Source organism: Pseudomonas sp. PDM04 (genome assembly GCF_014851765.1).
In the GTDB taxonomy this organism is placed as follows: Bacteria; Pseudomonadota; Gammaproteobacteria; order Pseudomonadales; family Pseudomonadaceae; genus Aquipseudomonas.
Genome location: NZ_JACVAI010000001.1, coordinates 921,268 through 976,809 on the forward strand (window position 1 = coordinate 921,268; position 55,542 = coordinate 976,809).

Genomic DNA, 55,542 nt, shown 5'->3' on the forward strand with positions numbered 1-55,542 from the left:
TCGAAGCCACGGGCCTGCGCCAGGTAGCTCGGCCCCCAGGTCAGCAGCCCGAAATACACCATCGCCCAACTGGCGCGGCCTATCAGCAAGCCGCTGAGGGAGCGCGCGGCAATGCCCAGGCCCTTGACCGGCACGCGCGCGGCCTCGGCAGCCGGCGTCAGGCGCCCGGCGTTGATCTTCTCCAGCTCTTGCGCATTGACCTGCGGGTGAGTAGCCGGGTCATCGCGCAGGTAGCGCCACGCCAGCCAGCCCAGCACCAGCGTGGCGACGCCGGCGATGCCAAAGGCCAGTCGCCAGGAGTCCAGCGTGGCGATCAGGTAGGCAATGATCAGCCCGCCCAGTGCAACGCCCAACGGGCTGCCGCTGTCCATCAGCACCGCGCCGCGACTGCGTTCGCTGGGTGCCAGCCACAGCGAAATCAACTTGCCGCCCGACGGGAACAACGGCGCCTCGGCGGCCCCCAGCGCGACCCGGGCGAACAGCAACGACAACCCGCCGGTGGCAAATGCCGCGAGCACCTGGAAAGTCCCCCACAGCCCGGTGGACCAGCTGATCACCCGGTGCGGTCCGAAACGATCAATCATCCAGCCGCCGGGAATCTGCAACAGTGCATACGCCCAGAAGAAGCTGCTGAGGATCAGCCCTTGCAGGCTCGGCGACAGGGAGAATTCATGGGCGATGGTCGGCATCGCAATCGACAGCGACACCCGGTCGATCAGGTTGACCATGGTCAGCGCGAAGACGATCGCGAAGATCCGCCAGCGTACGCTGCTGGCCTTGGTGGTGCCCGCCAGGGGTGTGGCCGCTGCGGCGGGTGGGACATCTGCCTCTGGCAGATGCAGGGAAGCACTGGGACGAGCCATGGTGCATACCTCGATTTATTATTTTTGTAGGAGTGTCGCATTTGCCGTTTCAGGACGGCATGGGTGAGCACTATCGAAGGCCCAGCGATAACCGTCTAATCAAAACTGGAAATACGGCGATAGCCTTGAGTTATGGCATGCCCGGCTTTCAGGGACCTTTCAGTCAAAACGCCTCAACCGTACTTTGCCCTGAAACCGCTCTGGCGCGAGGCTCCTGGCGAACGGTCTGATCGATCATCCGACGAGCTATAACCCCAGGCTATCGGTGTATGTATTGTTTTGACTAGACGCGAGGGCGGCGGCTTCCCACACTCGGGCCAGGCTTGCAGCTTTTGAGCACCGACAAGTCACTCATAACAACTACAAAAACGAGGCCCTTCCATGCGAAATGCATTCGTCCGTCGCACATCCGGTCTGTTGCTTGGCTGCTCGTTGATCGCGGCCGGCGCCCTGCCCGCCCTCGCTCACGCCGCCTGGCAACCGGACAAGAACGTCGAGATCGTCGTCGCCGGCGGCCCCGGTGGCGGAACCGACCAGCTCGGCCGGTTGATCCAGTCGATCATCACCACCCACAAACTGCTCGACGTCAACACCATCGTCCTCAACAAGGGCGGCGGCAACGGCGCCGAAGCCTTCCTCGACCTGAAAATGAACAAGGGCGACGCAGAAAAACTGGTGATCGGCACCAACAACATCTACCTGCTGCCCCTGGTGTCCAAGCTCGGCTACCAGTGGCAGGAACTGACCCCCGTCGCCGCCGTGGCCGAGGACGACTTCATTCTCTGGAGCTACAAGGGCGCGCCGTGGAAGGACGCCAAAGGCTTCTACGAAGCGGTCAAGGCCGACCCGAGCAAATTGCGTATGGGCGGCAGCCAGTCCAAGGACGTTGACCAGACCCTGACCCTGCTGCTGAACCAGACCACCCAGAGCAAGCTGGTCTACATCCCGTTCAAAAGCGGCAGCGAAGCCGCGACGCAACTGGCCGGCAAACACATCGCCGCCAACGTCAACAACCCCGCCGAAAGCATCAGTCAATGGCGCGGCGACCAGGTCGAACCGCTCTGTGTGTTCAGCCAGGAGCGCATGAACTACACCGACAAGGTCGCTGGCGACAAATCCTGGGCCGACGTGCCGACCTGCCACGAACAGGGCCTGGGCGTCGACCAGTATCGCTTCCCGCGCACCGTGTTCATGCCCGGCGAAGTCACCGCCGAGCAGCGGGCGTTCTACGTCGAGCTGATGCGCAAAGTCACCGAGACCCCGGAGTTCAAGGCTTACGTGAAGCAGAACGCGCTGGTGCCGACCTTCCTCGAGGGCGAGACACTGACCGCCTACATCGAAAAAGACACCGCCCGCGTCACCCCGGTGTTCAAAGAAGCCGGCTGGCTGAAAAACTGAGTCAGCGACGGCCGTACGCCTGCGCACGGCCGTCACCCCTGGAGGTGCTTTCATGTCCCATTCTTCGGATTCACCGGCCCTGGTCGGTACCCGCTGGGTCGAACTCGGCCTGGCCATCTTCACCGCGCTGATCGGCGCGGTGGTGATGGTCGGCAGTGTCGAACAGGGTATCGGCTGGGGCGATTCCGGCCCCGAGCCGGGTTATTTCCCGTTCTACATCGGCCTGATGCTGTGCGCCGCGAGCGTGGCCAACGGCGTACTGACCCTGGTGCGCTGGCAGGCGCTGAGCATTTCATTCGTCAGCCGCAGCGCGTTCAGGCAAGTGCTGTCGGTGTTCATCCCGATCGCCCTGTTCGTCGCGGCCATGCCCTTCACCGGCATCTACGTGGCGTCGGCCTGTTTCATTGCCTGGTTCATGGCCCGTGACAAAGTCCGCGCCAGGCCCTACGGCAAACTGATGATCGCCAGCGTGTCCCTCGGCGCGGCACTGGCCAGCTACCTGATTTTCGCGCTGTGGTTCAAGGTCCCGCTGGATGCAGGTCCCCTGGGCGACCTGTTGAACCTGTTGGGGAGAACCTTCCAATGAGCGAATTCGATTCCCTGCTGCAAGGCATGAACCTGATCCTCACGCCCGGCCACATCGGCCTGATGGTGATCGGCGTGCTGCTGGGCATCCTGGTCGGTGTATTGCCCGGCCTCGGCGCTCCCAATGGCGTGGCGTTGCTGCTGCCGCTGACGTTCACCATGTCGCCGGTGTCGGCGATCATCCTGCTTTCGTGCATGTATTGGGGCGCCTTGTTCGGCGGCTCGATCACCTCGATCCTGTTCAACATTCCCGGTGAACCCTCATCGGTGGCGACCACGTTCGACGGCTACCCGATGGCCCGCGAAGGTCGCGCCGCCGAAGCCTTGACCGCCGCCTTCAGCTCCGCACTGATCGGCGCCCTGGCCGGGGTGTTGTTGCTGACCTTCCTGTCGACCAAGATCGCCGCGTTCGCCATGACCTTCAGCTCGCCGGAGTTCTTCGCGGTGTACCTGCTGGCGTTCTGCACCTTCATCGGCATGAGCAAGAACCCGCCATTGAAAACCGTGGTGGCGATGATGATCGGTTTCGCCATGGCGGCCGTCGGCATGGACACCGTGTCCGGCAACCTGCGCCTGACCTTCGACCAGCCGATCCTGATGACCGGCATCAGCTTCGAAGTGGCGGTGATCGGTTTGTTCGGTATCGGCGAAATCCTCTGCACGGTCGAGGAAGGCCTGGTGTTCCGTGGCGAGCATGCGCGGATCACGCCGATGGTCATCCTGCGCACCTGGGCAAAACTGCCTCGCTACTGGTGGACGATTGTGCGCAGCACATTGGTGGGTTGCTGGATGGGCATTACCCCGGGCGGCCCGACGGCGGCTTCGTTCATGAGCTACAGCCTGGCGCGGCGCTTCTCGAAGAACCGCGAGAACTTCGGCAAGGGCGAGCTGGAAGGCGTGATCGCACCGGAAACCGCCGACCATGCGGCGGGCACCAGCGCCCTGCTGCCGATGTTGACCCTGGGCATCCCGGGTTCGGCCACGGCGGCGGTGATGCTCGGGGGCCTGATGATCTGGGGCCTGCACCCTGGCCCGACGCTGTTCGTCGAGCAGCATGATTTTGTCTGGGGCCTGATTGCGAGCATGTACCTGGGCAACGTGGTGAGCCTGATCGTGGTCCTGGCCACCGTGCCGCTGTTCGCCTCGATCCTGCGCATTCCGTTCTCGGTCATCGCGCCGATCATCATCATGGTCTGCGCCATCGGTGCCTACTCGGTGCACAACTCGTTCTTCGACGTGGTGCTGATGCTGGGCTTCGGCGCGCTGGGCTACCTGTTCAAGAAGCTCGGGTATCCGATCGCACCGCTGGTGCTGGCTGCCGTGCTGGGCGACAAGGCCGAAGATGCGTTCCGCCAGTCGATGCTGTTCTCCGACGGCCAGATCGGCATTTTCTGGTCGAACCCGCTGGTGGGCAGCCTGACCACGGCCGCCCTGCTGATGCTGTTCTGGCCGTTCATTTCCAAGGCACTGGGCTGCTTGATCGGCCTGCGCAAATCCGCGGCGGCCAAGACCAAACCGGTGCAGTGACACCGTAATGCTGGCAACGCCTGACATTTGTTGTCAGGCTTGCCACCGTCTTCTCTGCGAGCGTGGCCCATGACCCGAATTCCTGATGCCAATGTCATCCACAGCCGACTGCGCCTGCGCCAATTGCGCCTGATGCTGGCGCTGCAGGAATTCGGCTCGCTGCGCCGCGCCGCCGATCACATCGGCATGACCCAGCCAGCGGCGACCAAGATGCTGCACGAGGCCGAGGATCTGCTTGGCGTCGAACTGTTCGAACGCCTGCCCCGGGGCATGCGTTCAACCCCGTTCGGGGAAACCGTGATTTATTACGCGCGCATGGTGTTTGCCGAACTCAGCGGCATGCGCGAGGAACTGGTGGCCCTGGAATCCGGCAACCTGGGGCGCGTCGCCGTCGGGGCCATCCCGGCATTGGCCTCGGGGTTGCTGACCCGCACCATCGCCACCTTGAAACAGAGCCATCCACGCTTGTCGATGAGCATTCAGGTCGACACCAGCGACGTGCTCGTCCAGGCCCTGCTCCAGGACCAGCTCGACATCGTCCTGGGTCGGATTCCGGTGGGGGCGCGGGCTGAAGAGTTGCTGTTCGACAGCCTCGGCGAAGAGGCGCTGTGCGTGATCGCCAGTGCGCAGAATCCGCTGGCCAACGAGAAGCACCTGAGCTGGGCGGAATTGCAGAACATGACCTGGGTGCTGCAACAGCAGCCCAGCCCGATGCGCGCGATCATCAATCAGGTGTTTCACAATGCGCGGGTGGACATCCCCAGCAGCATCGTTGAAACCACCTCGATCATGACCTTGCTCTCGCTGATCCAGCAAACCGACATGCTCGGCGTCACGCCGGTTTCGGTGGTCGAGGACTATCCCGGCCGCGACCTGCTGGCGGTGCTGCCGATCAAGTTCGAAGCGCGGCTGCCACCGTACGGCTTGATCACCCGGCGCCATCGCATTCAATCGTCGGCCATGCAGGCGTTCATGAACTCGGTGCGTGCCGAGCATGCCTCGAGCAAATAAAAAAAGGCCTGGCGTACTGCGCCAGGCCTTTTCTTGTTCCCGCAGCGCTAGGTTTTTTTACGGAAGACAAACACCAGTCCGACGATGATCAACAGCATGCCCAGCAGGCTCAGCGCTGCCAGCCGATTGCCGAAGATCAGGTAGTCCATCACCGCTGTCACCGCCGGCACCAGGTAGAACAGGCTGGTGACATTGACCAGGTTGCCGCGAGCGATCAGGCGATACAGCAACAACGTGGCCAGCACCGACACCACCAGCCCCATCCACAGCACCGGCACGAAGAAACCGCTGGTGTGCTCGAAATGGAACGGCTGGAAAGGCACGAAGATCCCGCACAGCAACAGCCCCGCGAGGTATTGCACCGGCAGTGTGCCGAGGGGGTTGTCGGTGATGCGTTTTTGCATGATCGAGCCGAACGTCATGCTCGCCAGCGCCAGCAGACCGAAGAGCATCCCCGCCAGTGACATGCCCGCCAGGCCGATGCCCTGATACACCACCATGATCAGCCCGACCAGGCCCAGGGCCAGGCCGAACAGGCGGCTCGCCGAGCGCTGCCGCTCCATGATCACCACGGTGAGAATGGGCTGCACGCCCATGATCGTGGCCATCACCCCCGGCGTGACTTTCAGGTCCAGGGCCAGCAGATAGAAAATCTGATAGGCTCCCAGCAACACCACCCCGGTGGCCATGGCGTACAACATCGGTTTGCCGCCCCGGGGCAACTTCAGCTTGAGCAAAGGCACCAGCAGCACCAGCCCGCACAGGGCGATAGCGAAGCGAATCAGCAGAAAGGCAAAGGGTGACGCGTGGGCCAGGCCCCACTTGGAGAAGATCGCCCCGCTGCTCCACAGCAGGACGAACAGGCTCGTGGACGCCGCCGCGAGCGCGGTTTTTTTCGAAAGGACAAACATGAATACCACCTGTAGTCAGGCAAGAAGCCAACTCAGCCGAAGCTGAAATCCAGTAGTTTTTTCAGGCGTTTGCGAGGACGTGGAACAGCAGGAAAGCTGATCAGCCCCGAATGCCAGCGCCCGGCGGTGATACGACTGCGTACACCGGCGTGCTACGGACAGGTGGAGGGTAATGACTGATCTGCACAGGCTGCTGATTCCCGCACGGCACGACGCCAGCGTTGACCGCTGAATCGACTACCGCGTTGATGAGGGCTGCAGGCATGGGCTGATCTTTTTCGAGGGAAATAACCGAGTGCCGACTATAACCAGCGAGCGACATGGATTGCAATGACTTGGACAAAGGGCCAGCAACGACAGCGAAGCATCGCTTGTTTACCCTGCGTAAAACCAAAATTGCCCACTCTGGGGACATGGGATGCAAGGGAACTGATGCCAAAGGAACGGACGCGTCTCCGGTACCCAGTGTACAAATCGAACGCCAGGAGACTGGCAGCCGCCCTTACAGCCCAACTGCAGAATGAAATGAATCTGGCTGGCCCGCAGGCACTTGACTTAACAAAGGTTCGGTTCGAAGCGATTGATGCTCAGGCGCTTGAAGCGTGCCAACACTAGGAACATCCACAGTTTTCATGGAGTGAGATCCATGAATGGAAAGCTCGAGAGCCCCTGGCGCTGGATATAGCGATCTGGTTTGAAGAAGAGTTGTGTGGGCTGTGTTTCGTAAACCCGAACAGCAGTCGTCGCCGAATCCGAATTGTGCGATTGGAAGGTCGCCCCAAAGAAGCACACCCCCTGAAAAACCGGGTCGCGATGTTGGCGATTATCGTCATTGACCAATATGCGCAACTTCTCGGTAGCCAGTTGATTGAGGTTCAAGAACCTCTGAAGGGGGCCATTCCCATGTATCAGCAACTCGGTTTTTATTTTGATGCCGACAATCGACTTGTCATGGCAACAGGGTGTCCGGTATCGTGAAAAGTGTTCAATTAGTGATCAAAAGCGGAGGGAATATGCGCAAGACAATTAAAAAGTCCCCCACAAAGAGAGAACAAAAGCAGGTCGTTGTGCAGCCCTCTGCGAACCAGCGTCGTCTCCTGGGACTACTGATTACCGGCATCGAAGCAGAAGAACCTGTTGGCGTCCTTGCCGGCGAATCGTTCAGGTTTTCCTCATAAAAAAACCGCTCCCAAGGAGCGGTTTTTCATTCCACGGTCAATCTCACCCAAACAACCAATACCCCAACAACGTCAGCACCACCACGGCCAACACCGGCCGCAGCACACGATAGGCCTTGGGGTTGCGGCGTTTCCACTGCTTGACCATGCCACTGAACTGGTCGCTGAAGCGCTTGCTCCAGGCGTAAGCCTGGTTGATTCCGCCCACGCGCTCATCGTCGAGGTTCTGCGGTGCCGTGGCGCGCCCAAGCAGGGCACTGACCCGACGGTTGAGGCCGGTCATCAGGCGATTGCTCAACGGACGCTCGATGTCGCAGAACAGGATCACCCGGGTCTGCTCGGTTTCGTTCTTGACCCAGTGCACGTAGGTTTCATCGAACATCACATCATCGCCATCGCGCCAGGCGTAAACCTGGCCATCGACAAAAATGCGGCAATCGTCGGAGTTCGGCGTGGACAGGCCCAGGTGATAACGCAGGGAACCGGCAAAGGGGTCGCGATGCGGGTTGAGGTGGCTGCCACCGGGCAGCAGCGCGAACATGGCGCCCTTGACGTTGGGAATGCTGCTGACCAGCGCCACGGTTTTCGGGCACAGGGCTTCGGCCGAAGGCAGGGGCTTGTCGTACCATTTGAGGTAGAAACGCTTCCAGCCTTTCTTGAAGAACGAGCCGAACCCGGCGTCATTGTTCTTCTCGGCGGCACGGATGTAGCCCTCGTCGAACAGGTGCATCGCCTCGTCGCGAATGACCTGCCAGTTATCCTTGAGCACATCCAGTTCAGGGAACTTGCTGCGATCCAGGTAAGGCCGGGAAGGCACGCTGGAAAACAGGTACATCAAGGCGTTGTAGGGCGCAAACAGTGCCGAGTGATTGACGAACTGGCGCAAGACCGGCAAACGCGCCTTGCCGCGTAAGTGCACATACAGCGTGCTGCCCAGGAACAGCAGCAACAGCGACGCCTTCACGGCAAAGGAAACAGTCATCCACAACTCCTTGAAATAAACACCCCTGCGCAGCGCCATGTTCCCGACGCGGCAGCCAGCCATGATAAGCACTCGTGGCCAGGGGGGAAACCCGCCTGACTCGACATTCAGTGTTGAGAATTGTGCAATAAAGCACTTCTTAACATAAGCCTCCTGAACGGTGCCTGACGTCAATCAGCCCCCGATCGGACACACGGTGCTCAAGCCTGGGTCTCCTGCTCGGTGAACAGGTCACTGAACAGCATGCTCGACAGGTAGCGTTCGCCGGAGTCGGGCAGAATCACCACGATGGTCTTGCCCTGCATTTCCGGGGTTTCAGCCAGGCGCGCCGCCACGGCCATGGCGGCACCGCAGGAGATGCCACACAAAATCCCTTCTTCCTGCATCAGGCGCAAGGCCATGGCCTTGGATTCCTCGTCAGTGACCAGTTCGACCCGGTCGACCACCGACAGGTCCAGGTTCTTCGGCACAAAACCGGCACCGATGCCCTGGATCTTGTGGGGGCTTGGCTTGATCTCGTCGCCCGCCAACGCCTGGGTAATCACCGGCGATACCACCGGTTCGACCGCCACCGACAGGATCGGCTTGCCCTGGGTGTTCTTGATGTAGCGCGACACACCGGTAATCGTGCCACCGGTGCCCACACCCGCCACCAGCACATCGACTGCACCGTCGGTGTCGTTCCAGATTTCCGGACCGGTGGTTTTTTCATGAATGGCCGGGTTGGCCGGGTTTTCGAACTGCCCCGGCATGAAGTGCCGGGTGGGATCGCTGGCGACGATCTCGGTCGCCTTTTCGATCGCGCCCTTCATGCTCTTGGCCGGTTCGGTCAACACCAGCTCGGCGCCCAGTGCCTTGAGCACCTTGCGACGTTCGATGCTCATGGACGCCGGCATGGTCAGGATCAGCTTGTAGCCCCGCGCCGCCGCGACGAACGCCAGGCCAATCCCGGTGTTGCCGGAAGTGGGTTCGACGATGGTCATGCCAGGCTTGAGTTTGCCGGTGCTTTCAGCGTCCCAGATCATGTTGGCGCCAATCCGGCACTTGACCGAGTAACCCGGGTTGCGTCCCTCGATCTTGGCCAGGATGGTCACGCCGCGAGGCGCGATGCGGTTGATCTGCACCAGTGGCGTATTGCCAATGGAGTGGGCGTTGTCAGCGTAGATACGACTCATGGCCGGGTCCTTAATGCAGCGTTGAATTAGCCCTTAACGGTATGCCTGTTGCCGGTGCTCGTCCAGTCGGGTCGAACGTCCGCCGAGCATCAGAGTCAATGCATTACAACGCCAGAGATTTGCCATCATGAAACGTCGATACAGCTGGCCCCTGTGGACCCTTGTCGGTCTCGTGGTGGTCCTGATTGCCCTGCACATCGCCCTGCCCTACATGGTGCGCGACTACCTGAACGGCAAGCTCGCCGACATGGGCGACTACCGTGGCCAGGTGACCGACGTGGACCTTGCGCTGTGGCGCGGTGCCTACAGGATCAACGGCCTGAAAATCGTCAAGGTCGATGGCAAGGTTCCGGTGCCCTTCGTCGATGCTCCGCTGATCGACCTGTCCGTCAGTTGGCACTCGCTCGTGTACGACCACGCCGTCGTGGCCAAGGTGCAGTTTTTCAACCCGCAGGTGAACTTCGTCGATGGCGGGGCCAACAAGCAGAACTCGCAGACCGGTGAAGGCACCGACTGGCGTGCGCAATTGAGCAAGCTGTTACCGATCACCCTGGACGAAGTGCGCCTCTACGACGGCAAGATCAGCTTCCGCAACTTCAACTCCAAGCCGCCCGTCAACATGAACGCCACTCAGGTCAATGCCAGCATCTATAACCTGACCAACGTCGTCGACAAGGACGGCAAACGCGACGCCCGCTTCGATGGCAAAGCCCTGCTGCTGGGCCACGCGCCGCTTGAAACCAGCGCAACCTTCGATCCGCTGAGCAACTTCGAAGAATTCCAGTTCCGCTTGCGCGCCAGGGACATCGAACTCAAACGCCTGAATGACTTCGCGTCGGCCTACGGCAAATTCGATTTCAACGCCGGTCACGGCGACGTGGTGATTGAAGCCCAGGCGAAAAAGGCGCAGTTGACCGGCTACATCAAACCCCTGTTGAAAGACGTGGATGTATTCAATTGGCAGCAGGACGTCGAGAACAAGGACAAGGGACTGTTCCGCTCCATCTGGGAAGCCATTGTCGGGGGTTCCGAAACCGTGCTGAAAAACCAGGGCAAGAATCAGTTTGCCACACGCGTGGAGTTGAGCAGCAACGTGCACCGGCAAGATATCAGCGCGTTCCAGGCGTTTTTGCAGATTTTACGCAATGGATTCGTCCAGGCGTTCAATGCCCGCTATGAACGGCCGAAGCCGGAGGCAGGTTAACCGCCTCTGCCACCGAGACTGAGTCAAGTTGTGACGCTCCATTCAGAGACTGAATAAGCCGTCTGCGTTCACAGTCGCCCGGCCTGCGCGTTATAGTCGGGCACTTGTCTATTGCAACCGCCCTGCCCTGTCAGGCCGGCTTTACCGTTCGAGGATTAGCAGATGAAATTCGAAGGCACCCAGGCCTACGTCGCCACCGATGACCTGAAGCTGGCGGTCAACGCCGCCATCACCCTGGAGCGTCCGCTGCTGGTCAAGGGCGAGCCGGGGACGGGCAAGACCATGCTGGCCGAGCAACTGGCGGAGTCCTTCGGCGCCCGGCTGATCACCTGGCACATCAAGTCCACCACCAAGGCGCACCAGGGTCTCTACGAATACGATGCCGTGAGCCGGCTGCGCGACTCGCAACTGGGCAACGAAAAGGTCCACGACGTCCGTAACTACCTGAAAAAGGGCAAGCTCTGGGAAGCGTTCGAGTCCGAGGAGCGGGTGATCCTGCTGATCGATGAAATCGACAAGGCCGACATCGAGTTCCCGAACGACCTGCTGCAGGAACTCGACAAGATGGAGTTCTACGTCTATGAGATCGACGAGACCATCAAGGCCAAGCAGCGGCCGATCATCATCATTACCTCCAACAACGAAAAGGAGCTGCCGGACGCCTTCCTGCGCCGTTGCTTCTTCCACTACATCGCCTTCCCGGACCGCGCCACCCTGCAAAAGATCGTCGACGTGCACTACCCGGACATCAAGAAGGACCTGGTCAGCGAAGCGCTGGACGTGTTCTTCGATGTGCGCAAGGTGCCAGGGCTGAAGAAAAAGCCGTCGACCTCCGAACTGGTGGACTGGCTGAAGCTGCTGATGGCCGACAACATCGGCGAAGCGGTGCTGCGCGAACGCGATCCGACCAAGGCGATTCCGCCGCTGGCCGGGGCCCTGGTGAAAAACGAACAGGACGTGCAATTGCTCGAGCGCCTGGCGTTCATGAGCCGTCGCGGCACTCGCTAAGCACTTGTAAAGAGGGCTGACGCCATGCTGCTCAACCTGTTCAATGAAATGCGCGCCGCCAAGGTCCCGGTCTCGGTCCGTGAGCTGCTGGATCTGATCAACGCGCTGAAACAGCGCGTGACCTTCGCCGACATGGACGAGTTCTACTACCTGTCGCGGGCGATTCTGGTGAAGGACGAAAGGCATTTCGACAAATTCGACCGGGCCTTCGGCGCCTATTTCAACGGTCTGGAAAAACTCGACGACCACCTCCAGGCGCTGATTCCCGAAGACTGGCTGCGCAAGGAGTTCGAGCGCTCGCTGACCGACGAGGAGCGGGCGGCGATCCAGTCCCTGGGCGGGCTGGACAAGCTGATCGAAGAGTTCAAGAAACGCCTGGAAGAACAGAAGGAACGCCACGCCGGCGGCAACAAATGGATCGGAACCGGCGGCACCAGCCCCTTCGGTTCCGGTGGCTTCAACCCCGAAGGCATTCGTGTCGGCGATGCCGGCAAACGCCAGGGCAAGGCGGTCAAGGTCTGGGACCAGCGCGAGTACAAGAACCTCGACGATTCGGTGGAACTGGGCACGCGCAACATCAAGGTCGCCCTGCGCCGCCTGCGCAAATTCGCCCGCCAGGGTGCCGCCGAAGAACTGGATATCGATGGCACCATCGACCACACCGCCAAGGACGCCGGCCTGCTGAACATTCAGATGCGCCCGGAACGACGCAACACGGTGAAGCTGTTGCTGCTGTTCGACATCGGCGGCTCGATGGACGCGCACGTGAAAACCTGCGAGGAACTGTTCTCGGCCTGCAAGACCGAGTTCAAGCACCTGGAGTATTTCTACTTCCACAACTTCATTTATGAATCGGTGTGGAAAAACAACATGCGCCGCACCTCCGAGCGCACTTCCACCCAGGATCTGCTGCACAAGTACGGCGCCGACTACAAGGTGATCTTCATCGGCGACGCCGCCATGGCGCCCTACGAAATCACCCAGCCGGGCGGCAGTGTCGAGCACTGGAACGAAGAAGCCGGCTACGTGTGGATGCAGCGGTTCATGGAGAAATACAAGAAGCTCATCTGGATCAATCCGTATCCGAAGGACACGTGGGGCTATACCTCATCGACCAACATTGTGCGCGATTTGATCGAGGACCAGATGTACCCCCTGACGTTGCGCGGGCTTGAGGAAGGGATGCGGTTTCTGTCCAAGTAGAAAGGCCAGCGGCTGATTGATCGTTCCCGAGCCCGGAAACGATCAACCCAGTCACTGCAGCCCGCGAACGTCCCGGTCCTCGATCGGCCGGCTCTGGCGCAGGCGTCGGCCACCCAGCACCACCCAGTCGATCAGCCGGAACAGGCACTCGATGCCAAACGACAGCAGCAACGCTCCGCTCATGCCCCAGATCATCGCTTCCGGCGTCAGCAGGATCTGGTAACTGTAACCGTTCCAGGTTTCCTTGCGGATATCCGGATCGGCGGCCAGTACCACCTGCAGGAAGCGGATGTACCAGGGCCCCTGCATGGCCTGGAACTGTTTATCCAGGGCCAGCTGTCGGCTCAGCAGGTTGCTCAGGCTGTCGGCGTCGCTGCGAAAGATCGGGTCTTCGCTGGCGCGGTAATGGGCGACCAGCGCCTGCATATCGCCCTTGAAGAACTGATTGGCGGTGCCCTGGAAACCGCTCAGGCTGGTCTGCGCCTCGATCAGATGCGCTTCGATGCGCTTGGCGTAGTCGTTGATGAACCCTGGCACCTGGACACCGATCAACAGTCCCGCCGCGAACAGCACCAGCCGTAGATAACTGAGCAACATGAGAGCGTCCTTTATTCGGTCTTGCCCTGGCTGACGCATTCACCACGTCGCCACAGGCTCCATTGGCCCGGCTCGTAGCGGGTCCAGGTTTCGTTTTCGGTCAGGGGTTCGGTGGCGATCACCGTCACCACGTCGTTGGGCGTGGTCTCGGCCTGGAAATCGACGATCACATCGACATCCTTCAGGCGCGCCGGGCCAAACGGCGCGCGACGGGTAATCTGCGCCAGCTTGGTCGAGCAGTAGCAGAACAGCCAGTCACCATCGCTGAGCAGACAGTTGAACACCCCTTTACCACGGTATTCGGCGCAGGCGGCGACCAGGTCGGGCAACAGCGCCTCGACCTCCACCGGCTCGGGAAACGCCGCGCGTACCCGGTTGAGCAAATCGCAGAACGCCGCTTCGCTGTCGGTATCGCCGACGGGGCGGTAAAAGCTGGTCATCGGTTGAAAATCCGCCAACTGGCCGTTGTGCGCGAAACACCAGTTGCGCCCCCACAGTTCGCGCACGAACGGGTGGGTGTTGGACAGGCAGACCTTGCCGACGTTGGCCTGGCGGATGTGCCCGATCACCACTTCGCTCTTGATCGGATACCGCTGCACCAGGTTGGCGACTTCCGACTCGCTGCTCGCCGCCGGATCCTGGAACAGGCGCAGGCCACGGCCTTCGTAGAACGCGATGCCCCAGCCGTCACGGTGCGGCCCGGTGCGGCCACCGCGTTGCATCAACCCGGTGAAGCTGAACACGATATCGGTCGGAACATTGGCGCTCATGCCCAATAACTCACACATGCTCGGACTCTCTGTAAGGCAGGGGCACGGTTACAAACGCGGTTCGACCCGCATGCGCTGCGGGTTGCTCGGGACCGGCGGGCGACCGTAGCGGTCATCACCGGCACCGCCGAACGGCTGATCGTCGTCAGGCTCGTCGGCGCGGGCAGCCGTCCTGGCCGCCTCCGCCCGCTCCTTGCGGGCTCGGGAAGCACGCTCGATGGGGAAGCGGATCGCCACGAACACCAGGTAAACGCCAAAGGCGATCATGCCGTACATGAACAGATCGGAAATGGCGCGCCAGGCGTTGTTGCCGACCTTGAACGCAAGGTCCAGGGTGGTTATGGCAATGGCCGGGGCGACCTTCTCCTTCACCGGATCGATGATGGTCGGGCTGAACAGCAACACCGCAACCAGCAGCCGCAGCGGCTCGCGCAGCCAGCGCCACATCCAGCGGGTGATACGCATCCACACCAACAGGCAGCCCAAAGCGGCGAAGGCGTAAAGGCCCCAAGCGATCAGATAGTCGTTCTCGGTCATGGTGTCCATGGCAAGGCAGGCAAATAGGCGCTTATAGTAACGACTTTTCGCACGCCAGGCTTGTCCCAATACCTGACAGCCAGACTCAAAACCCCGTTTCGACCATTGCCCGAGAGCCCTTCATGCCCCGATCCGCCAACGTCACCAGCGCCCCGATTGCCCACAAGGCGCCAGGCACTGACCCGTATGCCTGGCTGCAGGAACGCGACACCGACGCGGTGCTCGACTACCTGAAAGCGGAAAACAGCTATCAGGAAGCGCAAACCGCCGATCAGGCCGGGCTGCGCGAAACCCTGTTCGAAGAGATCAAGGGCCGCATCCTCGAAACCGACCTGTCGTTGCCTTCGCCGTGGGGCCCCTATCTGTATTACACGCGCACCACCGCCGGCGACGAGTACGCCCGGCACTACCGCTGCCCACGCCCGGATGACGACAGCCTGCAGCTCGACGAAAGCCGGGAACAGCTGCTGCTGGACCCGAACGAACTGGCCAACGGCGGCTTCTTTTCCCTCGGCGCGTTCAGCATCAGCCCGGATCACCAGCGCCTGGCCTACAGCGTCGACGCCACGGGCGACGAGATTTACACCCTGTTCATCAAGGAATTGTCCGACGGCCGGGTCAGCGAGCTGGCGTTCGAGAACTGCGATGGCAGCATGACCTGGGCCAACGACAGCCTGACGCTGTTTTTCGGCGAACTGGACGACACCCATCGCCCGCACAAGCTGTTCCGCTACCGGCTGGACGGCACGGCGGCCGAAGAAGTGTTCCATGAGCCGGACGGCCGGTTCTTCATGCACTGCTACCGCTCCAGCTCCGAACAGCAGTTGATGCTGGCCCTGGGCAGCAAGACCACCAGCGAAATCTGGGTGCTGGACGCCTTCCAGCCGCAGCAGGCCTTTACCTGCATCGCACCACGGGTCGAAGACCATGAGTACGATGTCGATCACGGCGCACTCGACGGGCAGTGGACCTGGTTCATTCGCACCAACCGCGACGGCATCAACTTCGCCCTCTACACCGCTGTCGATACCGGCGTGGCGCCGTGCGAAGCCGACTGGCGCAACCTGATCCCCCATCGCGACAGCACGATGATCGATGGCATGAGCCTCAACGCCGGGGCCATGACCCTGAGCCTGCGCGAGGGCGGCCTGCCGATCATCGAAGTGCACCCGCAGGACTTGCCCAGCTACCGCGTGCAATTGCCGGATGCCGCCTACAGCCTGCACGTGCAGAACAGCCTGGAATTCGTCAGCGAGCAGATTCGCCTGCGCTATGAAGCGCTGAACCGGCCGGCGCAAATCCGCCAACTGGAACTGATCAACGGCGAGCAGAAGGTGTTGAAGCAGACCCCGGTGCTCGGCCCGTTCGACGCCGATGCCTACGTCAGCCAGCGTCTCTGGGCCACCGCCCCGGACGGCACGCAAGTGCCGATCAGCCTGGTGGTCAAGCGCGAAGCGCTGGGCCAACCGACGCCACTGTACCTGTACGGCTACGGCGCCTACGGCCAGAGCCTCGACCCGTGGTTCTCCCACGCCCGCCTGAGCCTGCTGGATCGCGGCGTGGCCTTTGCCATCGCCCACGTGCGCGGCGGCGGCGAACTGGGTGAAGCCTGGTACCGCGCCGGCAAACAGGAACACAAGCACAACACCTTCAGCGATTTCATCGCCTGCGCCGAGCACCTGATTGCCAACGGTTACACCACTTCGCCGCAACTGGCGATCAGCGGCGGCAGTGCCGGCGGCCTGCTGATCGGCGCGGTGCTGAACATGCGCCCGCAGCTGTTCGGCGCGGCGATTGCCGAAGTGCCGTTCGTCGACGTGCTCAATACCATGCTCGACCCGGACCTGCCGCTGACCATTACCGAATACGACGAGTGGGGCAACCCGCAGGAGCCGGACGTCTACGAACGGATCAAGGCCTACGCCCCGTACGAAAACGTCACGGCGCAAGCGTATCCGGCAACGCTGGTGATCGCGGGCTACAACGACAGTCGCGTACAGTACTGGGAAGCCGCCAAGTGGGTGGCCAAGCTGCGCGCCAACAAAACCGACGACAATCCGTTACTGCTCAAGACCGAGCTGGGGGCTGGCCACGGCGGAATGAGCGGCCGTTATCAGGGATTACGTGACGTAGCGCTCGAATACGCATTCGTTTTCAAGGTTTTGGGCATTGCCTGAGGAACTTGGCCTGATGGCCCGGTCTTAAGACCATCGCGTTTCCATTGTGGGAGCGAGCCTGCTCGCGATGGCGGCAGCACAGCCCGCATTCGTATTGAATAGACGGCCCAATCGCGAGCAGGCTCGCTCCCAGAAAAAAGCCGATCAAGATCCGCCACGACAGACACAACAAAAAAGACCGCACGACATGTCAGAACCGACCTTACTGAACAATGAAATTCGCGACTGGCTGATGGACTGCGGCCTGTTCGCTCAATTGCAGCCCGCCGACTTCGCGGCAGCGTCAGGCTATTTCAGCATCAGCACGGTGGCCGAGGGCGAAGAGATTTTCCACGAAGGCGATGCCGGCAGCTTCATGTGCATCATTCACACCGGCCAGGTCGCGGTACAGAAAACCAACAGCGACGGGCAACTGGTGACGATGACCATCCTGCGCAGCGGCCGGGCCTTCGGCGAAATGGCGGTGCTCGACGGTGAGCGCCGCTCCGCCAGCTGCGTGGCCGCGAGCAACTGCCAGTTGCTCAACCTGGGCAAGGACTCACTGGAAAAAATGCTCAACGACGCGCCGAAGATCGCCGCCAAGATCATCCGAGCCCTGGCCGTGTCCCTGTCCAAGCGCTTGCGCATGGCCGACGGGCAACTGCTTTCGCAACAGGTCTAGCCCCCCGGCGACTTGCTCTTCGTGGTGTTCTGCTCAAGGCCCGGCAGGGGCTGGTCCCTGGGTGGCGGGCTGGGGACGTCGATCGGTGGCAACAGCGGTGGCCCGCCGCTGCCCGGACCGGCCTTGGGCACGCTGTTGGGGGTGATCTGCGGGTAAGGTGTCGGCGTCGCGGTACCGGGCGAACCGGGCAGCGGCGCCGGGCTGGTCGGAATGGTTTGCAGCTCCTGGGCCGACGCTGCAGTTATCGAGAGCGCGGTCAGGGCAATGACCGTTAGAATGGTGCGCTTCATCAGGGCTCCGTTGACAGGTTGTCTGCCTGCAGGCTACTCCCAACGACGCACCTTTGCCTTCCCCCTTTGCCCAATCTTCTCAAGAGATCCCCATGAAACGTTTCGTCCTGCTCGACACCGCCCCAATCCCTGGCAACGGCGGTGCCCTGTGCCTGTTCGAATACGGCGAGGATTTTGTCATCAAGATCCAGGGCGGTGATGGTGGCCAGCTGATGAACACGCGCATGCACGGTTCCGAAGATGCCCTGGCCGAGATCCCCTGCCGCAAGGTTGCCGGGCGTCCGAACTCGCGGGTACTGATCGGTGGCCTGGGCATGGGCTTCACCCTCGCTTCGGCCCTGAAGCATCTGGGCAAGGGCGCCGAGGTGGTGGTCGCCGAACTGGTGCCCGGCGTGGTCGAGTGGAATCGCGGGCCGCTGGGCGAGAAAGCCGGCAACCCGTTGCAGGATCCACGTACAGTGATTCGCATGGAAGACGTGGCCAAGGTGCTGCAAGCCGAGCCGCAAGGGTTCGACGCCATCATGCTCGACGTCGACAACGGGCCCGAAGGCCTGACCCAGCGCGCCAACAGTTGGCTCTACTCGGCCGGCGGCCTGAGTGCCTGCGCCAAGGCCTTGCGGCCAAAAGGCGTGCTGGCCGTCTGGTCGGCCAGCGCCGACCGGCAGTTTTCCGACAAACTGAAGAAGGCCGGATTCAAGGCCGAAGAAGTCCAGGTCTTCGCCCACGGCAACAAAGGCACCCGCCACACCATCTGGATTGCCGAGAAGCTCAAGGGCTGAGCTAAACTGCGAGCCTAACCGTCATCAGTCTTTTACAAAGGTGAACCCATGAGTTCGTCCACCCCCACCAACACGTCGAAGCTGGACCGCATCCTCGCCGACAACCAGCGCGACAAGGAAATGGGTTATCGCGACAAGGCCCTGAAGATGTACCCGCACGTGTGCGGCCGCTGCGCCCGTGAATTTTCCGGCAAGCGCCTGAGCGAACTGACCGTGCACCACCGCGACCACAACCACGACAACAACCCGCAGGACGGCTCGAACTGGGAGCTGTTGTGCCTGTACTGCCACGACAACGAACACTCGCGCTACACCGACCAGCAGTATTTCGGCGAAGGCTCGCTGAGCACGCCGAAGATCGCCAAGGCCACGCACAACCCCTTTGCGGCGTTGGCCGGGTTGATGAAGAAGGAAGACTGAGGCTGTTTTTTGGGGCCGTTACTGGCCCCATCGCGAGCAGGCCCGCTTCCACACTGGCTCCGTTACACCCATGCCCCTGTGGGAGCGAGCCTGCTCGCGATGACGCCGGCACAGACGGCAAAAAACATCAGACCCGCCGCCCTGCCCCATTCCCCGTATAATCGCCGTTTTTTCCCGAAGGCACTCCGCTCGTGGCAGACAAACGGTACAGCTGCATTGGTTTGTATAACCCCAAATCACCGGAAAACGTCGGCTCGGTCATGCGCGCCGCCGGCTGCTATGGCGTGGCGTCCGTGTTCTACACCGGCAAGCGTTATGAACGCGCCGCCGATTTCGTCACCGACACCAAGCGCGTGCACTACGACATCCCGCTGATCGGCATCGACGACCTGAAAAAGATCTTGCCGCTGGGCTGCGTCCCGGTCGCCGTGGAGCTGGTCGAAGGTGCCCGCTCGTTGCCCGAATACACCCACCCGGATCGCGCGCTGTATATCTTCGGCCCCGAGGACGGCTCGCTGGACAAGGAGATTCGGGACTGGTGCGAAGACGTGGTCTACATCCCGACCACCGGCTGTATGAACCTCGCCGCCACGGTCAATGTTGTGCTCTACGACCGCATGGCCAAGGGCCTGAACACCCGCTCCGGGCCGAAATTTCGCTGAACCGCCCACATCCGATGGAACAAGCCGCCTGCCTCGGCAGTCAGCTTAAATATCCATCGAAGCAGTCATTTGCGCCAGGAGACAGATCATGAGCCAACTCAAACGCGTGGAGCGTATCGAAACCACTCCGTTCCAGAGCCCTTCCGAGCACAACGTCCACGGCTGGGAACGCCTCGGCTCGCTGGCGGGCGGCGTGGTGATGGTCGGCAAGGGCCTGCGTCGCGGCGGTATTTTCGGCCTGATCCAGGTGGCCATCGGCGGCGTGGCACTGGCCCGGGGCATCACCGGTCACAGTTCGGCCAAAAGCCTGCTGGAGAAAAGCCGCCAGGACATGAACAACGTGCGAGCGAAGATCGAACGTGCCGGGGAAGAGCTGGGGCGATTGAAAGCGAATGCCGAAGCGGCGACCAGCACGGCGACCGTGACCGGCAATGATTCGTTGAAGTCGCCTAAAGCCGGGGTTTGAGCCTGACTGTACGCTGGGGCTAATGGCCTCATCGCGAGCAGTCTCGCTCCCACAGGTGATGCGTCGTCCTTGTGGGAGCGAGACTGCTCGCGATAGCGGTGTTACTGAAGCAACTCGGTATTGAGCACTCTGGATGACTCGCCGATCACGCTTTCGGCCAGTTGCACAAAGTCCCGGGTATTCACACTCTCCAACCGCATCGCCCCACGCATCACATCGTCCAGCGAGCGCTTGTTGCGGGTTTTCAGGCGAATCTCGCGATCCAGCTCTTGCAGCAACAACACCGCCTTGGCCACCTGCGCCGGGCTGGCCTGGGCGTCACGCAAGGTGGTGACTTTCTGGCTGTCCTTGACCAGCTTGCCATGCAGGTTTTCATAACGCTCGTCACTCATCCCCCCGGCGCGCCGCACCAGCTCGATCGCGTAGTACTCGGCCAGCCCTTCGCTGATCCAGTCGCTGCGTTGCGTATCGTTGACGCGCCCGAACAGTTGGGCCAACTCCCGCACGAGCGCGCTGCTGCCGCTTTCGCTGACCAGCGGCAGACGGGTATTGAGGTAGATCGATTCCCGCGCCGCCAGGCTGCCGCGCCACATCGGGTCATTGGCCCCGACGATCAGCAGTTTGGCGGGATGCCGCGGGAACACCGCCTGCACCTGCGGCCAGACGAACGTCAGCAGTGTCAGCACATCCATGCGGTGCATGCCCTGCCCCTTCGGCGAGGCCACGGTGACTTCGGTTTCCCCCAGACGGGTGCGACGGCTGCCAAGGTGGCCGGCGAGCATCCAGCCCGTGGGCCGATCGAACAGGCGCGAGACGTTGTCGATGCGGAACTTGTTCTTGCCGATGCGCGGCCAGGCGGTTTCGACGCTTTTCCAGCCATTGGGCAACTCGAACTCAAGGCGTGACACCAACTCGATGCCATCCTGCTGATCGAGCCTCGCGGCGGGCACCAGATCGTCACCCCGCATCAGCGCCCAGCCCGGCGTCATGCGCGTGTCGAAGCTGCCATTCTTGCGGCTGTGGCTGACGCGTACGCGATAGGTCAGGCTGGCTTTGTCCGCCGCCGGGCGCCAGATGCCGCGAGTCGGCTTGCCGGGTGTGAGCTGCCAATTGCCGTCGGCCTGGAAGTCGCTGTAACGATTGCCGTCACCGAGGTCGAAATCCAGGCTGCGCACCGCCGAGCCCTGGGCCAGGGTCAGGCGCACTTCAGCCTGATCGCTTTGCGGCAGCAGGCGCACGTGATAATCCAGATCGACTTTCTTCGCCGCCCACACCGACGAACTCAGGGCCACCAGCCCGACGGCCAGCGCCAGGCGCAATCCCACAGCCATACACACTCCTTGTTGAAACTAACCTGCGCGGAAAATCAGATGATCTTCCCAATCCTCTTCGGCCACGCTGCCTTCGGCGAGCATGCGCCCGGACTGGGAAATGCGTTCGTGGTGCACGGCATCGCGATCACCGCACACCAGGTGATGCCAGAGCGGCAGGTCCTTGCCTTCACTGACCAGACGATAACCGCAGGTCGGCGGCAGCCACTTGAACTCATCGGCCTTGCCGGGCGTGAGTTGAATGCAGTCCGGCACGAATTCGCGACGGTTGGGGTAATCGCTGCACTGGCAGGTTTTCAGGTCCAGCAATTTACAGGCGATGCGTGTGTAGTAGACGCTGTTGTCGTCCTCATCCTCGAGCTTTTGCAGGCAGCACAGCCCGCAACCGTCGCACAGCGATTCCCATTCCTCCTGATCGAGTTGATCGAGGGTTTTGCGTATCCAGAACGGTTCGACTTTGGCGGCCATGGCTCGAGCATCAACATCAGGTGGTGAAAAGGCCGCCAGTCTAGTGCCCGGCGCCCCGCCGGCCAAGCATTGGCGACTGCCGGTAGAACGGGACTTGTCAGTTAATGCGTCGCCAAGTAGCTTTGCCAGTCGCAAGGAGCCAAGCACTGCGTGCCATGAACGCCCGACCGCGTTGCATTCAGATGAAATGCCAGGCCCATGAAAAAACCCATCGCCCAGCCAACCTGTGCCCGCCGGTTTTAAATCGACTCTTTGACCGCAAGGAATCTCCGCATGAGTGCCAATCCACGCGTTGCCGATTATGCCATCCACCCGCAATTCACCGATCGCTGGTCGCCCCGTGCCTTCACCGGCGAAGCCATCCCCGAAGAAACCCTGCTGAGCTTCTTCGAAGCCGCACGCTGGGCGCCATCGGCCTACAACTCGCAGCCATGGCGCTTCCTGTATGCGCGTCGCGACACGCCAAACTGGGAGCGTTACCTGGGCCTGCTCAACGAATTCAACCGCAGCTGGGCACAACACGCCTCGGCGCTGGTGATCGTGATCTCCAAGACCACCTTCGTCGCGCCCGGCGCCACGGAAGAAACCCCGGCCTTGTGGCACACCTTCGACACCGGTTCGGCCTGGGGTCATCTGGCGTTGCAAGCGAGCCTCAGTGGCTGGCACACCCACGGCATGGCCGGTTTCGACCAGGAACTGACCCGCAAGGAGCTGAACATTCCTGAAGGTTACGCGCTGCACGCCGCCGTTGCGGTGGGCAAGCTCGGCGACAAGGCGACGCTGGCGGACTACCTGCAAGCGCGCGAAACGCCCAGCCCGCGCCGGCCGTTGAGTGAAACGGTTGCCGAAGGCGATTTCAGCCTCTGAGCCATAGCGCGATTTCCATTGTGGGAGCGAGCCAGCTCGCGATGAGGACCTGTCAGTCGACACTTTCATCGTCTGATACGCCGTTATCGCGAGCAGGCTCGCTCCCACAGTTTGATCAGGGTGGTGTCAATAACCTCGATCGAAATCCACTTCCCCGCGCAGCGCCTCGCCGGCGTGATACGCCCGCAGGTTCTCGACGAACAGTTGCACCATCATCGTCGGCGAAGTCGGCGCCGAGCTGTGCCCCGTCAGCAGCAAGCCCCAGGCCGTCCAGAACGGGTGGCGTTGCGGCAACGGCTCCTGGCGGCAGACATCGATCACCGCCCCCGCCAGATGCCCTTCCTTCAAGGCTTCCACCAGGTCAGCGTCGACCACCGCCACTCCGCGTCCGGCGTTGATGAACAGGCCCGTCGACTTGAATTGCCTGAACAGCGCGGCGTCGTACAGGTCATGGGTCGTCGGCGTGTTCGGCAGCAGGTTGATTACGTAATCCACTTCACCCACCAGGCGCGGCAAGTCTGCCAGCGTGGCCACTTCGACAAACGGGGCCTGTACCCGGGCTTCGCTGGCGATGCCATACAACTGGACCCCGAACGGCAGCAGAAACTGCGCGACGGTCTGGCCAATATCGCCGGTGCCGACGATCAACACCTTGCGTCCCGCCAGGCTCTGGCCCTGGCGGCTGTCCCATTTGCGCTCGACCTGGCTGACCAGGCGCGGTAGCACTTCACGTTCATGGCCGAGCATGTAGGTCAGCACGTATTCGGCCATGACCTGACCGAAAATCCCCACCGCGCGCGTCAGGCGATAGTGCCGTGTCAGTCCGTCGGCCAGCAGTGGCGTGATACCGGCCCAGGTCGACTGCAACCACTGCGGCTGGTGGCCCTGACGCAGCAGGGTGGCCAGCAGGTCCGGCTGGCCCAGCCAGATCGGGCAATCGGCGGCCTGACGGGCCAGTTCGGCGGAGTCACCGCTGGTGAGCACTTCCAGTTCAGGCGCGGCCTGGCGCAACAGTTGGGCGTATACAGCGTAGTCGTGTTCGGCAATCAGAACGCGCATGGTTCAAACCTTTCAAAAGCAGTGCAAACGGCCGCCGGGGAAGTCTCGCTTCCCGGCCTGGCCATCGCCAAAATCATTCCAGTATTTCACGCCGACTCTGAACAGAGCCTGTCTGCCGGTCAGACCGGGTCGTTGCGCCGCAACAATTCTTCCGGCAAGTGTTCGATGTACTCGTCTTCGGCCGGCGGCATCTGCAGGTGGTAGCCCTGCTTCTCAAGGTTTTCCAGGACCACCGCGATGTCTTCGCGCGACAGCTTGCGCTCGGGGCTCAGCACCAGATCGAACGCGTGGATGGCCTTGCCGAAGGCCGCCATCAGCGGTTCCGGCACACGCTCCAGGGCGTCACTCTTGAGCACATAGAGGTACATCTCGTTTCTCTTCGAACTGCGGTAGATCGAGCAAATACGTTTCAAGGCTGTTCTCCGGGGGTGGCCAGGCTGTCGAGCAAGGCCTGGCCCATCAATTCGCGGCGCCAGCCACGCAGCGAATCAGGCAATTGGTAGGGACCGTTGGGGAAGCCGCTCTTGAGCAGGGCTTCCAGGGTTTTCTTGCGCAGCATCAGTTCCGGCGCAATGTTCAGTCGCTCGGCTTCGGCCTGGCCGAGGGCGCGCAACTGCTTGATCAGCGCGGCGGCATCCACGGGCAGCGGCTCCGGCACGGCAGGCGGCCACTGATCGGGCGACACGCTGCCGGAGCGCTTGATCAGATCCAGCAGGAACTCGCCATCCTGGCGCACGGTGCGCGGGTGCATGTCTTCGATTTTACCCAGCGCCGCGAGGTTGTCCGGCTGCGTACGCGCCAGCGGCCACAGGGAATGTTCGCGGATGATGCGATTGCGCGGCAGGTCGCGGGCGCGGGCCTCGCGCTCGCGCCAGGCGCAGAGTTCACGCAGCACGGCGAGCTGGGCCCTGGAAAGCTTCCAGGCCAGCTTGGCGTCGCGATAAACCTCATAGGGATCGATTTCGCGCCGCAGGTTGGCCACCAGCTCGGCGCCGTCTTCCAGGACCCAGGCGTATTTGTCGTCAGACAGCTTGGGACGCAGTTGTACGAAAACTTCTGCAAGGTGCAAGGCATCTTCAGCGGCGTAGCTGATCTGGGTGTCCGACAGCGGACGTTGCAGCCAGTCGGAACGGGTTTCGCCCTTGGGCAGTTCGATGCCCAGCACTTCCTGCACCAGGCGCGAGTAACCCATGGAAAAGCCGAGGTTCAGGTAGGCGGCGGCCAGTTGCGTGTCGAACAGCGGCGCCGGCAGGCTGCCGGTCAGGCGCAACAGCACTTCGAGGTCTTCGCTGCAGGCATGGAGCACCTTGACCACGGCCGGGTTTTCCAGCAAGGCAGCCAGGGGTTGCCAGCGGTCGATGGTCAGCGGATCGATCAGGTAAGCGCGCACGCCGTCGCCAACCTGCAACAGGCCGGCAATCGGATAAAAGGTGTCGACCCGCATGAACTCGGTGTCGAGGGCAACGTAGGGCAGCTGCTGCCACTCGGCACAAAACCGGGCGAGGCTATCGTTGTCGCGAATCCAGTGAATATCGATGGCCACACGGCTCTCCCTTGAAGAATGGCGCGCAGTATATATCGCCCCCGGCGATTTCCGCGCATCCGCTAAACAAGAGCTTTAACGAAAAAACCTGCTTGAAGGCAAGAATTGTCTGATGGAGGGAGGTTACAAGGTCTTACGCAAGACGTAGACGCGCTTGCACACGCAACCCGGCAGGAAGTCCTGATGACTGAGCAGAGTGAAGCCGGCCTGCCGGAATTCGGCCTCCACTTCAGCCTTGTTGACCAATGGTCGGGCCCCAGAGCCCTGTGTCGATGGCCGGCGCTTCAAACGGGCATCGATCTGCACCGCCACAATCACCGTATCGCGACTGACCCGATGGAACTCCCGGAGGATGGCCAGACGATGCTCTGGACTGGCGATGTGTTGATACAGCTGCATGCAGAAAATGCAGTCCACCGCGTTCGCCGACAAGCCGAGGGTGAACGCCGAACCCTGAAAAGTCTTGATGCGTTTCAACACCTGTTGCGAGTGATGGATCGGCGCATGGTCGAGCATCTCCCGCGACGGATCGGACGCCAGAATCACCCGGTTCGCATGCTCCGCCAGCACCGGCCAGAAGCGCCCGGCCCCGCAGGCGACATCCAGCATCAATCCCGGTTCGCCCGCCACCTTGAGCGCATTGCGCACCAACTGCTCGTCGCGCCAGAACGCCAGGCGTCCGCCGAAGCCACGGGGATGCGGCTGCAGGCAGACGCGCGCATGCTCCTCCTCGTGGCGCCGGGCGAACTCAAGCTCAATGGTGGAGGGGGACTGCGCGGACATGTGCAAAGGCTCTTGTAGGAATAGTCTGGCGGAACGCACGTTAACGGCCGGCAGGTCAAAAAAAGGTCGAAGCCCTTACTCCTTGGCCAACACACCGTCGATCACCGCACCGCGACAACCGGCGAACATATCCAGGTCCTGGTTGTAGACCTTGCTGCTGACCTCCAGCAAACCGAGCATCGAATGGAACAGGTTGTCCTGGCTCAACGGCTTTTCACGGCTCAGTTGCAGGCAATGGGTGTCCACCGAGAACGACTTCTGATAACTGTCGGAAAACCAGGCGAGCATCGCGACATGCTTTTGCTGATCGGGCGCCATCATGTAAGGCGTGCCGTGGAGGAACAGGTTGTACTCGCCCAGGGACTCGCCGTGGTCCGACAGGTACAACATCGCGGTATCGACCTTGTCCTGGTTGCTGCGCAGCAGGTCGATCAGGGTCGACAGCACATGGTCGGTGTACACCAGCGTATTGTCGTAACCATTGACGATACTTTCGCGACTGCAATTGTTGAGGGCATTACTCTCGCAAACCGGAGTGAATCGCTCGTACTCCTTTGGATAGCGCTTGAAATACTCGGGCCCGTGACTGCCCATCTGGTGCAGCACCAGCACGGTGTCCTTGTCCAGGTTATCGATGAAGTGCTGCAAACCCTGCAGGAGAATCTCATCCCGGCATTCGCTGTTGGCGCACAGTGCCGGGTCCTTCAAATTACTGACGTCCTCGAGGGTGACCCGATCGCACGTGCCTTTGCAGCCCGACTGGTTATCCCGCCAGATCACGTCGAGCCCTGCACGCTTGAGCACGTCCAGCAGCCCCTCTTCATTCTTTGCCTTGCTGGCGTTGTAGTCCTTGCGGCCCATGTTGGAAAACATGCACGGCACCGAGACGGCGGTTTCCGTGCCGCAGGAATGCACATCGGTGAAGGCGATCAGGCCCGCTTCCTTGTCCAGTTGAGGGGTGGTGTCGCGGTGGTAGCCCAGCACGCCAAAATTTTCGGCCCGGGCGCTTTCGCCCACGACCAGCACGGTCAGGGATTTGCGGCCGTGGGGCTGCCACACCGGATTTCTCTCGGCGTCTTCGCCAATCCTGACGAAGGGCTGCTGGGCTGAAGCGACTTGTTCGAGCAAGTAACTGAACGAGGCGCCCACGTAATTACTGGGTACCACCATCAAACGCAATTCATGATGATTGCGGAACAACGATGACAGCCCCTGATAATTACCCAGTGCAACACCGCCAATCACCGCAACCGAGGCAACACCCACCAACAACTTACTGATTAACTCGCGGTGCCAGCGACGATAATTAACGGGTGTCTTCCACAACAACCAGGACGGTAATACGCCGAGCAAAACAATATAAATAAACAACTTAACCGAGAGTAAATCACGCACTTCCGTGGCATTGGTCTGCACGAAGTTACGCAACATGCCGGTGTCCATCAGCACACCGTATTGACTCATGAAATACGCCACGCTGGCGCTGATCATGAAAATCAGGGTCAGCAACGGTTTCATGACGGGACGGAAAGCGAAAAGGGTCAGCACCATATTGAAGGCCGCCAGAATCATCAGTCCGAAAGCCACGCGCATGACGACACCCTTGGCGTCGGACGCGGTGATTTCAAACAGGTGCTGCCACAGTACCGAGTTGAACCCGATCAAAAGAAAGGCGCTGGCAATCAGTGTCACCCACTCCGGGCGCACGGCTTTTAACTTCAACATGATGATTGGCTGTTCCTGGAAAGAAATGCCGTCGACAAATGTGAAAATTTCATTTATCGCGACAGCACTAACTTTAGGCAGACAACCATCAATTTTTTGTGAAAAAGAAGCCAACGATTAGTTGGCTTAGCGTCTTCTACAACAACTTTAGTAGTATTTGAGAATGGTTCAGGCCTGGTTCAGGTACCAACGCCAATCCTGTTCTCCGACCTCCCCCATGAACTGCCGATACTCGGCACGTTTGACGGCAAGGTAAACCCCAAGAAACTCCGCGCCAAAGGCTTCCCGCGCCCAACTTGAAGCTTCCAGTGCACGCAAGGTCGTGAGCCAGTCGGTGGGCAACAAGTGCGTGGCCTGGGCATAACCGTTGCCTTCCACGGGCGCACCCGGGTCCGACTGCTCGCGAATACCGCGATGGATGCCGGCCAGGATCGCCGCAGCGGCCAGGTACGGATTGGCGTCGGCGCCGCAGATGCGATGCTCGATGTGTCGCGAGAACGCCGGGCCGCCCGGGACGCGCAAACTCACGGTGCGGTTGTCGACGCCCCAGGTGGCGGCCAGGGGCGCGTAGCTGTTGGTCTGGAACCGTCGGTAGGAGTTGGCATTCGGGCAGAACAGCAACAACGAATCGAGCAAGGTGCTGAGCATGCCGCCCACCGCGTGCCTGAGCAGCGGCGTACCGTCCGCGGCCTCGCTGGCAAACAGGTTGTGACCGTCGCGGTCGGCCAGGCTGACGTGCATGTGCATGCCGGTGCCGGCCAGATCATCGAAGGGTTTGGCCATGAAGCACGCCGTCATCCCGTGCTTGTGCGCCACGCCCTTGACCAGACGCTTGTAGCGCACGGCCTCGTCCATCGCCTGCAGGGCATCGGTGCGATGCTCGAGGGTGATTTCAACCTGCCCCGGTGCGTATTCGGAGATCGCCGTGCGTGCCGGAATGCCCTGGAGTTTGCAGGCATTGTACAAATCGGCCAGGAATGGCTCGATCTGCTCCAGTTCGCGCAGACCGTAGACCTGTGTGCCCCGGGGACGACCGCCATCGACATCCCGCGCCGGCTGCGGCCGGCCGTGGCTGTCGCGCTGCTGGTCCAGCAGGTAGAACTCCAGTTCCGCCGCCATCACCGGGTAATAACCGTCGGCTTGCAGGCCTTCGATCACCTTCGCCAACAAGTGCCGGGGGTCGGCGATCGTCGCCGGCATGCCCTGCGTCGGATGCATGCTGACCTGCACCGCCGCCGTCGGCATCAGACGCCACGGCATGCGCGTCAGGCTGCCGCTGAGCGGGTAAGCACGGCAATCGATATCACCGACATCCCAGACCAGCCCGGAATTTTCCACGTCATCACCGTTGATGGTCAGGCCGAGGATCGTGCTGGGCAAGGGGCGCCCGCTTTCGTACACCGCCAGCAACTCATCGCGGTGCAGCAACTTGCCCCGGGGCACACCGTTGTTGTCGAGGATGAACAACTCGAACATCTCGATATCCGGGTTCTGTTGCAGAAAAGTCAGGGCTTCTTGCGGGGAGGCGAAGGATGTCGTGGCACAACTCATGGGAATTCTCTTGTTTCCGCGTCAGGCAAACGCGCAGGCGCTGCCGATTTGATCCGGGGGATAGCCCAGGACCTGTCAGGATCATCAACGGGAAAGGCAGGAATCCGGCGGGCGCGCGTGACGACAGTGCCACAACGCCCAGAAGGCAAGTTCAGAAGGGAGTGCGACCGGACAATCGTCCATAGAGTAGACCGCAGTGAACAGATGGCAGCAGCGTCACACGGCGGGATAAGTCGTTAAATCGGGATTTGAAGAACTTCGGGTCTGGGTTGGCTAAACATTCAGGGTGCATCGCTAAGCCTCGTGGGTAGCAGGGTTTTGTGTGGCCACTATTTAATTTCTAAATAGCACCCCGGACTTTCTGATTTGCGAACTCCGCCCCTGGCACTTGTAATTCCCCCTCGCCCATCGAGGTTCGACCATGGAAAACATTCGCACCCTCTCGCGCCCCGCCCTTCTGCTGATGTGCACTATCATGCTCGTCGCGCTGAACCTGCGCCCCTCCATGGCGGCCGTAGGTCCGCTGCTCAAGACAATACGTGGCGACATCGCCCTGAGCTTCAGCCTGGCCTCGCTGCTGACCATGCTACCGGTGATGGCCATGGGACTGGCGATGTTCTTCGGCCTGCGCATCAGCCAATGGCTGGGCGCACAACGCACCGTGGTGGTGTCGCTGCTGATCATCGGACTGGCGACGGTATCACGCCTGTTCCTCGACTCCGCGCTCGAACTGATCCTCAGCGCCGTGCTGGCCGGCGTCGGCATCGCGCTGATCCAGGCATTGATGCCGGCGTTGATCAAGGCTCGGTTCAGCGAACACGTTGCTGTGTGCATGGGGTTGTACGTGACGTCGATCATGGGCGGCGCCGCGATTGCCGCCTCGTTTGCCCCGCTGGTGATGACGCACACCGATAGCTGGCGCACGGGCCTGGCGATCTGGGCAATATTGGCCTTGGCGGCGTTGCTGTGCTGGTGGGGCCAGCGCTCGACGCTGCCAACGTTGCCCATTCAAACGCAACGAAACGGCTCATTCTTCGCCAGTTCCCGCGCCTGGTTGCTGGCAATCTTCTTTGGCTTGGGGACTGCGTCCTACACCTGTGTGCTGGCCTGGCTGGCACCCTATTACGTGGAAAAGGGCTGGAGTGAACAGAATGGCGGATTACTGCTCGGCTTCCTGACAGCCATGGAAGTGGTTTCAGGTCTGCTGACGCCCATGATCGCCAATCGCAGCCGTGATCGACGCGGGGTGCTGGCCGCCCTGCTGGTGTTGATCATCGCTGGTTTTCTCGGCCTGATCCTCAGCCCGCAACACCTGAGCCTGTTGTGGCCGTGCCTGCTCGGACTGGGCATCGGCGGACTGTTCCCGATGAGCCTGATCGTCTCGCTGGATCACCTGGACAACCCGCAACGGGCAGGTGCCCTGACCGCCTTCGTCCAAGGCATCGGCTACCTGATCGCCGGCCTGTCGCCGCTGATCGCCGGCATGATCCGCGATCGGTTGGGCAGTTTCGAATGGGCTTGGTGGTCACTCACCGGCGTCATGCTGTTGATGCTGATGATGATCCTGCGTTTCAACCCACGGGATTACGCGCGCCACATTCGCTGACCAGTGCGCGCCTGCCAAGACAGCGAAACCCCCTATAGGCCATTCTCTCGGCACCACCGTTCCGCTAGGATCCTTCGCACGAGTTTGCGCTCGGTCAGCGCAAGGATCACAGTGAGAAGAATGGATGCTGAACAGTAACTTGCTTCGAAAACTCGATATGCAGGACCTCATGGTGTTTATCGCCCTGTACGAGCGTAACAGCGTCACCGATGTTTCCGAGGCGCTCTGCATCAGCCAGTCCACCGTGAGCTATTGCCTGAAAAAACTGCGCACCGGTTTTACCGACGAGTTGTTCATCAATACCCGCACTGGTATGCGGCCCACCTGCAAAGCCAGCAGCATGTACACCCACGTGCTGAAGATCCTCGAAAGCATCAACCTGTGCCATGCCCCCGTACCGGCCTTCGATCCCGCCGGAGGGGTCGCCACCTTCAACCTTTGCGCACCGGAATATTTCGAGCAACTGATCCTGCCATGCCTGTTGAAGCGTTTTGACGCGGCGGCATTACCGGTGGTGATCAATGTGCAAAAACTCGAAAGCGATATCCCGGCCGATGCGTTGCGCGACGGCAGTGTTAATCTGGTGATTGGCTTCGGTCCGAACTTCCATCACCAGCCTCCCGACTTGCACTTCAGGACATTGCTGGAGGACCAACTGGTCTGCGTCTTCGACAAGGATGCGGCGCCCCTTGAACCGCGCTTGAGCCTGCAAACCTTTGCCCAGCGCCGGCACGTGTTTCCGACCCCGTGGATCTCCAGCACCAACATGGTGGACGGCTGGCTGGCAAAACAGGCGCAGGCACGGCACATCGTCGCGCGGGCCAACAGCTACGGGGCGGCATTGAAGTTGATTGTCGGCACCGACTACATCCTTGCGATGCCCCGTCGAATCCAGCGGTTGCTCGCCAGCGAAGGCGCTTTCACTCACCGCGAAGCGCCCGAAGGCCTGCCGGGCTTCACCCTCGACATGCAGTGGAGCCCGCACGCCGAGCAGGACGGTGCCAATACATGGTTTCGCGAGCAGGTAGTGCAGGCCTGCGCCGAGCATCGCCTGCGTTGAAACTCAGTTGTTGATCAGGACCTTGCTGTAGGACTCGCGATCCATGTCGACAATTTCCACTGCCAACTGGACTTCCACACCGGCTGGCCACTGACACAGGTCCTGCAGTACCGCCAGCAGGCTTTCCGACAACTGCTTCTTGATCTGCGGCGAGCGGCCACTCAACAGCGCCAGGTTGACGTACACGAACGCACGCTCGTTCAAGGCGGTGCCGACCTTGAAGGTCTCGACCTTCACCGCGCGGGCCTTGATGTCGGATTCGGCCGCGAACTGACCGGAAGCCACCAGCGCATTGTTGAACCGCAGCAGCGCCACATCGGCATTCAGCTCAGGCAGGTTGGCGGTGTATTCCATGTGCAGGTGAGGCATGACGTGGTTCCTGAGGTAAAAGGGAAAGGTCGTACATATATCACAGAGTTGCCCTGCTCTACTGCGGCATCGGTGATTGGAAACGCTCACTCATGAATGCTTCCAGACGCGAACGCAACCAACGCTCGGCAGGATCGGTATCGACATGGCTCAACCAAACCATCGACAGGTCCAGGGTTGGTGTCTTGAACGGAAAAGGCTCGACGAACAACTGACCCGAGGCGGCCATCGCCGTGGCCGTGTAATCCGGCAGGCTGGCGATCAGGTCAGTCCCCGCGAGCAGGGCGGGCAACGAACTGTACTGCGGCACGGAAAGCACCACCTGGCGCGTGCGACCGATCTCTGCCAGCCACTCGTCAGCGTAGCCGCTGACGTTGGCCGTGTGGGACACCAGCACATGAGGACGTGAGCAATATTCATCGAGGGTCAACGGCGTGTCCGAGGCATCGGCGCGCAGGATGCTGGGCAGGATATGCCGCAACAGCTTGCGCTTGGCATTGGCCGGCAGGCCGCGGGTCTGACTGATGCCGACGGTAATGTCACCGGACGCCAGCAAGTCGGGAATCCGCCAGTAGTCGACATGCTGCACCACGAATACCACCTTTGGCGCCTCCTGGCGCAGGGCGCGCAACAGGGGCGGCAACAGGCCGAACTCGACATCGTCCGACAGGCCGATGCGAAAGGTCATGGTGCTGCTGGCGGGGTCGAAGTCGTGGGTCAGGCTCAAGGCCACCGACAGCGAGTCCAGGGCGGGCGACAGGTACTGGATCAACTCTTCGGCCCGGGCCGTGGGCTCCATGCGATGCCCGACCCGAATGAACAACGGGTCGTTGAACATCGTGCGCAGGCGATTGAGCGCCGAACTGATGGTCGGCTGCCCCAGGAACAACTTCTCCGCCACCCGGGTCACGTTGCGTTCATGCATCAAGGTTTCGAACACCACCATGAGGTTGATGTCGGCCTTGCGTAGTTCATTGCGATTCATCCACTGCCCCCGATCTCCTGTCTGTCGACAGTTTAGGTAGCGGGTGCAAGCGGCGTCTATGCGACTGAAGACGTTTTGCTGCCTGAAACGAAGCTGCTTCGATCGAGCAGCTTCGTCGAGACGTGTCTAGATTTCCTTCATCGGGGTCTGATCGTGGGTGCCCTTGATCAGGTTGATGGCGTGTACGCAATCGGCCTTGTTGACGTACGACTCCCCGCTGGCAATCGTCTCATGGTTCGCCGCCCTCAAGCGCCACCGCCATTGGCCCCTGCCAGTCTGGGGGATGCCTCGGGTCTGCCGGTAAATCTCGAAATACATTGTTCGCTCCTTGCGATGGTTGATACGCAGATCAGGGATCTGCGAAACCAGAGTAGATGAGGATGTCTGCCGGGACAGCCTTTCAGTGTCAGGGGATATTACGGCGCATCGGTGCCGCGTCGAAGGCTGACCCATGGTTTGCGGGATGGGTAAAGCGGATGACCTGAAGGAGGTACTTTTCGTTGGTACGGGCTGACGCTTCTGACGCGTAATCGCCGACTGCTCCGACAAACAAACCGCAGTCGTCACGCGCAAGGGAGCGCTGTTTGCAACGGCCAAGAGGCTTTAATCGAACTGCTTCACGAATTCCCGGGTTTGCGCGTCCAGCCCCTTGTCGTTGCCGAACACGGTTTTGACCGTTTCGTTGGCCCCGAGGAGCAGTTCGCACTGCATGCCCAGGGCCAGCCTCTGATGATTCAACTCAAGCAAGGCTTGCTGATGTTCCTGCCGGGCAACTTGCAGACGCTGAAACGCTGCTTCTTTCAGCTCGGGCTTGGTCTGCAGGGGCCAGACGCGCTCGGCTTCGAGCACGCGGCGGTCGGTCAAGCCGGCGCTCACATTGGCCATGCGCATTTTGGTGTAGGTGCGTATGACGGATAAGGCGCGAGACGAAAACGCTATCGCTGCGTTTTTTTGCTCTTCGGCACCTGCCCCATCCGCCGCCTGCATCTCCAGCAGGTCCGCAGCCAACGCCTTTTCCGCCCCCTCGCCGCGCACCAGGTAGCTGGAAAGGTCCAGGCGAGGCTCGTTTTCAAAGGCCAGCAAATGCCTGGAAACCAGTGAGGAGGCGTGATTCACGTAGTCCGCACCGTGCTGCCGAAACCCTCCATCCGCAACGGCGACCGCGGCAAAGATGAACAGCAAAAAACCAAAAATTGTCTTTTTCATGGATCCCTCCAAAACAGCCGGGAATGCTATCACGCTTCATTCGGCTGACCGCGAAGCCTCCCCGGCCACTGGAACACCGCAAATGACACTCGGCGCTAGCTCAACGTTCGAAAAAAACTTAGGCCAAAACCACAGAAACAAAAAAGCCCCGTAACCTTTCAGCTACGGGGCTTTTTCAATGTAATGGCGGAGAGATAGGGATTCGAACCCGAATCAATCTACCCACAAACCGCTATAGGCCAATAAAATAGGGCATTTGAAGCAAGGGTGCCGAGCGTATACAGGCCTACAGCGGTCTCCGTTTTGCCCTAATTTTGCCCTAACGGCTTCCTCGTCTCGCTCTAAATGACACCTACTCAGCCCGTGCCGTTGGAATATGTTCACATCGCAAAGATTGGAGGTTTCACTGCTACGCTGAACTCTCCACGGAGGATTCCCGATGCCAAACTCAGACCTGCTCCCTTCCTTGCTCTTCAAAATCAACGAAAACCAATTGGCCCTTGAGGCCGCCATCCTTGAACTATCCAACTGGGTCGAGCAGCGAGGCGCCGCCGAAGTCGCGGACAACGTGCGAGGCGCACTGGACACCATCGATAAGAATGAAGAATTCATCAAGCTAACGCTTGCGGTGCTGATGTCGCCCGATTAAAAACTGACAGGCAGCAATCGGCCCATGACGGACGTTCAAGCAGATGTGATGCCAAATGATCGATGGAGTGCGCATTGCCTCTACGGGGCATTTCAAAACCTCAAAAAAAATGACCAAAAGCCCTGGGCATTGATTTCACGGCGACGCGTTGATTAACCATCCTGACAGCTATCAGCAAAACGCACCGCTATAGCCTGGAATTGCTCATGGTTGGCCAGGAAAACCTCGCAGATTTCTGGATCGAAATGCGTAGCACATCCCTGGCGGATTATCTCCAGCGCCTGATCGTGTGTCATGCCCTTCTTGTATACGCGTCGGCTAATCAGCGCGTCATAGACATCCGCCACCGCCATGAGCCTGGCACTGATGGGGATGTCATCGGCACTCAGCCCGTCGGGATAACCGGTACCATCCCACTTCTCGTGGTGGCTGTAGGCGATCTCCTTGGCAAGGCGCAGAAATCCCACCGAGGTGCCCAACTGCTCTTCGGCATGCCGGATGGCATCGCGTCCCAGTACCGTATGGGTCTTCATCGTCTCGAACTCTTCCGGCGTGAGGCGCCCCGGCTTGAGCAGTATGTGGTCGGGTATGCCGATCTTGCCGATGTCATGCAGCGGAGCCGACTTGAACAGCAGGCGGATGCTCTCGTCATTGAGAAAATGCTGGAACCTCGGATGTTCGCGAAGCATCTCGGCCAGTAGTCTGACGTAGTGCTGAGTTCGTCGAATGTGGTTACCCGTCTCATTGTCGCGGGTTTCGGCCAGCGAGGTCATGGCCTGAATGGTCACATCCTGGATGGCGATGACCTCGGCGGTGCGGCGCTGGACTTCCTGCTCAAGGTAAGCCTTCTGATCACGCAAAAAGTCGGCGGCCGCCTTGATCTTCAATTGGGTTTCCACCCGTGCCAGCACGATGGGTGGGTTGATCGGCTTGGTGATGTAGTCCACGGCGCCCATCTGCAAACCCAGGATCTCGTCTTCCATTGTCGCCATGGCGGTGATGAAGATGATCGGGATATGAGCGGTGCGCGGATCGCGCTTGAGCTGCTCTGCCACCTCATACCCCGACAGATCAGGCATCATGATGTCGAGCAGAATCAGATCCGGGCGAGGCTCCTGCACCGCTGCCTTCAGCGCGCGCTCACCGCTGATGGCCACGCGCGTGCGGTAGATGTCCTTCAGCAGGCCATTGATCAGCGTAATGTTCTCCGGCGTATCATCGACAATGAGGATGATCGGGCTAAGTGAGTAGTTTAGCGTTTCACTCATGATGCTCCCTCCAGCACGGGGTATCGCGGGCCGTCGATGCACGTTTGAGTGTTAGCCGTGCGGCCTCGAAGTCAAAGTTGTTCACCTCATTCATCAACTGCTCGAAACTGTCCTGGCCGAGTGCTCCGCGCAACGAATCCGCATACTGTTCCATATAATCCGGCGCTGCTCCGTCATTGGCCTCCAGCAGGTGGATGAGCGCTATGGCATGCTGTGCCCAGTCGACGCTCGATACCACCGCCGGTGCTGCCTGGCCGCTACCCAGCGCTTGGCGGATTGCATGCACGGCCAGCGAGAGCGCCTCGATCAATTCATTCACCAATGCGTCCGACTCAGCGTGTGCCCTGATCGCGGTTTCCAGCTTACCGGCCATGGCTTGCAGGCCGCTGAAGCCGAGGTTGCCTGCAACGCCTTTCACGGTGTGGGCCATTCGCTCGGCCGTCGCCCGATCACCCGCGCGTAGCGCGTTCCCCAGCGCTTGCCCTTCCATAGCCCTGCGGTCGGCAAATTGACCCAACAGCTTGATGTATAGCTGGCGATTGCCCGCCACTCGCCTCAGTCCGTCGGCGCTATCTAGCCCTGGAATGTCCGGTAGGCGCTCCTCGCCCGATGCGGCGCTGGACGGCTCCACTGCCGCCGACCGAGGTACAACCCAGCGCAGAACCGTGGCGATGAGTGCTTGCGGATCCACGGGCTTGGTCACATGGTCGACCATGCCCGCCTCGATGCAGCGCTCCCGGTCCTCGACCCTGGCATGTGCGGTCATAGCAATCACCGGGATCTGTGCGCAGTGAGGCCCGATGCGAATACGCCGGGTCGTCTCGAGACCATCCATCTGCGGCATCTGTACGTCCATCAGCACCGCGTCGTATTGCGCTGCAGCCAACATCGACAGCGCCTCGCAGCCGTTGCCGGCAACTTCCACCAGGGCACCGGCAGCCTCGAGAAGCTCCCTGGCAATCTGTTGGTTGATTTCGTTGTCCTCCGCGACGAGCAGGCGCACTCCGGCGAGCACCTTCGCCTGAGCAATGGGTACGGTTAGCGCCACCACTCCCGTTTGCGGCGCGAATAAGTTGACCAGTACCTCTACCAGCGAGGACTGGTTGACCGGCTTGACCAGGAACGCGCGAATGCCGGCCGCTTGCGCAGCGGCGTGCATTTCGTCATGCCCAAATGCACTGACCATGACGGCGTACAGTGCAGGCTGCAGGCCAAGCGCCCGGCGCGTCGTCTCGATGCCATCCATCTCTGGCATTTGCCAATCCACCAATAGCGCCAGGAACGGGTCGTCGGCCGAAGCACCGCGAAGGCTCTCCAGAGCAGCCTCGCCTGACGCCACCGCGACCGGCGAAAGCCCCGCTACGCGAAGCATGTCGGAAAGGATCTGGCGCGCGTCGGCATTGTCATCGACGACCAGGACGCGCGCTCCGGCGAGCTCCGCAGGGACAATCTGGCGCTGCGTACGCATGTGCTGGTCAAGACCAAGCCAGACGCTGAAAGAGAACGTGCTGCCGTTGCCCGGTTCTGAGTCAACCGCGATCGTTCCGCCCATCAGCTCGACGATGCGCTTCGAGATGGCAAGGCCCAGGCCGGTACCGCCGAATTGTCGCGTTGTGGAGCTATCGGCTTGGGCAAAGGCCTCAAAGAGTCGCCCGGTTTGCTCGGGAGTCATGCCGATACCGGTATCGCGGACACGAACCTGCAGTTGAACTTTGTCGCCGGTGCGGCCCAGGTTGCGAACCACGACCGTCACCTGCCCCTGTTCGGTGAATTTCACTGCGTTGCCTACCAGGTTCAGGATGACCTGGCCCAGACGCAGCGGATCTCCAAGCAGCGTCTCGGGAACGTCCGACGCCCGGTCGAACAGCAGCTCAATGCCCCTGTCGTAGGCCTTTTGCGCAATCAGCGAGGACACGTTGTCGAGCACTGCGTCTATCTCAAATGGCACTGCCTCGACGCTAAGCTTGCCGGCCTCGATCTTGGAGAAGTCGAGGATGTCGTTGATGATGCCAAGCAGCGAAGTGCCCGCGTTGTGGATCTTCGAGACATAATCGCGCTGCCGCTGGTCCAGCGAAGTCTTCAGCGCAAGGTAAGACATGCCGATGATAGCATTCATGGGCGTGCGGATTTCGTGACTCATGTTTGCAAGGAAGTCGCTTTTTGCCCGCGTCGCCTCTTCAGCAATCTCCTTCGCCCGCTGCTGCGCGTGCTCTGCTGCCTTGCGCTCGGTGATGTCCTGCAGCCAGCCGAGCAGCCCTTGCTCCCCCTGGATCTGGATTGGCAGGTAGGTGACAAGCATGGTGCGTTCGCGCCCCTGCCGGTCACGCATCGGTACTTCCTGGTCCTTTGCGATGCCGTCGTCCGTGAAGCGTTCGACGATGGCTTCGCGATCATGCCCATTCGCGTAAATCTGCGAAGCAGCGTCACCGACGCCTACGCCGAACGTTTCACAGAAGCGGGGGTTGGCGAAGCGGATCACGCCCTGGGTAGAAAAGGCTATGTTGATTGGACTCGTATCGAGGATTGCCTGCAGCCGCGCGCGTTCTTCGCTAAGCGCCACTGCTGCCGCATGATGATCCGTGACATCGCGCACCCAACTGGCGACCAGGGTCTCACCGTGGATTGTCACGAATGATGCACCGACCAGAACCCAGAGAATTGATCCATTTTTGTGCAGCAGGCGGGTCTCGAAGTGTTCGACCTTGCCGTTTCGTGTCAGCAGTTCGAGGAAGCGTTCGCGCTCCTCAGGGTCGACATACAGGCTCGTGGCGTTGCGCCCGAGCAGGTCCTCGCTGACATAACCGGTCGCCTGTGAAAAGCGTTGGCTTACTTCCCTGACAGCTCCGTTCCGATCTGCCAGCACCAGGCTGGCGGGGCTGGTATCCATGAGCGCGCGGGTGAAAGCCTCGCGCTCGGCTAGCTCTGCGGCAACGCGCTTGCGCTCGTCTACTTCCCGGTTGAGGCGTCGGTTCCAGGCCAGCATGGCGCCGAGCAACAGCAGGACCGCGACCAAGCTCGGGATCGCCCAGCTCATTACGGTTTTAATATCGAGGCCGTCCTCGTTGAGGGACTCCTCGAACAGCCGGTATTCCATGAGCGATACGCGATAGTACCGCCGCCAGCTCGCATCGAGCGGCGAATCAATGCGATTGCTGGACTGGAAGAACTGCTCCAGCGCTCGTGCGAGATCCGGCGCGTTGCGCGCAACACCCCACCCAACGCTGGTCGCTTCGCTGACCGGAAACGCAATGGAGAGACGTTCGGGATCTTCACGAGCCCAGCGCAGCGCGCTTTCACTACCCAACACCGTGAAATCCACCTTCGCATCGGCGACCAGTTTCACCGCCTGCTCGGTTGGCGCATAGACGATTCTGACCGGCTGACTGGAGAGAGGACCGCGGTTGGCTTCATCGATCCACTGCTCGTAGCCCGTACCCTTCTGCACTGCCGCCGTCAGACCGAGCAGATCAGACACCTCGTTGCCAAGGGACTGGTTGGAGCGATGGGCGATGACCAGGTTGCGTACCCGGTAATAGGGCACGAGCAACATCTTCGTTTCGCGCCAAGGGACGATCTGCAAGTCATTTGGATAAAGATCACAGCGGCCGTCGGCGAGTAGCTTTGGGTCGTAGCTTTCCCCGCGTACGGTCTCGCCCCGATCGTTGTGAAACTGCGCATCGAAACTCGGCAGTTCCGTTACTTGTGGACGTAAACCGAGTGATTGCGCGAACGCCTCCGCATTAGTCCGGTAGAAGGAAGCGCTTGAGCCAGCCACGCATATGCGTAGGACGCCGCTTTCCCGAATCTGGGACAGCGTACGTGCTTCCACGCATGGCATGCCCAGCACCAACAAGCCTCCCAGCGCAAGCAACGCTCCCCAGCGCGGATTTGTTTTCAAAATGCACCTGCTGGTAGGTAATTGTTCACGATCCAACTCGACATATCCTTGTGAACGTCCTTGCACGAGCTTGTCCGCCGCCCTGCACTGGTATGATAGGCTTTTGGAGTGTAGGCATACGCTACAGCAAGCGCCAGCAACAAAAACTGGGCCAGCTAGCGACTTTCCACTGCTACTCACCGTTCGGAAAGTGAGTTTCCGGACGCTTACTCAGTACTCGTACACCTAAGTTTCGCCAATGTCCGCTATGGGTCGATTGCCGCCGCTCACATCAGCTCAAATCATGCAGCTCGTCGCCCTATCCTCGCCCAATCACACTGCGCCTATTACTGTATATACAAACAGTACTGATAAGGCGTCACCGTGGACCTGTATGAAATCGAAGACACCAGCGATTGGTTTGGTTGTCCGACCGAGCTTGAAACCTGCCGCCACTTCTTGCGCATGTACGAGAACGAGGTACAGGAACTCATGCTGCAAATGCGAAAGGCCAGAGAAGACATCTTCGACTTGGTGCAAATGCATGCTGACGTGTCCAACGAACGTGACCAGCTGCGCGCAGAACTGAACCACGCCAGGGCTGACCTATCCAATGCTCGTAGAAATGCCACCGAAATCGAGACGAAAAACAACTGGGAAATGATGGCTATGAATAAGCTGATCAGCGAGCTTTACAGCGAAATTCATCGCCTGACGGGGGAGAATCCGCGCTTAAAATTACCTCGCAGCTAAGCTGAAGTCTCAATTGGAGGGGATGATCCATGTGTGGACGACTTTCCCAATACGATGGCATTCACGACTTCGTTGCAGCGCTCAGCATGCCCAACCCATTGATCAACAATGCCGGTGAGCAGCCGTTCGAGCGGTACAACGCCGCACCCACAACTCAGCTCGCCCTTTTCCACCAGGAAGGCAATTACCTACACGCTGATATGGTTCGTTGGGGATGGCGTCCGCACTGGGCCAAGGACCGCGCCGCACCGATCAACGCTCGGGTCGAGAAAGTCGCCCACGGCCCATTCTTTCGCGCGATCTGGCCGCACCGAGCAATCATCGCGATCAACAACTGGTTTGAATGGGTCGACGAAGGCGGCCCTAAGAAACAGCCCTACCTAATTCGCCGGAGCGACCGAGCGCCAATCCTCTGTGCTGCCATAGGCCAATACCCGAACGCCGAGCATGAGCCTGGTGAGCACGATGGCTTCGTGATCATCACCGCCGACAGTGTCGGCGGCATGGTGGACATTCATGACCGGCGACCGGTCACTTTGTCACCAGAGCTTGCCAGAGAGTGGCTGGACCCCGCTACACCCAAGGAGCGTGCCGAACAGATGGTCCTGCTGCAGGGCGAACCCACGGAGGCTTTCGAATGGTTCAAAGTGGACAAAGCGGTCGGCAATGTCCGTAATCAGGGTAGACATTTGATCGAACCGGTTGGGGAAATTGGCGTAGGCGGCTAAGACACCCCATTGCTGGGGATGCCCTTGTTAAGACATCCAATACATGACAAGCAGCACCGCAGAAACCCAGCCGATTGTCATGACTATCGAATAGCCTAGAAGCTGCTTATCCATGTCGTGTTGTCACTGATTATAATCAACCAAATTGCGCTTTATGTGCGACTCCAGCAAGGCTGGCGGAAAGCCACCAAGCCGCTCTATTCCGAACATTTCCAGCCGCTCGCCGATTAAAAAAGCCCACCCAATGACGCCGGTGCCCAATTCAAGATCACCAGCTCACCACTGACATCAGCTTTTCCCTGTCGCTGGTTGGTGTTGCAGTAACGGATGTCCAAGGTTTCGAAATGAAAGCCCTCGAACACACGACGAATGTCCGGATGGTCGTTGATGCTGACCATCACTTTGCCTTTGCATCGGCGCATGAAGTCAGCCATCCGCTCATAGTTTTCGAACTGAAAATCCACGCCGTAGCCGGCGGTCTGCCAGTAAGGCGGATCCATGTAATGGAAGGTGTGGGGACGGTCGTAACGTTCGGCGCATTCAAGCCAGGGTAAATTTTCGACGTAAGTGCCAGATAACCGTTGCCACGCAGCCGAGAGGTTTTCTTCAATGCGCAGCAGGTTGATGGCCGGGCCAGTGGTCGCGGTACCGAACGTCTGCCCAGTGACCTTGCCGCCGAAGGCATGGTGCTGCAGGTAGAAGAATCGGGCGGCGCGCTGGATGTCGGTGAGGGTTTCAGGGCGGGTCATTTTCTGCCACTCGAACACCTGGCGAGAGCTGAGCGCCCATTTGAACTGGCGCACGAATTCTTCCAAGTGGTTCTGCACGACGCGGTACAGCGTGACCAAGTCGCCATTGATGTCGTTGAGGACTTCGACGGGCGCAGCCTGAGGTCGCATGAAGTAAAGCGCGGCGCCGCCGGCAAAGACTTCAACATAGCATTCGTGTGGCGGAAAAAGCGGAATGAGGCGATCGGCCAGGCGGCGTTTGCCGCCCATCCAGGGGATGATGGGTGTGGACATGAAAGCAAGACCTTTACTGTATGGATAAACAGGTGCTAGGCTCGCCGCGCTTCGTGCACGGAGTAGAGAGCCTTGGCTGGACTTGCAGGGACATCTGCAGGGACGGCGGCCGGTACGGATGTTGGCGCATTCGTACCGGTCGCTCTTTTTTACTTCGGTGTTGAGACGGCTCTGGCGTAGGCCTGACAAGCCGCCAGGGCGATCAGCCCTCGATCGCCGGCATCGGTGATGCCGATAATTCTTTGAGCATGCGCTGGGTCAAGTTCGACTCTTGCGGAGCCATGAACCACGCCGCGGGCGCTGGGGGTGGCTGGCATTGCACAGCCGCTGGCTGAATCGGTGGCGGAGAGTAGGACTGACAAGCGCACATCAGCAGTGGCAAGGCGATCGCGCAGACGATCTTGATCACGTTGGACATCACTCAACACTCGATAGTGGGATTGTTCGCTGATTGAAAGGCGCTGCTCGAGCGCCAGTCGTTTGTCTTGTTCGGTGCGCTGTTGCGCGGCCGAAGCGAGAGCCAGTTGATTGAGGACCTCTGCATGCAAGCGGGCTTGCTGTTCCAGCTGCTGGCCGTAACGCCAGTCCTGAACCGTCCACGCACTCGCTGCAGATGCGATGGCCAGGGCTGCCAGCGTCATGCCAACAGCCAACAGCCGGTACGGCGCGGGAATCAAGTCGAAGAAACGCATAACACTGCCCTCGCCCGCTCCCACAGCGCCAGCCGATCGGCCAGACCATTGAGGCCGCCATTGATCTTGCGGGTGATCGCTTCGAACTCATTACGATCGGCCAGCGCATTAAGCTCACGCACCCACCAGAACCACGCCGCCGACTCGGCTGCCCATTGCGGTTGTTCCAGCAGTTCTGGTGTACGCAGCAAACGCTCGTCACCAAACAGCGCCAGGCTGCAGCGCAGGTAGTTGTTGTGGCCGGTGATCTGAATCAGGCCACGCCCGCGATAACGCTGGCCATCACCGTCGGCCGCCGGGGTATTGCCCAGCTTCACGGCGAGGTTTCCGGTGTCGTATTTGCTCAGGTATTGCTCGCCGCCCAGTTCGCGGACGTATTGCAGTTGGCCGGACTCGTGCCCGACCTGGGCCAGGAACGCCGCCCCGCGTTTCGGCGTATCAATCTGCCGGCGGGCCATCGCTGCATTGAGGGCGGAAACAAAAACGCCCGCTTGGCGGCGGGCGTTGGGCATGATGCGTAACAACTGTTGTTCGGTGAGAGGCATACAAACTCCAGGTGTAAAAAAACCGCTCGCGGCGGTCGGTGGACGCGCTGTAGCGCTATGCGAGACTGACAACCTTGACCGGCTTCACCTCCTTCTTTTTCTTGCCTTTGGCCTTGGCCTTGCCCTTCTTGCCGCCGTTACACTCGACGGTGGTCGACCAGCCGGCCTGGGTGTAAACCTGCTCGACCGAGTCGGCCAGATACTCGCCATCGAGCCCGACCTTGAAGCCCTGGGCATTGATTGGCCTTTCGGCAAAAATGTCGGTGCGCCCCGGCATCTCAAAGCGCACACCGGCGGTCGAGCGGTTGAACGCCGCCAAACGCGCCTTGGCGGCCGACTCAGCCGCGCTCTTGTTCGGGTGAATGTGCCGATCGGTATGCACCGCCGGCAGTCCGTCCGGCACGTCGTCATTGTCCAGGGCCACCACCACCAGCTCGCCGGTCTTCTTGTCCTGATGCTTGGCGCCGACCGTCTTGTGGGCATTGCGATCACCCAAACGGAACTGCCAGCGGCTGACGTCGCTGGGCACCAGGGTGATCGCGCCGAACTGCTGACCGCTTGCGCTTTGCCCGGCCTGGCGCGGCATGACCAGCAACTTGCCGTCGGCGACCTTGGCCGTGCAGTCGTACTGCTTCGCCAGGCGCGTGATAAAGCTAAAATCTGACTCGCTCAACTGATCGGCCCGCGGGACCTTGGTCGACACCGGGCACACCGGCTGCCAGCCATTGCGCGCGGCGATATCGGCGACGATCTTCGACAGCGGCACGTCTTCCCAACTGCCGCTGCGAATGGTCTTGCCGCTGCCGCGCATGTCGCTGGCCTTGCCACGGATCACGATCGTACTCGGCGGGCCGGACACCTCGACCTCGTCGACCAGGTAGCGCCCCAGGCGCGCCAGGCTTTGCCCTTCATAGCCCAGGTAAACCTCGATCCCGGCGCCGCGGCGCGGCAAGGTCACTAGGCCGTCGCGGTCATCAATGCGCAATTCGAACTCGTCCGACTCCATCCCGGGCTTGTCCGAGGTGCGCAGCAGCAACAGCCGATCATTAATCAAGGCGGTAATATCAGCGCCGTCAGCGACAACGCGAAACTTCGGGTTCATGCGGTTTTCGCCCAATAAAAAACCCGCACCAGGCGGGTCAAGGTCAATCGGTCGTTACGCGTAACGGCAGGCGCCGCCGGCGGCGATCCGGACAGGATCAATTCCACAAGGTCACTTGCTCCTCGATCGGGTCCGGCAGATCCGGCAGCACGATCAGCACCCCGGCGCGAAAGGGCTGGACCTCATCGGCCAGCCCCTGATTGGCCCCCAATACCGCCTCCACGCTGCCGACCAGATGGCCATAGTAGTTATGGCAAATGGTGTCGAGCAGATCCCCGTCAGACGTTCTGCATGTCGTCGCCATAGCGGACAAACTCCAGTGTGAACCCTTGTTTACGCGGGATGCCGCCCTGCATCAGGGCGCTTTGCTCTTCTTCGATGGACGCCAGGCACCAGGTGCCCAGCACCTCGCCATAACCAGTGGTCAAGGTCAGCGGCTGCAACTGGCCACCGATCCTACGCAGCGTGTCGAGCTGCTTTAGACCGCCCTTGAAGCCCGGGAAAATCGCGCCCTTGAGGGTGATTTTCTCGTCGCCCATACCGACCCCTTGCTGGGCCGGCCGGCGTGATAGGCGCTCCTGTGAAGCCCAGCGGAACGCGGTCGAGCGACGCAGCTCGTTAAAGGCCGCCGTGTCGAGGTTGAAGAAATACGGCTGTGCCTTGGGGTCTTGCGGCTGGATGATCAGCAGGTGCGGAAACGGCTTGACCGCTTCCGGCGCCGGCGTCTGATCCGCGGCAAAGGCCCCGGTCGGCATGATGTTGGCCAGCGCCGGATTGACGTTGCCGGCGACCTTGTTGATCGCCGTGGCCGCCCGGCTCGCTTGCTCCTTGAGCACCCCCAGGCGCTCGTCGATTTGCGACACCGCGCGGGTGGCCGTGCCATACATGGCCACCACCTGGCCGACCTTGGCCTGGGCGGCATTCACCCCACGCATGACCCGCTGAAGCTTGGCGCCCAGCGCCGGCCCGACAAAGGGCACGCCCTCCAGCTCGGACGCGGCGCCGGTGATTTCGCCGATCGCGCCATTCACCGGCCCCAGCATGCCGTCCATGCTGCGCCGGCCGGTTTCGCCCGCTGAAGCCAGGTACTTCAGCCCCGATTGCAACTGTTCCAGTGCAGGCATAAGCCCCCCTATTAAACGTGTGGCGCGTCGTACAGCTTGCGGTTTTCCAGTTGCTGGGCCATTTCGCGCTGATGCTGCTCAAGGTACGGCCGAATTTGCGCATAGAGCTGGGCGCCGTCTTTAACGTCGCCTTGCACGGTCAGAGTAAATGGCGCCTGGATATCCACCTTGGAATCGACCTTGACCCCCTCGGACTTTTCAGCGGCCGGGGGCTTGGCCAGCAGCGCGGCCGCAGCATCAGCGCCCGGCGGCGGCATCAGCATGGCGCGAGCGGCATCACCCGGCTGGGTGCCGGCAGGCTTGGCGAAGGACTGGGCGATACCGCCCATCACCGGCGCGATGTTCTGCCCGGCATTCGCCATCATCAGCGGGCCAGCGGCCGGCATTTGCTTCAGCTCGGGATCGGTGCCAAACATCGACTTGCCCAGGTAACCACCCAGGGCATCGCCGCCCAGACTGCCGAGAACGCCACCGATCGCACCGCCCAAGAGCGTGCCCACCACGGGCACTACCGAGCCGATCATGGCCCCAAACGCCGCGCCGCCGATGGCGCCCGTCAGGCCGCCTGCGGCTCCACCGTAGCCCTCGGCTTTTTCGTCCCGGGTTTCGGCATTCTGGTAGGTGTCATAGGCCTTGTAGCCAGCCTCAGCGATCGCAAAAAAAGCCGCACCCTTGACGACCGAGCCCACGCCAACCCCTCCACCGCCACCACCCTTGGCCCCGCCTTGGCCCTTTTTGCCCTCACCACCCAGGTCGCCCAGGTCCGGGCCACCGCCCAGGGCGCCCATGTTAGTCACGATCACCTTTTGCGGAATGTTCGGATTTCCCATCAGCGAACCGCGCCCGATGTTCAGCAGGCCCTTGGCAATCTTGAAACTGCTCATCGCCGTTTGAAACGCGATCACCGCCGCCACGGCCGCGCCGATTCCGGTCACCACGCGAGGGGATTCATCGGACAGTTTGCTCAGGCCCTGAGTGACGTAGGTCAGGCCATCGGCCACCGCGTCGGTCACCGGCCGGAACGCATCACCGATCGCGCGCATGGCGTCATCGGTGTTCTGCGCCATTTCCGCCCACTTCTGCGCCGACGACTGCCGGCGCTCTTCCAGGTTCTTGTCCAAGATCCCGGTCGCGCTCGCTGAATCTTTTTTGAGGCTGGCATACAGCTCTTTGTTCTGCATGAACGCCGTCAGCGCGCCCTTAACCTGCATGTCGGCGAACAGGTCGCCGGTGCGCAAAGCCTTTTCCAGTGACTCGATCATGGCCTGAGCCTTAACCGGGTCCTGCTCCTTGCTGATCTTCGCCGTGGCTTCCGCCATGGCCGCCGCCTTCTTCGGATCGGTCGCGGCGATGTACTTTTGCGCCAACTCAAAGCTGGACTCCAGCGTCGACTTGCCGTTCTGCAGGCCGGTGTTCATCGACGCTTGATAGTCGATCCCCGCCTCCTTGTAGGCCTTGACCGTGTCGCCCGAACCGATTTTCTCCATCCAGTTCTTGAGGTTGTTAGCCGCCTCATCAGCGCCGCCGGCAGTCTTCATCTGCACTTGCAGCATGGCGCCGAGTTGCGTTACCGAGTCCATGCCGGTAATGCCCAGCTTGCCCATGCCCGCCAACAGCTCAGGAAACCAACGCGCCATGTCGGCCGCTTCAAAACTGCCCGCCTGACCTTGGTAGGCGATCGCCTCCAGGGCCTTTTGCATTTGCGCCGGGTCGGTGATCTTGGCGTTCTGCCCCAGGGCGTTGATCATGCGCGCCGTTTCGCCGCCGTCCGAACCCTGGCCGATGGCAAACTTGGCCGCGGTCGGGGCGTACGCCAGGGCCTTGTCCAGCTCCATGCCGGCTCCTACCAGGGCGTTGACCACCTCGGCCACCTGATTGCGCGCCATGCCCGTCTCGCGCGACGTGTCGATGATCCGCCTCGACATGTCGCCCTCTTCGGGCTTGTTGGCAATGTTCGACTTGATCGCAATGTCACGAATGATCGCGCCATAGTCAGCGCTGACCTTGGTCGGAATGGCCATCGCGGCCGTGGCCGCCACGGCCTGGCCGACGCTGCTTTTCAGCTTTTGCCGGCCTTCGTCAATCTGTTGGTGACCCTTGGCTTTCAGCTCAGCCTTGGCCGCCGCCTGGCCCATGGTGTTGTAAGCCTTGGCCAGGTTGCGCACTTCCACGCCCTGCTTTTTCAAGCTGCTCAGGTTACCCTCAAGCTGCTTGAGCAAGGCGCCGGCACCCTTCTCGCCCGCTAGGTGCGCCTTGCGCCATTCATCTTGCAAGCGCACGGTTTCGCCGATGGTCTTTTGCAGCACCCGGGCTTTCTGACCTTCGGCCTCAAGTTTTTTGATGCGACTGGTGACATCCTTAAACGCGCTGCCCACCGTGGAGCTTACCGCCCCGCCAATGACCAGGCCGAGCGCGAGTTTATTCGCCATGTGCGTGCCCTATACGTCGAGGAAAACAGGCGGCTCAATCCGTGAGCCACCACACCATTTCCGAAAAAGGCATAGCCTTGATCTCGGCCGCCGAGAAACCCGTCTCTTTGGCCAAGCGTCGAGCCAGCACCTTCAGGGTGGTTTCGTTACAGGTCGTCGCCTTCAACCAGGCGAAAATAGCCGGCCTGCAGACGGTTGTAGTCTTTGATTTTCAAAGCGGTCAGTTCCGCATCGCTAGCTGCGAGCAGGCTGCAGAACAGGTTCTTTTCCAGCTTGTCCATTTCGCCGCCGCTGGCCGCCTTGGCCGCTTCCATGTCTTTCACGCTCGGCGCGCGCATGCTCAGCTTGTCCAGCACGACTCCGCCGACAGTGGCCTTGTAGGCAAGCGTTACGGTAACGCCTTCGTCCGTCAGGGCCAGCCAGCTCGGCAAGGGCTTGTTGAGGTTGATTGGTGTCATGTGCAAATTCCTTAAAGGCCCAGGGCCGTGCGCTCAGCGGCCAGTTGGTCGACACCGTCGATCACCTGGATCATGTTGAGGGGATCGATCTCGTACATCACGCGACCGTCGATTTCGAGCTTGTAGTAAGTGACCGACATGGCGTGCTTGATTTCGGCCTTGTCGCCCGGCTTCCAGTCGCCCATGTCGACCTCTTTCACCGCGCCGCGCAGGGTCACGATGACGGCCTTCACCGCCCCCTTGAGCCCCTTGTACGCGGCACGGAACACCGCGTTGCACGCGGTCTGATCGGCCAGGCCGAAATACTTCAGCGACTCGCGGCGCACGCCGTTGGTGGTAAATGCCGCCTCAAGCTTTTCCAGGCCCATGCCCATCTCGATCGGGGCGGACATACCGCCGCCCTGATAGTCGTCGGTTTTTTTGGTCAGCTTGGGCAGCGTCAGGGTCGGCACTTCGCCGGCGAAACTCACGCCGTCGATAAACGCGGCGCAGTTGGACAGTACTTCTGGAATCATGGATTGGCCCCTTAGGCTGTTTCGAGAACTTCGGTCAGCCACTCGTTGGTGACTTCAATGAGGAAATTCGGGTTTTCCGCCGGCGGCACGTCGGTGAAGCGAATGCGCCAGTAAATTTTGCCCTGCTCGATTTGGCTGGCCGTGTTCATTTCGGTGTCCGCGTAGACCTCGAAATTGATCACTGCACCGGCATTCTTCTGATCGCGCATGAACGCTTGCAGACCTTCGGTGACGTCCTTGACGTAGGTCTTGGTGATCGAGCGATCGACCGCCCACTTGTGCCCGGCCTGGATCGCATCCATCAGGATGTCGCAGGTGCGCACGCGGGTGACAAACGACCATTTCGCATCGCTGGACAGCGTGCGGTTACCCCACAGGCGATAACCGCCGTCGCGAATGATCGTGGTGATATTGGCGTTATTGAGCAGGTTGGCCCGGCAGGTGTCGTCACCGTCGAGGTATTCGATCGGGCGCGACGTGCCGGTGATGCCGACCAATTCCTTGTTCGACGGCGACGCCCAATAGCCGTAAGTGGCATCGGTCCAGGCAAACATGCCGGCCGCCCAGGCCGAGCCCGGTGCGTCGACCGTGGCACTGGTGGTCGTGTCCCAGTACTTCACCCCGGGATCGACCAGATACAGGCGCTTGCTGCCGAATTCCTCGGCATAGGCCAACGCGGCCTCGTCGGTGGTATTGGGACCGTCGATGATGGCGATCGCGCGCAATTTGGCGGCCAGCGCATCCATGGCCGTCGCGACCGCCTGGGTGGCGGAATGCTTCGGCGCAATGATGAGCTTGGGCTGGGCGTTGTGTTTGCTCTTGCCATCGAGCAGCGCCTGCAGGCCGGTACGCTGCCCCGAGGCCAGCACGCCGCCAATGATGGCCGACGTCTGTAGCGCCGCGTCCTCCAGCTTGGCCACCCCCACCGCAACAATCACCGCCTTGGCGCGCACGTAGATGGCCTGTGCGGCTTTGGTGATCGCCGAGTCAGCACCGAAGGCGGCAATGGCCTCGCGCTCCGACGTGAGCAACACCAGGTCGCCCGCCTTGGCCGTGCCGCCGCCCAGCACGCCTGGGGTGAAGGTGTCGCACAAGCCAATGATCGAGGAGGACGGCAGCGAAATGGTGCGCGCGCCGGTGTCGATCAGCGACGTGGTAACGCCGTGAAAAAAACCACTCATAAGGGTCAGTCTCCAGAAACGAAAAAGCCCCGCATGAGCGAGGCTGTGAGGGGTGTTCGCGTTACGCGTAACGGCGCAACGGGGTTAAATGGATTTCCAGGGGTTGACCTCAAACGTCAGGCCTTTCCACTGCGCGGTCGGGTCGCTGCTGTAGTCCTCGGCCCAGTCGCTGGGCTCCGGTTTGAACCCGAGCTGAATCACCAGGGCGCGAGTGTCGGACCACTGCCACACGCCATAAAACCCGTAATAGCGCCGGCCGGTGACCTTGTGCGTGGCCAGCAGCAGCCGGCGGCCACCCTCCCCGGGGCGATCCTCCACGCTCTTGTCACCCCAATAGCGGTAATCGCACTCGGCGACCGGGCAACTGCACCAGGGGTGAAAGCGCATGTTGTTGGCCGGGTTGCGGATGGCCAGCCACCAGAGCTGGGAGAACCAGTGATAGGCGCCCAGGCCGAACGGGGCATTCAGATGCCACCAGCCGCGCTTATCGCCCAGGGCGCCGTCACGATCGTTGGACCATAGCCAGGCCCAAGCCGGCAGCCGGCGCAGCGACCAGAATCCCGGGGCCTGGGTGAAGGCGATCGGCGGCCCCTCGATCGACAGGAAGGGCAGCGCCGCCGGCACCACCAGGAAACCCAGCAGGATCAGAAACACCCGCAGAGGCAGAAACAGCGCCCACTGCAAAGCAGCGCGCAGGACATGCAACGTCATAGGTCAACCTCGGATATCAGAAAAGAAAACGCCACGTCAGTGCGGGGCGCTTATTCGACTTGCCCGGCGATCCAGTCCGGCGGGATCGGCCGACGCTGGCTGTCGGGGAAGTTTGGCGACTGGGGCCAGTCGCGCAGATCCTGCATGTACGTCAGCAGCCCGGCGAACTGCTCGGCGGTCAGCGTGGTGTCGCTGCCGATATCAAGCTGATCGCGGTGACGGTCGCGCAACCAGATCACCGAAGACAACTCAGCATCGCGCCAGGCTCGCTCGGTGACGCCGGGATCAGGCGTCACCACCGGGGCATCAACCAAATACGGCAGGCCCTTTTCATCATGGGCCCGAACCTTGCCCTGCTCTGGATTGGCAATAACCAACTCGAAAACGTTCTCCGAAATTTCCACTGCATCGTCTGGAATATTTTCGCCATGGATCGCAGGCAGATAGGTGCAACCTGTAGACGGACTGTAAAAACGCATAACTTCCCCTTATTTCCCAAGCGCAAGCCAGCGTGCCGTTATGGTCGCCGTTTCGCCTGCGTTCTTATCAGCAACCAACGTCATCCCCTTGGTTCCGACAACATCCACGTAAGTGCCAGTAACTTGAGACAACGCGATTGAACCCACGGACCAGCCCGCATAGAAAGCAGACTCTGGGAACTCGATAGGAAAGGAGACTGCCAGTCGGTTATCGGCAGTCGTCGGGAAGCTGACGGTGCCCCATTGAATGACCAATCCACCGAGCCAGCTCGGGAAAACGACATAGCCGTTTGGTGTGAGGCTGGAAGCAAACCCGAGACGCAGCTTTTTCGGCGTTGCCATGACCGCGTCGTTTGCGCTGTCGAGCATTTGCGCAGCCGTGGCGACCTTGGCTGTGCCCTGATTGATCTCGGTCGCCTGAGCCGCCAAAGCAGCAAGCGCCGCAATATCAATGTTTCCCTGATTGATCGGTGCGTTCCAGGCCTTGATGCACCACATCACCGCCAAGTTGCGCGGGCGAGTAGAGCCGACAACAGGCGTAGTCGTTGCCAGAGCTGTAGCGCCGTTGAGAGCCGCAATCTGTGGCGGATAGTCCGCAAGAGCGGCCGGATCAATTCCGTAGCTCGCCGTCGGCTGCGCAGCAGTTGCTCCGAGCCCAATTACAAAAAGCCCATCCGACGAACCGGTGACATCGGCAGCAGCCATTGTGCCTTTTTGCCAGCTACCCACGGCCCGGCCAGCATCCGCCCCGCGCCCATGGTCCCAGCCGCGCAGGAACTCGCCACGCGACTCGGGCAATCGGAAGTTACCGGCACCCTCGCCGCCCGTATTGAACGCCGTGCCCAGGAAGGCGGCCAAGTCGGGATAGGCCGCGATACTCTTGACGCTTCCGTCAATCTCCAGAAAGCCCGGCGGCACGCTGTTCACCGGAAACGCCACCATCGTGCCGACCGGTAGCGCCGAGGCCTGGGCAATCATCGACTCGACTTCGGCCTTGGTGTAGCTGTTGGTGATGCCCATCCCCGCCAGGGTGTTCGGGTTATCGCCCGACACCACCACGCCGCGATTGTTGACCTTGACGCGGGTGTATTCGCCGGCCTGCTTGTTCGCTGGCAACACCTCCAGAATGGCCGCATCAACGTAGCTGCGCGAGGCCAGCACCACCGCCGGGTCAATTTTGAGCGCGACGTTAGCGGAGTTGTTGACGATAAAATTCATCCGCACCACTTGCGTGCGGCCAGAACCTTGCGTCAGCAGCGGCTTATAGCTCGGCGCGCAGTTGGCTACCGCCACCAGATCGCCAGCCTCGTCGTACAGACCGATTTCACGAATCCAGCGCCCTCCTTCGTCGGCCGGGATAATCTGCTCAGCGACGATGATCGCCGGATCGGCCGGGTCGACCTTGAGCTGATTCAGCGGCCGGCGGCGCCATTCGTTGATCAGTTGGGTTTGTTCGGGCTTGGGGATAGGGTCGGTCAGGTTGGCATCACCCACGCCCATTTGCGTGATCTTCCAGGGAATGCCGAGCGCGTCGGCGTTCGCCTGTTTGGCCAGCCCCACATTGGTAAGGATGGCGAAAAACTGCGAATTCGCATCAATCATGGTAAACGTCCAGGGTGTCTATGGAGTGTTCGCGACCGATCACGGCAAAGCGGCCCGTGACCTCGATGTCACGCATCACCGGCGGATACACGTCGATTTCGTCGCCTTCGTACAGACAGGCAGCGATGTTCAAATGGCCTTGAGTTTCGAGGCTGATCGCCAGCCCCGTCAGCTTGCGGGTGACGGGCTTGGCGTCATCGATCAGGCGCTCCAGCTCCTGATACATCTCTTCGGTGATACCGGTGTCCAGCACCCCGACCTTGAGCGCAAAGGTGCCCGGCTCGCCCTCGGGCACCGTCTTGAACCATTCGATGATTTCGATCAGGTAGCCCAGCGGCTCAACCACCCGGCGCAAGGCGCCGATGGTGCCCTTGTGCTTGTGGATGTAATACGAGGCCTTGATGGCCGCCCGCTTGGTCGCCTCCGACCACCGATAATCCCAGCGATCGACTGACCAGGCCCACGCCAGGTGCGGCAGCAAATGCACCGGGCAGGTATCGGCGTTGTACAAGGTGCGCAACGGCACAATGGTGCGCTCGTACAAGGCCGCTTCCAGGGCACGCTCCAGTTGCGTGCTATTGCTCGGCAGCAGGCTACTCATGTCGACCCCGCCAGCACGACGGTGTAACCCTCGCAGTAAGCCGCCTGTGCCTTGGTCGGGGCCAGGTCGACCCAATCGGTCAGTTCAACCCGAGAAACCCCAGGAACGTGCAGTTGCGCATCCACCGCCGAGCGAGCCACCTCGACGCCCAGGCGCTTGCGTGGATTGATCCAGGCCGCCAGGCGCCGAATGGCCTCGGCCAGACTGGCGTCCACCTCGGGGCCGGCGCCGGTCATGTGCAGAACCGCATCAATGCGGTAGTCGATGATTTCCGCACCCTGAACCGTTACCCGATCACCCACGGGCCTGACGTCCTCGTCATTCAGGGCCAGCTCGACAGTGGCCAGCAGCTCCGGACTGGCCTCGCCCTTGCCCTCGGAACTCAACACAGTGACCGTTACGTAACACGGCTGGGGGCTTTCCGCCGTAGCGTCGGCCACCAGCGCCGAAGCGTTGCGCGAGTGCATGATGTAGCTGTTTCGCGGGCCGGCCGTGGTAAGCCCTTCATAAGCCAACTGAATGCGCTCGCGATAGGGGTCGTCCTGCTCCATGACCTTGGGCAGTGGCGGAACCACCGAAAGGTTCTCAGCTTGAACCACCAGGCGCGGCAAATTGACGTTGGCCCCCAGGTGGTCAAGGTCACTGCCGATGGCATGGGCCAGCAACAGCGCCTTGGCACCATCGTTGACCCGGGCCCGGTTACCGACCTTGTTATAGGCCCCGACCTCCAGCAGCTTGACCACCGGATCACTCTCAAGCACCGCGGTCCAGTTATCGCCCATGTAACTGCGAAAGGTGCTTAACCCCTCTTGATAGGTGTCTTCAAAATCCAACGGCTCCAGCACATCC

Annotated in this window: 57 protein-coding genes (2 of these 57 cut by a window edge); 20 read left to right on the top strand and 37 right to left on the bottom strand. The window is 60.9% G+C overall.

Going from position 1 to position 55,542, the window contains the following annotated elements:
- Positions 1–863, bottom strand: the 5' portion of a protein-coding gene (locus IB249_RS04205) for an MFS transporter (protein WP_192302244.1). Its footprint begins 478 nt before the window's first position; 863 of the gene's 1,341 nt are visible here — the first part of the coding sequence; it begins with the start codon at positions 861–863; the stop codon falls past the left edge of the window.
- 381 nt (positions 864–1,244) lie between these two features.
- Between IB249_RS04205 and IB249_RS04210 the strand changes: the two genes are divergently transcribed.
- The 4 genes from IB249_RS04210 to IB249_RS04225 all read left to right on the top strand — a co-directional run bounded on the left by IB249_RS04210 (position 1,245) and on the right by IB249_RS04225 (position 5,384).
- Entirely contained in the window at positions 1,245–2,261 is a 1,017-nt protein-coding gene (locus IB249_RS04210; RefSeq protein WP_192302245.1) for a Bug family tripartite tricarboxylate transporter substrate binding protein, read from the top strand.
- 52 nt (positions 2,262–2,313) lie between these two features.
- A complete protein-coding gene (locus IB249_RS04215; protein WP_192302246.1) occupies positions 2,314–2,847 on the top strand; it encodes a tripartite tricarboxylate transporter TctB family protein in 534 nt (177 codons plus the stop codon).
- Positions 2,844–4,373: a tripartite tricarboxylate transporter permease gene (locus IB249_RS04220; RefSeq protein WP_192302247.1), complete on the top strand. Its 1,530-nt coding sequence runs from the start codon at positions 2,844–2,846 to the stop codon at positions 4,371–4,373. Before IB249_RS04215 ends, IB249_RS04220 begins: the two co-directional genes overlap by 4 nt.
- Positions 4,374–4,442: 69 nt before the next feature.
- The gene (locus tag IB249_RS04225; protein ID WP_192302248.1) at positions 4,443–5,384 is read left to right on the top strand and encodes a LysR family transcriptional regulator; all 942 of its coding nucleotides are present in this window, start codon (positions 4,443–4,445) and stop codon (positions 5,382–5,384) included.
- 47 nt (positions 5,385–5,431) lie between these two features.
- Here IB249_RS04225 and IB249_RS04230 read toward each other — a convergent pair whose 3' ends face one another.
- Complete coding sequence (locus tag IB249_RS04230) at positions 5,432–6,295, bottom strand: DMT family transporter (protein WP_192302249.1); 864 nt, start codon at positions 6,293–6,295, stop codon at positions 5,432–5,434.
- 765 nt (positions 6,296–7,060) lie between these two features.
- Between IB249_RS04230 and IB249_RS29985 the strand changes: the two genes are divergently transcribed.
- On the top strand, positions 7,061–7,273 hold the full coding sequence (locus tag IB249_RS29985; protein WP_318653480.1) for a hypothetical protein: 213 nt from the start codon (positions 7,061–7,063) through the stop codon (positions 7,271–7,273).
- A 243-nt stretch (positions 7,274–7,516) separates the two neighbouring features.
- Here the strand turns inward: IB249_RS29985 and IB249_RS04240 are convergent, their stop codons facing one another.
- Both IB249_RS04240 and cysK read right to left on the bottom strand, forming a co-directional pair.
- Positions 7,517–8,455 carry an aspartyl/asparaginyl beta-hydroxylase domain-containing protein gene (locus tag IB249_RS04240; protein WP_192302250.1) on the bottom strand — a complete coding sequence of 313 codons (939 nt, stop codon included), beginning with the start codon at positions 8,453–8,455 and terminating at the stop codon, positions 7,517–7,519.
- A gap of 200 nt (positions 8,456–8,655) precedes the next feature.
- The gene (cysK, locus tag IB249_RS04245) at positions 8,656–9,630 is read right to left on the bottom strand and encodes a cysteine synthase A (protein ID WP_192302251.1); all 975 of its coding nucleotides are present in this window, start codon (positions 9,628–9,630) and stop codon (positions 8,656–8,658) included.
- Between the two features lie 127 nt (positions 9,631–9,757).
- Between cysK and IB249_RS04250 the strand changes: the two genes are divergently transcribed.
- The 3 genes from IB249_RS04250 to IB249_RS04260 all read left to right on the top strand — a co-directional run bounded on the left by IB249_RS04250 (position 9,758) and on the right by IB249_RS04260 (position 13,045).
- Entirely contained in the window at positions 9,758–10,834 is a 1,077-nt protein-coding gene (locus tag IB249_RS04250) for a DUF748 domain-containing protein (RefSeq protein ID WP_192302252.1), read from the top strand.
- Positions 10,835–10,996: 162 nt separating this feature from the next.
- A complete protein-coding gene (locus IB249_RS04255) occupies positions 10,997–11,842 on the top strand; it encodes an AAA family ATPase (RefSeq protein ID WP_192302253.1) in 846 nt (281 codons plus the stop codon).
- A gap of 24 nt (positions 11,843–11,866) precedes the next feature.
- Entirely contained in the window at positions 11,867–13,045 is a 1,179-nt protein-coding gene (locus tag IB249_RS04260; RefSeq protein WP_192302254.1) for a vWA domain-containing protein, read from the top strand.
- 51 nt (positions 13,046–13,096) lie between these two features.
- Here the strand turns inward: IB249_RS04260 and IB249_RS04265 are convergent, their stop codons facing one another.
- From IB249_RS04265 to IB249_RS04275, 3 genes are read right to left on the bottom strand one after another with little or no spacing between them, the layout of a single operon-like run.
- Entirely contained in the window at positions 13,097–13,642 is a 546-nt protein-coding gene (locus IB249_RS04265) for a DUF2937 family protein (protein ID WP_192302255.1), read from the bottom strand.
- Positions 13,643–13,653: 11 nt separating this feature from the next.
- Complete coding sequence (locus IB249_RS04270; RefSeq protein ID WP_192302256.1) at positions 13,654–14,430, bottom strand: class II glutamine amidotransferase; 777 nt, start codon at positions 14,428–14,430, stop codon at positions 13,654–13,656.
- A gap of 30 nt (positions 14,431–14,460) precedes the next feature.
- Positions 14,461–14,958: an MFS transporter gene (locus IB249_RS04275; RefSeq protein ID WP_192302257.1), complete on the bottom strand. Its 498-nt coding sequence runs from the start codon at positions 14,956–14,958 to the stop codon at positions 14,461–14,463.
- Positions 14,959–15,071: 113 nt separating this feature from the next.
- On the opposite strand from IB249_RS04275, the gene IB249_RS04280 reads away from it, so the two are divergent.
- The gene (locus IB249_RS04280; RefSeq protein ID WP_192302258.1) at positions 15,072–17,126 is read left to right on the top strand and encodes a S9 family peptidase; all 2,055 of its coding nucleotides are present in this window, start codon (positions 15,072–15,074) and stop codon (positions 17,124–17,126) included.
- Between the two features lie 187 nt (positions 17,127–17,313).
- Positions 17,314–17,787: a Crp/Fnr family transcriptional regulator gene (locus tag IB249_RS04285; RefSeq protein ID WP_192302259.1), complete on the top strand. Its 474-nt coding sequence runs from the start codon at positions 17,314–17,316 to the stop codon at positions 17,785–17,787.
- Here IB249_RS04285 and IB249_RS04290 read toward each other — a convergent pair.
- The gene (locus tag IB249_RS04290; RefSeq protein ID WP_192302260.1) at positions 17,784–18,077 is read right to left on the bottom strand and encodes a hypothetical protein; all 294 of its coding nucleotides are present in this window, start codon (positions 18,075–18,077) and stop codon (positions 17,784–17,786) included. The genes IB249_RS04285 and IB249_RS04290 overlap by 4 nt on opposite strands.
- A gap of 92 nt (positions 18,078–18,169) precedes the next feature.
- Between IB249_RS04290 and IB249_RS04295 the strand changes: the two genes are divergently transcribed.
- The 4 genes from IB249_RS04295 to IB249_RS04310 all read left to right on the top strand — a co-directional run bounded on the left by IB249_RS04295 (position 18,170) and on the right by IB249_RS04310 (position 20,404).
- Positions 18,170–18,856 carry a spermidine synthase gene (locus IB249_RS04295; RefSeq protein ID WP_192302261.1) on the top strand — a complete coding sequence of 229 codons (687 nt, stop codon included), beginning with the start codon at positions 18,170–18,172 and terminating at the stop codon, positions 18,854–18,856.
- A gap of 48 nt (positions 18,857–18,904) precedes the next feature.
- Positions 18,905–19,276 (top strand): YajD family HNH nuclease, encoded by a 372-nt coding sequence (locus IB249_RS04300; RefSeq protein ID WP_007944009.1) that lies wholly within the window; start codon positions 18,905–18,907, stop codon positions 19,274–19,276.
- A gap of 191 nt (positions 19,277–19,467) precedes the next feature.
- A complete protein-coding gene (locus IB249_RS04305; protein ID WP_095171660.1) occupies positions 19,468–19,938 on the top strand; it encodes an RNA methyltransferase in 471 nt (156 codons plus the stop codon).
- 88 nt (positions 19,939–20,026) lie between these two features.
- Positions 20,027–20,404, top strand: coding sequence for a DUF2892 domain-containing protein (locus IB249_RS04310; protein WP_192302262.1), 378 nt, complete (start codon positions 20,027–20,029; stop codon positions 20,402–20,404).
- A gap of 101 nt (positions 20,405–20,505) precedes the next feature.
- Here IB249_RS04310 and IB249_RS04315 read toward each other — a convergent pair whose 3' ends face one another.
- Together IB249_RS04315 and IB249_RS04320 are read right to left on the bottom strand one after the other, a co-directional pair.
- Entirely contained in the window at positions 20,506–21,735 is a 1,230-nt protein-coding gene (locus IB249_RS04315; RefSeq protein ID WP_192302263.1) for a hypothetical protein, read from the bottom strand.
- Between the two features lie 18 nt (positions 21,736–21,753).
- On the bottom strand, positions 21,754–22,203 hold the full coding sequence (locus tag IB249_RS04320) for a YcgN family cysteine cluster protein (protein ID WP_192302264.1): 450 nt from the start codon (positions 22,201–22,203) through the stop codon (positions 21,754–21,756).
- Between the two features lie 273 nt (positions 22,204–22,476).
- Here IB249_RS04320 and IB249_RS04325 point away from each other — a divergent pair, with 273 nt between their 5' ends.
- A complete protein-coding gene (locus IB249_RS04325; RefSeq protein ID WP_192302265.1) occupies positions 22,477–23,070 on the top strand; it encodes a nitroreductase family protein in 594 nt (197 codons plus the stop codon).
- A gap of 126 nt (positions 23,071–23,196) precedes the next feature.
- Here the strand turns inward: IB249_RS04325 and IB249_RS04330 are convergent, their stop codons facing one another.
- The 6 genes from IB249_RS04330 to IB249_RS04355 all read right to left on the bottom strand — a co-directional run bounded on the left by IB249_RS04330 (position 23,197) and on the right by IB249_RS04355 (position 29,731).
- Positions 23,197–24,129: a D-2-hydroxyacid dehydrogenase gene (locus tag IB249_RS04330; protein WP_192302266.1), complete on the bottom strand. Its 933-nt coding sequence runs from the start codon at positions 24,127–24,129 to the stop codon at positions 23,197–23,199.
- A gap of 119 nt (positions 24,130–24,248) precedes the next feature.
- Complete coding sequence (locus IB249_RS04335; protein WP_015093929.1) at positions 24,249–24,542, bottom strand: YcgL domain-containing protein; 294 nt, start codon at positions 24,540–24,542, stop codon at positions 24,249–24,251.
- Positions 24,539–25,672, bottom strand: a complete 1,134-nt coding sequence (gene rnd / locus IB249_RS04340; protein ID WP_192302267.1) for a ribonuclease D — start codon at positions 25,670–25,672, stop codon at positions 24,539–24,541. The genes IB249_RS04335 and rnd overlap by 4 nt, the downstream gene beginning before the upstream one ends.
- Positions 25,673–25,795: 123 nt before the next feature.
- Positions 25,796–26,455 carry a class I SAM-dependent methyltransferase gene (locus tag IB249_RS04345; RefSeq protein ID WP_192302268.1) on the bottom strand — a complete coding sequence of 220 codons (660 nt, stop codon included), beginning with the start codon at positions 26,453–26,455 and terminating at the stop codon, positions 25,796–25,798.
- 75 nt (positions 26,456–26,530) lie between these two features.
- The gene (locus tag IB249_RS04350; protein ID WP_192302269.1) at positions 26,531–28,180 is read right to left on the bottom strand and encodes a phosphoethanolamine transferase; all 1,650 of its coding nucleotides are present in this window, start codon (positions 28,178–28,180) and stop codon (positions 26,531–26,533) included.
- Between the two features lie 168 nt (positions 28,181–28,348).
- Positions 28,349–29,731: a glutamine synthetase family protein gene (locus tag IB249_RS04355; RefSeq protein WP_192302270.1), complete on the bottom strand. Its 1,383-nt coding sequence runs from the start codon at positions 29,729–29,731 to the stop codon at positions 28,349–28,351.
- Between the two features lie 421 nt (positions 29,732–30,152).
- On the opposite strand from IB249_RS04355, the gene IB249_RS04360 reads away from it, so the two are divergent.
- Together IB249_RS04360 and IB249_RS04365 are read left to right on the top strand one after the other, a co-directional pair.
- On the top strand, positions 30,153–31,337 hold the full coding sequence (locus IB249_RS04360; RefSeq protein ID WP_192302271.1) for a cyanate transporter: 1,185 nt from the start codon (positions 30,153–30,155) through the stop codon (positions 31,335–31,337).
- A 124-nt stretch (positions 31,338–31,461) separates the two neighbouring features.
- Positions 31,462–32,397 carry a LysR family transcriptional regulator gene (locus IB249_RS04365; protein WP_192302272.1) on the top strand — a complete coding sequence of 312 codons (936 nt, stop codon included), beginning with the start codon at positions 31,462–31,464 and terminating at the stop codon, positions 32,395–32,397.
- A gap of 3 nt (positions 32,398–32,400) precedes the next feature.
- Here IB249_RS04365 and IB249_RS04370 read toward each other — a convergent pair whose 3' ends face one another.
- The 4 genes from IB249_RS04370 to IB249_RS04385 all read right to left on the bottom strand — a co-directional run bounded on the left by IB249_RS04370 (position 32,401) and on the right by IB249_RS04385 (position 34,990).
- Positions 32,401–32,766, bottom strand: coding sequence for a 5-carboxymethyl-2-hydroxymuconate Delta-isomerase (locus tag IB249_RS04370; RefSeq protein WP_192302273.1), 366 nt, complete (start codon positions 32,764–32,766; stop codon positions 32,401–32,403).
- A 58-nt stretch (positions 32,767–32,824) separates the two neighbouring features.
- Positions 32,825–33,751 carry a LysR family transcriptional regulator gene (locus tag IB249_RS04375; protein WP_192302274.1) on the bottom strand — a complete coding sequence of 309 codons (927 nt, stop codon included), beginning with the start codon at positions 33,749–33,751 and terminating at the stop codon, positions 32,825–32,827.
- 126 nt (positions 33,752–33,877) lie between these two features.
- Positions 33,878–34,069 (bottom strand): YegP family protein, encoded by a 192-nt coding sequence (locus IB249_RS04380; protein ID WP_192302275.1) that lies wholly within the window; start codon positions 34,067–34,069, stop codon positions 33,878–33,880.
- 285 nt (positions 34,070–34,354) lie between these two features.
- Positions 34,355–34,990 (bottom strand): hypothetical protein, encoded by a 636-nt coding sequence (locus IB249_RS04385; RefSeq protein WP_192302276.1) that lies wholly within the window; start codon positions 34,988–34,990, stop codon positions 34,355–34,357.
- 406 nt (positions 34,991–35,396) lie between these two features.
- On the opposite strand from IB249_RS04385, the gene IB249_RS04390 reads away from it, so the two are divergent.
- Entirely contained in the window at positions 35,397–35,606 is a 210-nt protein-coding gene (locus IB249_RS04390; protein WP_192302277.1) for a hypothetical protein, read from the top strand.
- A gap of 152 nt (positions 35,607–35,758) precedes the next feature.
- Here IB249_RS04390 and IB249_RS04395 read toward each other — a convergent pair whose 3' ends face one another.
- Together IB249_RS04395 and IB249_RS04400 are read right to left on the bottom strand one after the other, a co-directional pair.
- Entirely contained in the window at positions 35,759–36,874 is a 1,116-nt protein-coding gene (locus tag IB249_RS04395) for an HD-GYP domain-containing protein (protein ID WP_192302278.1), read from the bottom strand.
- The gene (locus IB249_RS04400; RefSeq protein WP_192302279.1) at positions 36,867–40,808 is read right to left on the bottom strand and encodes a response regulator; all 3,942 of its coding nucleotides are present in this window, start codon (positions 40,806–40,808) and stop codon (positions 36,867–36,869) included. Before IB249_RS04400 ends, IB249_RS04395 begins: the two co-directional genes overlap by 8 nt.
- A gap of 327 nt (positions 40,809–41,135) precedes the next feature.
- On the opposite strand from IB249_RS04400, the gene IB249_RS04405 reads away from it, so the two are divergent.
- Positions 41,136–41,504, top strand: a complete 369-nt coding sequence (locus IB249_RS04405) for a hypothetical protein (RefSeq protein ID WP_192302280.1) — start codon at positions 41,136–41,138, stop codon at positions 41,502–41,504.
- Between the two features lie 29 nt (positions 41,505–41,533).
- Complete coding sequence (locus tag IB249_RS04410) at positions 41,534–42,232, top strand: SOS response-associated peptidase family protein (protein ID WP_192302281.1); 699 nt, start codon at positions 41,534–41,536, stop codon at positions 42,230–42,232.
- Between the two features lie 227 nt (positions 42,233–42,459).
- On the opposite strand, the gene IB249_RS04415 is transcribed toward IB249_RS04410, so the two are convergent.
- The 15 genes from IB249_RS04415 to IB249_RS04485 all read right to left on the bottom strand — a co-directional run.
- Positions 42,460–43,254: a DNA adenine methylase gene (locus IB249_RS04415; protein ID WP_192302282.1), complete on the bottom strand. Its 795-nt coding sequence runs from the start codon at positions 43,252–43,254 to the stop codon at positions 42,460–42,462.
- Between the two features lie 149 nt (positions 43,255–43,403).
- Positions 43,404–43,946: a lysis system i-spanin subunit Rz gene (locus IB249_RS04420; protein ID WP_192302283.1), complete on the bottom strand. Its 543-nt coding sequence runs from the start codon at positions 43,944–43,946 to the stop codon at positions 43,404–43,406.
- The gene (locus IB249_RS04425; RefSeq protein WP_192302284.1) at positions 43,928–44,491 is read right to left on the bottom strand and encodes a glycoside hydrolase family 19 protein; all 564 of its coding nucleotides are present in this window, start codon (positions 44,489–44,491) and stop codon (positions 43,928–43,930) included. Before IB249_RS04425 ends, IB249_RS04420 begins: the two co-directional genes overlap by 19 nt.
- Positions 44,492–44,546: 55 nt before the next feature.
- On the bottom strand, positions 44,547–45,593 hold the full coding sequence (locus IB249_RS04430) for a phage late control D family protein (RefSeq protein ID WP_192302285.1): 1,047 nt from the start codon (positions 45,591–45,593) through the stop codon (positions 44,547–44,549).
- Positions 45,594–45,690: 97 nt separating this feature from the next.
- On the bottom strand, positions 45,691–45,897 hold the full coding sequence (locus IB249_RS04435; RefSeq protein WP_192302286.1) for a tail protein X: 207 nt from the start codon (positions 45,895–45,897) through the stop codon (positions 45,691–45,693).
- Entirely contained in the window at positions 45,872–46,717 is an 846-nt protein-coding gene (locus IB249_RS04440; RefSeq protein ID WP_192302287.1) for a phage tail protein, read from the bottom strand. Before IB249_RS04440 ends, IB249_RS04435 begins: the two co-directional genes overlap by 26 nt.
- A gap of 11 nt (positions 46,718–46,728) precedes the next feature.
- Positions 46,729–49,146 (bottom strand): phage tail tape measure protein, encoded by a 2,418-nt coding sequence (locus IB249_RS04445; RefSeq protein WP_192302288.1) that lies wholly within the window; start codon positions 49,144–49,146, stop codon positions 46,729–46,731.
- A gap of 146 nt (positions 49,147–49,292) precedes the next feature.
- Entirely contained in the window at positions 49,293–49,604 is a 312-nt protein-coding gene (locus tag IB249_RS04450) for a phage tail assembly protein (RefSeq protein ID WP_192302289.1), read from the bottom strand.
- Between the two features lie 11 nt (positions 49,605–49,615).
- Positions 49,616–50,119: a phage major tail tube protein gene (locus IB249_RS04455; RefSeq protein WP_192302290.1), complete on the bottom strand. Its 504-nt coding sequence runs from the start codon at positions 50,117–50,119 to the stop codon at positions 49,616–49,618.
- A gap of 11 nt (positions 50,120–50,130) precedes the next feature.
- Positions 50,131–51,300, bottom strand: a complete 1,170-nt coding sequence (locus tag IB249_RS04460; protein WP_192302291.1) for a phage tail sheath family protein — start codon at positions 51,298–51,300, stop codon at positions 50,131–50,133.
- Positions 51,301–51,384: 84 nt separating this feature from the next.
- The gene (locus IB249_RS04465; protein WP_192302292.1) at positions 51,385–52,011 is read right to left on the bottom strand and encodes a hypothetical protein; all 627 of its coding nucleotides are present in this window, start codon (positions 52,009–52,011) and stop codon (positions 51,385–51,387) included.
- A gap of 50 nt (positions 52,012–52,061) precedes the next feature.
- On the bottom strand, positions 52,062–52,490 hold the full coding sequence (locus tag IB249_RS04470; RefSeq protein ID WP_192302293.1) for a phage tail assembly chaperone: 429 nt from the start codon (positions 52,488–52,490) through the stop codon (positions 52,062–52,064).
- A 9-nt stretch (positions 52,491–52,499) separates the two neighbouring features.
- Entirely contained in the window at positions 52,500–54,092 is a 1,593-nt protein-coding gene (locus tag IB249_RS04475; RefSeq protein WP_192302294.1) for a phage tail protein, read from the bottom strand.
- Entirely contained in the window at positions 54,085–54,693 is a 609-nt protein-coding gene (locus IB249_RS04480; protein WP_192302295.1) for a phage tail protein I, read from the bottom strand. The genes IB249_RS04475 and IB249_RS04480 overlap by 8 nt, the downstream gene beginning before the upstream one ends.
- On the bottom strand, positions 54,690–55,542 hold the 3' portion of the coding sequence (locus IB249_RS04485) for a baseplate J/gp47 family protein (protein ID WP_192302296.1). 38 nt of this gene lie beyond the right edge of the window; only the last 853 of its 891 coding nucleotides appear in the window; its start codon lies beyond the right edge, outside the window; it ends in the stop codon at positions 54,690–54,692. Before IB249_RS04485 ends, IB249_RS04480 begins: the two co-directional genes overlap by 4 nt.

Coding starts and splice junctions, on each gene's coding strand:
- IB249_RS04220 (WP_192302247.1), top strand. CDS start 2,844: ATGAGCGAATTCGATTCCCTGCTGCAAGGCATGAACCTGATCCTCACG.
- IB249_RS04265 (WP_192302255.1), bottom strand. CDS start 13,642: ATGTTGCTCAGTTATCTACGGCTGGTGCTGTTCGCGGCGGGACTGTTG.
- IB249_RS04215 (WP_192302246.1), top strand. CDS start 2,314: ATGTCCCATTCTTCGGATTCACCGGCCCTGGTCGGTACCCGCTGGGTC.
- IB249_RS04315 (WP_192302263.1), bottom strand. CDS start 21,735: ATGGCTGTGGGATTGCGCCTGGCGCTGGCCGTCGGGCTGGTGGCCCTG.
- IB249_RS04275 (WP_192302257.1), bottom strand. CDS start 14,958: ATGGACACCATGACCGAGAACGACTATCTGATCGCTTGGGGCCTTTAC.
- IB249_RS04390 (WP_192302277.1), top strand. CDS start 35,397: ATGCCAAACTCAGACCTGCTCCCTTCCTTGCTCTTCAAAATCAACGAA.
- IB249_RS04425 (WP_192302284.1), bottom strand. CDS start 44,491: ATGCCTCTCACCGAACAACAGTTGTTACGCATCATGCCCAACGCCCGC.
- IB249_RS04380 (WP_192302275.1), bottom strand. CDS start 34,069: ATGTATTTCGAGATTTACCGGCAGACCCGAGGCATCCCCCAGACTGGC.
- IB249_RS04310 (WP_192302262.1), top strand. CDS start 20,027: ATGAGCCAACTCAAACGCGTGGAGCGTATCGAAACCACTCCGTTCCAG.
- IB249_RS04290 (WP_192302260.1), bottom strand. CDS start 18,077: ATGAAGCGCACCATTCTAACGGTCATTGCCCTGACCGCGCTCTCGATA.
- IB249_RS04320 (WP_192302264.1), bottom strand. CDS start 22,203: ATGGCCGCCAAAGTCGAACCGTTCTGGATACGCAAAACCCTCGATCAA.
- IB249_RS04415 (WP_192302282.1), bottom strand. CDS start 43,254: ATGTCCACACCCATCATCCCCTGGATGGGCGGCAAACGCCGCCTGGCC.
- IB249_RS04475 (WP_192302294.1), bottom strand. CDS start 54,092: ATGATTGATGCGAATTCGCAGTTTTTCGCCATCCTTACCAATGTGGGG.
- IB249_RS04255 (WP_192302253.1), top strand. CDS start 10,997: ATGAAATTCGAAGGCACCCAGGCCTACGTCGCCACCGATGACCTGAAG.
- IB249_RS04410 (WP_192302281.1), top strand. CDS start 41,534: ATGTGTGGACGACTTTCCCAATACGATGGCATTCACGACTTCGTTGCA.
- IB249_RS04480 (WP_192302295.1), bottom strand. CDS start 54,693: ATGAGTAGCCTGCTGCCGAGCAATAGCACGCAACTGGAGCGTGCCCTG.
- IB249_RS04440 (WP_192302287.1), bottom strand. CDS start 46,717: ATGCCTGCACTGGAACAGTTGCAATCGGGGCTGAAGTACCTGGCTTCA.
- IB249_RS04455 (WP_192302290.1), bottom strand. CDS start 50,119: ATGATTCCAGAAGTACTGTCCAACTGCGCCGCGTTTATCGACGGCGTG.
- IB249_RS04345 (WP_192302268.1), bottom strand. CDS start 26,455: ATGTCCGCGCAGTCCCCCTCCACCATTGAGCTTGAGTTCGCCCGGCGC.
- IB249_RS04355 (WP_192302270.1), bottom strand. CDS start 29,731: ATGAGTTGTGCCACGACATCCTTCGCCTCCCCGCAAGAAGCCCTGACT.
- IB249_RS04240 (WP_192302250.1), bottom strand. CDS start 8,455: ATGACTGTTTCCTTTGCCGTGAAGGCGTCGCTGTTGCTGCTGTTCCTG.
- IB249_RS04295 (WP_192302261.1), top strand. CDS start 18,170: ATGAAACGTTTCGTCCTGCTCGACACCGCCCCAATCCCTGGCAACGGC.
- IB249_RS04450 (WP_192302289.1), bottom strand. CDS start 49,604: ATGACACCAATCAACCTCAACAAGCCCTTGCCGAGCTGGCTGGCCCTG.
- IB249_RS04250 (WP_192302252.1), top strand. CDS start 9,758: ATGAAACGTCGATACAGCTGGCCCCTGTGGACCCTTGTCGGTCTCGTG.
- IB249_RS04430 (WP_192302285.1), bottom strand. CDS start 45,593: ATGAACCCGAAGTTTCGCGTTGTCGCTGACGGCGCTGATATTACCGCC.
- IB249_RS04285 (WP_192302259.1), top strand. CDS start 17,314: ATGTCAGAACCGACCTTACTGAACAATGAAATTCGCGACTGGCTGATG.
- IB249_RS04360 (WP_192302271.1), top strand. CDS start 30,153: ATGGAAAACATTCGCACCCTCTCGCGCCCCGCCCTTCTGCTGATGTGC.
- IB249_RS04325 (WP_192302265.1), top strand. CDS start 22,477: ATGAGTGCCAATCCACGCGTTGCCGATTATGCCATCCACCCGCAATTC.
- IB249_RS04270 (WP_192302256.1), bottom strand. CDS start 14,430: ATGTGTGAGTTATTGGGCATGAGCGCCAATGTTCCGACCGATATCGTG.
- cysK (WP_192302251.1), bottom strand. CDS start 9,630: ATGAGTCGTATCTACGCTGACAACGCCCACTCCATTGGCAATACGCCA.
- IB249_RS04435 (WP_192302286.1), bottom strand. CDS start 45,897: ATGGCGACGACATGCAGAACGTCTGACGGGGATCTGCTCGACACCATT.
- IB249_RS04470 (WP_192302293.1), bottom strand. CDS start 52,490: ATGCGTTTTTACAGTCCGTCTACAGGTTGCACCTATCTGCCTGCGATC.
- IB249_RS04420 (WP_192302283.1), bottom strand. CDS start 43,946: ATGCGTTTCTTCGACTTGATTCCCGCGCCGTACCGGCTGTTGGCTGTT.
- IB249_RS04445 (WP_192302288.1), bottom strand. CDS start 49,146: ATGGCGAATAAACTCGCGCTCGGCCTGGTCATTGGCGGGGCGGTAAGC.
- IB249_RS04350 (WP_192302269.1), bottom strand. CDS start 28,180: ATGTTGAAGTTAAAAGCCGTGCGCCCGGAGTGGGTGACACTGATTGCC.
- IB249_RS04465 (WP_192302292.1), bottom strand. CDS start 52,011: ATGACGTTGCATGTCCTGCGCGCTGCTTTGCAGTGGGCGCTGTTTCTG.
- IB249_RS04300 (WP_007944009.1), top strand. CDS start 18,905: ATGAGTTCGTCCACCCCCACCAACACGTCGAAGCTGGACCGCATCCTC.
- IB249_RS04375 (WP_192302274.1), bottom strand. CDS start 33,751: ATGAATCGCAATGAACTACGCAAGGCCGACATCAACCTCATGGTGGTG.
- IB249_RS04365 (WP_192302272.1), top strand. CDS start 31,462: ATGCTGAACAGTAACTTGCTTCGAAAACTCGATATGCAGGACCTCATG.
- IB249_RS04230 (WP_192302249.1), bottom strand. CDS start 6,295: ATGTTTGTCCTTTCGAAAAAAACCGCGCTCGCGGCGGCGTCCACGAGC.
- IB249_RS04210 (WP_192302245.1), top strand. CDS start 1,245: ATGCGAAATGCATTCGTCCGTCGCACATCCGGTCTGTTGCTTGGCTGC.
- IB249_RS04280 (WP_192302258.1), top strand. CDS start 15,072: ATGCCCCGATCCGCCAACGTCACCAGCGCCCCGATTGCCCACAAGGCG.
- IB249_RS04395 (WP_192302278.1), bottom strand. CDS start 36,874: ATGAGTGAAACGCTAAACTACTCACTTAGCCCGATCATCCTCATTGTC.
- IB249_RS04225 (WP_192302248.1), top strand. CDS start 4,443: ATGACCCGAATTCCTGATGCCAATGTCATCCACAGCCGACTGCGCCTG.
- IB249_RS04460 (WP_192302291.1), bottom strand. CDS start 51,300: ATGAGTGGTTTTTTTCACGGCGTTACCACGTCGCTGATCGACACCGGC.
- IB249_RS04260 (WP_192302254.1), top strand. CDS start 11,867: ATGCTGCTCAACCTGTTCAATGAAATGCGCGCCGCCAAGGTCCCGGTC.
- IB249_RS04370 (WP_192302273.1), bottom strand. CDS start 32,766: ATGCCTCACCTGCACATGGAATACACCGCCAACCTGCCTGAGCTGAAT.
- IB249_RS04330 (WP_192302266.1), bottom strand. CDS start 24,129: ATGCGCGTTCTGATTGCCGAACACGACTACGCTGTATACGCCCAACTG.